The 55,837-nt window shown below is 67.0% G+C and carries 52 protein-coding genes, 1 tRNA gene and 1 pseudogene (1 of these 54 only partly in view); 23 read left to right on the forward strand and 31 right to left on the reverse strand.

Features of this window, described 5'->3' with window-relative positions:
- From ACQR10_RS15225 to rpmH, 7 genes are all read right to left on the reverse strand, one after another.
- Nucleotides 1-877 carry the 5' portion of a DUF1036 domain-containing protein gene (locus ACQR10_RS15225; protein ID WP_316216729.1) on the reverse strand. The gene continues 185 nt to the left of window position 1, outside the view, so the window shows 877 of its 1,062 coding nt (coding positions 1-877); it begins with the start codon at nt 875-877; its stop codon lies off the left edge, out of view.
- A 125-nt stretch (nt 878-1,002) separates the two neighbouring features.
- Nucleotides 1,003-1,899: an acetylglutamate kinase gene (gene argB, locus ACQR10_RS15230; protein WP_315800474.1), complete on the reverse strand. Its 897-nt coding sequence runs from the start codon at nt 1,897-1,899 to the stop codon at nt 1,003-1,005.
- A gap of 75 nt (nt 1,900-1,974) precedes the next feature.
- A complete protein-coding gene (locus ACQR10_RS15235) occupies nt 1,975-2,346 on the reverse strand; it encodes a DUF423 domain-containing protein (protein WP_316183285.1) in 372 nt (123 codons plus the stop codon).
- Nucleotides 2,343-3,002: a ribosome biogenesis GTP-binding protein YihA/YsxC gene (yihA, locus tag ACQR10_RS15240; RefSeq protein WP_316216728.1), complete on the reverse strand. Its 660-nt coding sequence runs from the start codon at nt 3,000-3,002 to the stop codon at nt 2,343-2,345. The genes ACQR10_RS15235 and yihA overlap by 4 nt, the downstream gene beginning before the upstream one ends.
- Before the next feature lie 138 nt (nt 3,003-3,140).
- A complete protein-coding gene (gene yidC / locus ACQR10_RS15245) occupies nt 3,141-5,006 on the reverse strand; it encodes a membrane protein insertase YidC (protein ID WP_316216727.1) in 1,866 nt (621 codons plus the stop codon).
- 22 nt (nt 5,007-5,028) lie between these two features.
- Complete coding sequence (gene rnpA / locus ACQR10_RS15250) at nt 5,029-5,430, reverse strand: ribonuclease P protein component (protein WP_315800470.1); 402 nt, start codon at nt 5,428-5,430, stop codon at nt 5,029-5,031.
- Between the two features lie 31 nt (nt 5,431-5,461).
- Nucleotides 5,462-5,596 carry a 50S ribosomal protein L34 gene (rpmH, locus tag ACQR10_RS15255; protein ID WP_006609582.1) on the reverse strand — a complete coding sequence of 45 codons (135 nt, stop codon included), beginning with the start codon at nt 5,594-5,596 and terminating at the stop codon, nt 5,462-5,464.
- A gap of 500 nt (nt 5,597-6,096) precedes the next feature.
- On the opposite strand from rpmH, the gene ACQR10_RS15260 reads away from it, so the two are divergent.
- From ACQR10_RS15260 to hisC, 3 genes are all read left to right on the forward strand, one after another.
- Nucleotides 6,097-7,572: a sensor histidine kinase gene (locus ACQR10_RS15260; protein ID WP_315715364.1), complete on the forward strand. Its 1,476-nt coding sequence runs from the start codon at nt 6,097-6,099 to the stop codon at nt 7,570-7,572.
- A gap of 269 nt (nt 7,573-7,841) precedes the next feature.
- A tRNA-Arg gene (locus tag ACQR10_RS15265) sits at nt 7,842-7,918 on the forward strand.
- Between the two features lie 93 nt (nt 7,919-8,011).
- A complete protein-coding gene (gene hisC, locus ACQR10_RS15270; RefSeq protein WP_316216726.1) occupies nt 8,012-9,079 on the forward strand; it encodes a histidinol-phosphate transaminase in 1,068 nt (355 codons plus the stop codon).
- Nucleotides 9,080-9,315: 236 nt separating this feature from the next.
- Here hisC and ACQR10_RS15275 read toward each other — a convergent pair whose 3' ends face one another.
- From ACQR10_RS15275 to ACQR10_RS15305, 7 genes are read right to left on the reverse strand one after another with little or no spacing between them, the layout of a single operon-like run.
- Nucleotides 9,316-10,140: an NAD(+)--dinitrogen-reductase ADP-D-ribosyltransferase gene (locus ACQR10_RS15275; protein WP_410051421.1), complete on the reverse strand. Its 825-nt coding sequence runs from the start codon at nt 10,138-10,140 to the stop codon at nt 9,316-9,318.
- Nucleotides 10,137-10,298 (reverse strand): hypothetical protein, encoded by a 162-nt coding sequence (locus ACQR10_RS15280; RefSeq protein WP_315800467.1) that lies wholly within the window; start codon nt 10,296-10,298, stop codon nt 10,137-10,139. The genes ACQR10_RS15275 and ACQR10_RS15280 overlap by 4 nt, the downstream gene beginning before the upstream one ends.
- Nucleotides 10,299-11,489, reverse strand: a complete 1,191-nt coding sequence (locus ACQR10_RS15285) for a vWA domain-containing protein (protein ID WP_316216725.1) — start codon at nt 11,487-11,489, stop codon at nt 10,299-10,301.
- Nucleotides 11,490-11,494: 5 nt separating this feature from the next.
- A complete protein-coding gene (locus ACQR10_RS15290) occupies nt 11,495-13,867 on the reverse strand; it encodes a DUF5682 family protein (protein WP_316216724.1) in 2,373 nt (790 codons plus the stop codon).
- Between the two features lies 1 nt (nt 13,868).
- Nucleotides 13,869-14,972, reverse strand: coding sequence for an ATP-binding protein (locus ACQR10_RS15295; RefSeq protein ID WP_315800464.1), 1,104 nt, complete (start codon nt 14,970-14,972; stop codon nt 13,869-13,871).
- A 29-nt stretch (nt 14,973-15,001) separates the two neighbouring features.
- Nucleotides 15,002-16,396: a DUF5691 domain-containing protein gene (locus ACQR10_RS15300; RefSeq protein ID WP_316216723.1), complete on the reverse strand. Its 1,395-nt coding sequence runs from the start codon at nt 16,394-16,396 to the stop codon at nt 15,002-15,004.
- Nucleotides 16,397-16,398: 2 nt separating this feature from the next.
- A complete protein-coding gene (locus ACQR10_RS15305; RefSeq protein ID WP_316216722.1) occupies nt 16,399-17,829 on the reverse strand; it encodes an SWIM zinc finger family protein in 1,431 nt (476 codons plus the stop codon).
- A gap of 806 nt (nt 17,830-18,635) precedes the next feature.
- On the opposite strand from ACQR10_RS15305, the gene ACQR10_RS15310 reads away from it, so the two are divergent.
- The gene (locus tag ACQR10_RS15310) at nt 18,636-18,959 is read left to right on the forward strand and encodes a hypothetical protein (RefSeq protein WP_316216721.1); all 324 of its coding nucleotides are present in this window, start codon (nt 18,636-18,638) and stop codon (nt 18,957-18,959) included.
- Between the two features lie 112 nt (nt 18,960-19,071).
- Here ACQR10_RS15310 and ACQR10_RS15315 read toward each other — a convergent pair whose 3' ends face one another.
- Nucleotides 19,072-20,628 (reverse strand): glycosyltransferase family 39 protein, encoded by a 1,557-nt coding sequence (locus ACQR10_RS15315; protein ID WP_316216720.1) that lies wholly within the window; start codon nt 20,626-20,628, stop codon nt 19,072-19,074.
- Nucleotides 20,629-21,061: 433 nt separating this feature from the next.
- Between ACQR10_RS15315 and ACQR10_RS15320 the strand changes: the two genes are divergently transcribed.
- Both ACQR10_RS15320 and ACQR10_RS15325 read left to right on the forward strand, forming a co-directional pair.
- Complete coding sequence (locus ACQR10_RS15320) at nt 21,062-21,733, forward strand: response regulator transcription factor (RefSeq protein WP_315800459.1); 672 nt, start codon at nt 21,062-21,064, stop codon at nt 21,731-21,733.
- 5 nt (nt 21,734-21,738) lie between these two features.
- Entirely contained in the window at nt 21,739-23,178 is a 1,440-nt protein-coding gene (locus ACQR10_RS15325; protein ID WP_316216719.1) for a sensor histidine kinase, read from the forward strand.
- A gap of 31 nt (nt 23,179-23,209) precedes the next feature.
- Here ACQR10_RS15325 and ACQR10_RS15330 read toward each other — a convergent pair whose 3' ends face one another.
- Together ACQR10_RS15330 and ACQR10_RS15335 are read right to left on the reverse strand one after the other, a co-directional pair.
- Nucleotides 23,210-24,373 carry a TAXI family TRAP transporter solute-binding subunit gene (locus ACQR10_RS15330; protein WP_316216718.1) on the reverse strand — a complete coding sequence of 388 codons (1,164 nt, stop codon included), beginning with the start codon at nt 24,371-24,373 and terminating at the stop codon, nt 23,210-23,212.
- A 274-nt stretch (nt 24,374-24,647) separates the two neighbouring features.
- Nucleotides 24,648-25,598 (reverse strand): aldo/keto reductase, encoded by a 951-nt coding sequence (locus tag ACQR10_RS15335; protein ID WP_316216874.1) that lies wholly within the window; start codon nt 25,596-25,598, stop codon nt 24,648-24,650.
- A 249-nt stretch (nt 25,599-25,847) separates the two neighbouring features.
- On the opposite strand from ACQR10_RS15335, the gene ACQR10_RS15340 reads away from it, so the two are divergent.
- A complete protein-coding gene (locus tag ACQR10_RS15340; protein ID WP_316216717.1) occupies nt 25,848-27,092 on the forward strand; it encodes an NF038122 family metalloprotease in 1,245 nt (414 codons plus the stop codon).
- 60 nt (nt 27,093-27,152) lie between these two features.
- Here the strand turns inward: ACQR10_RS15340 and ACQR10_RS15345 are convergent, their stop codons facing one another.
- Nucleotides 27,153-28,340 (reverse strand): TCR/Tet family MFS transporter, encoded by a 1,188-nt coding sequence (locus tag ACQR10_RS15345; protein ID WP_316216716.1) that lies wholly within the window; start codon nt 28,338-28,340, stop codon nt 27,153-27,155.
- Between ACQR10_RS15345 and ACQR10_RS15350 the strand changes: the two genes are divergently transcribed.
- The 3 genes and pseudogenes from ACQR10_RS15350 (at nt 28,318) to ACQR10_RS15360 (ending at nt 29,268) form a co-directional block, all read left to right on the forward strand.
- Nucleotides 28,318-28,602: a hypothetical protein gene (locus ACQR10_RS15350; RefSeq protein ID WP_315800454.1), complete on the forward strand. Its 285-nt coding sequence runs from the start codon at nt 28,318-28,320 to the stop codon at nt 28,600-28,602. The genes ACQR10_RS15345 and ACQR10_RS15350 overlap by 23 nt on opposite strands.
- A gap of 66 nt (nt 28,603-28,668) precedes the next feature.
- Nucleotides 28,669-28,946: pseudogene (locus ACQR10_RS15355) on the forward strand (type II toxin-antitoxin system RelE/ParE family toxin); the annotation flags it as partial.
- A 16-nt stretch (nt 28,947-28,962) separates the two neighbouring features.
- Complete coding sequence (locus ACQR10_RS15360) at nt 28,963-29,268, forward strand: HigA family addiction module antitoxin (protein WP_316216715.1); 306 nt, start codon at nt 28,963-28,965, stop codon at nt 29,266-29,268.
- A 78-nt stretch (nt 29,269-29,346) separates the two neighbouring features.
- Here ACQR10_RS15360 and ACQR10_RS15365 read toward each other — a convergent pair whose 3' ends face one another.
- A complete protein-coding gene (locus ACQR10_RS15365) occupies nt 29,347-31,413 on the reverse strand; it encodes an acyltransferase family protein (RefSeq protein ID WP_316216714.1) in 2,067 nt (688 codons plus the stop codon).
- A gap of 292 nt (nt 31,414-31,705) precedes the next feature.
- Between ACQR10_RS15365 and ACQR10_RS15370 the strand changes: the two genes are divergently transcribed.
- Complete coding sequence (locus ACQR10_RS15370) at nt 31,706-32,140, forward strand: hypothetical protein (RefSeq protein ID WP_316216713.1); 435 nt, start codon at nt 31,706-31,708, stop codon at nt 32,138-32,140.
- 308 nt (nt 32,141-32,448) lie between these two features.
- On the opposite strand, the gene ACQR10_RS15375 is transcribed toward ACQR10_RS15370, so the two are convergent.
- The 4 genes from ACQR10_RS15375 to ACQR10_RS15390 form a co-directional block, all read right to left on the reverse strand.
- Nucleotides 32,449-32,736, reverse strand: a complete 288-nt coding sequence (locus ACQR10_RS15375; protein ID WP_316216712.1) for a type II toxin-antitoxin system RelE/ParE family toxin — start codon at nt 32,734-32,736, stop codon at nt 32,449-32,451.
- A complete protein-coding gene (locus ACQR10_RS15380; protein WP_316216711.1) occupies nt 32,733-33,023 on the reverse strand; it encodes a CopG family ribbon-helix-helix protein in 291 nt (96 codons plus the stop codon). Before ACQR10_RS15380 ends, ACQR10_RS15375 begins: the two co-directional genes overlap by 4 nt.
- Before the next feature lie 931 nt (nt 33,024-33,954).
- The gene (locus tag ACQR10_RS15385; protein ID WP_316216710.1) at nt 33,955-35,979 is read right to left on the reverse strand and encodes a YgiQ family radical SAM protein; all 2,025 of its coding nucleotides are present in this window, start codon (nt 35,977-35,979) and stop codon (nt 33,955-33,957) included.
- 117 nt (nt 35,980-36,096) lie between these two features.
- The gene (locus tag ACQR10_RS15390; protein ID WP_315805265.1) at nt 36,097-36,783 is read right to left on the reverse strand and encodes a hypothetical protein; all 687 of its coding nucleotides are present in this window, start codon (nt 36,781-36,783) and stop codon (nt 36,097-36,099) included.
- Between the two features lie 106 nt (nt 36,784-36,889).
- Between ACQR10_RS15390 and ACQR10_RS15395 the strand changes: the two genes are divergently transcribed.
- The 4 genes from ACQR10_RS15395 (at nt 36,890) to ACQR10_RS15410 (ending at nt 39,979) form a co-directional block, all read left to right on the forward strand.
- The gene (locus ACQR10_RS15395; RefSeq protein WP_315805264.1) at nt 36,890-37,582 is read left to right on the forward strand and encodes an HAD family hydrolase; all 693 of its coding nucleotides are present in this window, start codon (nt 36,890-36,892) and stop codon (nt 37,580-37,582) included.
- Nucleotides 37,583-37,703: 121 nt separating this feature from the next.
- Complete coding sequence (locus tag ACQR10_RS15400; RefSeq protein ID WP_316216709.1) at nt 37,704-38,162, forward strand: hypothetical protein; 459 nt, start codon at nt 37,704-37,706, stop codon at nt 38,160-38,162.
- Nucleotides 38,163-38,293: 131 nt separating this feature from the next.
- Nucleotides 38,294-39,124 carry a hypothetical protein gene (locus tag ACQR10_RS15405; protein ID WP_316182876.1) on the forward strand — a complete coding sequence of 277 codons (831 nt, stop codon included), beginning with the start codon at nt 38,294-38,296 and terminating at the stop codon, nt 39,122-39,124.
- 24 nt (nt 39,125-39,148) lie between these two features.
- Nucleotides 39,149-39,979: a type 1 glutamine amidotransferase gene (locus tag ACQR10_RS15410; RefSeq protein WP_316182807.1), complete on the forward strand. Its 831-nt coding sequence runs from the start codon at nt 39,149-39,151 to the stop codon at nt 39,977-39,979.
- Between the two features lie 5 nt (nt 39,980-39,984).
- On the opposite strand, the gene ACQR10_RS15415 is transcribed toward ACQR10_RS15410, so the two are convergent.
- Both ACQR10_RS15415 and ACQR10_RS15420 read right to left on the reverse strand, forming a co-directional pair.
- Nucleotides 39,985-40,695 carry an LrgB family protein gene (locus tag ACQR10_RS15415; protein ID WP_316182808.1) on the reverse strand — a complete coding sequence of 237 codons (711 nt, stop codon included), beginning with the start codon at nt 40,693-40,695 and terminating at the stop codon, nt 39,985-39,987.
- Nucleotides 40,670-41,089 (reverse strand): CidA/LrgA family protein, encoded by a 420-nt coding sequence (locus ACQR10_RS15420; RefSeq protein WP_316216708.1) that lies wholly within the window; start codon nt 41,087-41,089, stop codon nt 40,670-40,672. Before ACQR10_RS15420 ends, ACQR10_RS15415 begins: the two co-directional genes overlap by 26 nt.
- Nucleotides 41,090-41,199: 110 nt before the next feature.
- Between ACQR10_RS15420 and ACQR10_RS15425 the strand changes: the two genes are divergently transcribed.
- From ACQR10_RS15425 to ACQR10_RS15440, 4 genes are all read left to right on the forward strand, one after another.
- Entirely contained in the window at nt 41,200-42,081 is an 882-nt protein-coding gene (locus ACQR10_RS15425) for a LysR family transcriptional regulator (RefSeq protein ID WP_316216707.1), read from the forward strand.
- A gap of 192 nt (nt 42,082-42,273) precedes the next feature.
- A complete protein-coding gene (locus tag ACQR10_RS15430; RefSeq protein ID WP_315805258.1) occupies nt 42,274-43,101 on the forward strand; it encodes a class II glutamine amidotransferase in 828 nt (275 codons plus the stop codon).
- A gap of 26 nt (nt 43,102-43,127) precedes the next feature.
- A complete protein-coding gene (locus ACQR10_RS15435) occupies nt 43,128-44,900 on the forward strand; it encodes an N-acetylglutaminylglutamine amidotransferase (protein ID WP_316216706.1) in 1,773 nt (590 codons plus the stop codon).
- A 20-nt stretch (nt 44,901-44,920) separates the two neighbouring features.
- The gene (locus ACQR10_RS15440; RefSeq protein ID WP_316216705.1) at nt 44,921-46,153 is read left to right on the forward strand and encodes a carboxylate-amine ligase; all 1,233 of its coding nucleotides are present in this window, start codon (nt 44,921-44,923) and stop codon (nt 46,151-46,153) included.
- Nucleotides 46,154-46,160: 7 nt separating this feature from the next.
- Here ACQR10_RS15440 and ACQR10_RS15445 read toward each other — a convergent pair whose 3' ends face one another.
- From ACQR10_RS15445 to ACQR10_RS15455, 3 genes are all read right to left on the reverse strand, one after another.
- Nucleotides 46,161-47,366, reverse strand: coding sequence for an amidohydrolase family protein (locus ACQR10_RS15445; protein WP_316216704.1), 1,206 nt, complete (start codon nt 47,364-47,366; stop codon nt 46,161-46,163).
- Nucleotides 47,367-47,475: 109 nt separating this feature from the next.
- Nucleotides 47,476-48,108, reverse strand: a complete 633-nt coding sequence (locus ACQR10_RS15450) for an alpha/beta hydrolase (RefSeq protein WP_434848552.1) — start codon at nt 48,106-48,108, stop codon at nt 47,476-47,478.
- Nucleotides 48,105-49,043 carry a ring-cleaving dioxygenase gene (locus ACQR10_RS15455; RefSeq protein WP_316216702.1) on the reverse strand — a complete coding sequence of 313 codons (939 nt, stop codon included), beginning with the start codon at nt 49,041-49,043 and terminating at the stop codon, nt 48,105-48,107. The genes ACQR10_RS15450 and ACQR10_RS15455 overlap by 4 nt, the downstream gene beginning before the upstream one ends.
- Before the next feature lie 138 nt (nt 49,044-49,181).
- On the opposite strand from ACQR10_RS15455, the gene ACQR10_RS15460 reads away from it, so the two are divergent.
- The 3 genes from ACQR10_RS15460 (at nt 49,182) to puuE (ending at nt 51,956) form a co-directional block, all read left to right on the forward strand.
- On the forward strand, nt 49,182-50,087 hold the full coding sequence (locus tag ACQR10_RS15460; RefSeq protein ID WP_316216701.1) for a LysR family transcriptional regulator: 906 nt from the start codon (nt 49,182-49,184) through the stop codon (nt 50,085-50,087).
- An 82-nt stretch (nt 50,088-50,169) separates the two neighbouring features.
- On the forward strand, nt 50,170-50,526 hold the full coding sequence (gene uraH / locus ACQR10_RS15465) for a hydroxyisourate hydrolase (RefSeq protein ID WP_315805251.1): 357 nt from the start codon (nt 50,170-50,172) through the stop codon (nt 50,524-50,526).
- 5 nt (nt 50,527-50,531) lie between these two features.
- Nucleotides 50,532-51,956, forward strand: a complete 1,425-nt coding sequence (gene puuE / locus ACQR10_RS15470) for an allantoinase PuuE (RefSeq protein ID WP_316216700.1) — start codon at nt 50,532-50,534, stop codon at nt 51,954-51,956.
- A 218-nt stretch (nt 51,957-52,174) separates the two neighbouring features.
- On the opposite strand, the gene ACQR10_RS15475 is transcribed toward puuE, so the two are convergent.
- Nucleotides 52,175-53,539 carry an amidase gene (locus ACQR10_RS15475; RefSeq protein ID WP_315805249.1) on the reverse strand — a complete coding sequence of 455 codons (1,365 nt, stop codon included), beginning with the start codon at nt 53,537-53,539 and terminating at the stop codon, nt 52,175-52,177.
- An 80-nt stretch (nt 53,540-53,619) separates the two neighbouring features.
- On the opposite strand from ACQR10_RS15475, the gene uraH (ACQR10_RS15480) reads away from it, so the two are divergent.
- Complete coding sequence (gene uraH, locus ACQR10_RS15480) at nt 53,620-53,961, forward strand: hydroxyisourate hydrolase (RefSeq protein ID WP_316216699.1); 342 nt, start codon at nt 53,620-53,622, stop codon at nt 53,959-53,961.
- A gap of 192 nt (nt 53,962-54,153) precedes the next feature.
- Here uraH (ACQR10_RS15480) and ACQR10_RS15485 read toward each other — a convergent pair whose 3' ends face one another.
- Together ACQR10_RS15485 and ACQR10_RS15490 are read right to left on the reverse strand one after the other, a co-directional pair.
- Entirely contained in the window at nt 54,154-54,969 is an 816-nt protein-coding gene (locus ACQR10_RS15485; protein WP_316216698.1) for an ABC transporter permease, read from the reverse strand.
- A complete protein-coding gene (locus tag ACQR10_RS15490) occupies nt 54,966-55,835 on the reverse strand; it encodes an ABC transporter permease (RefSeq protein ID WP_316216697.1) in 870 nt (289 codons plus the stop codon). The genes ACQR10_RS15485 and ACQR10_RS15490 overlap by 4 nt, the downstream gene beginning before the upstream one ends.
- Nucleotides 55,836-55,837 lie beyond the last annotated feature (2 nt).

Genomic DNA, 55,837 nt, shown 5'->3' on the forward strand with positions numbered 1-55,837 from the left:
TCTCATCGTCGACTGCCTCGGCGAAGCTGTAGACCTTCTTCGGCTGTCCGGTGATGTCGGGATGCAGGCACTTGCCGGCATCGATGCGGTACCAGCCGCGGCTGACGACAGTCCGGCCGTCGTCGGTGCCGACCGCGGCCATCACCTTGTGAGGTGTGTCGTTGCACCAGGTCAGGCCGGTCGGCGACGGTGTCTGTACCGCGTCCACCATCGTGGCGAAGAACGTCGGCTGCGAGACGACATCGGAGGACAGGCCTCGGCTCTTCAGAAAGGCGGCGAGCGCGGCCTGCGTCTTCGGTCCGTCGACGCCGTCGATCGGTGAGGCGTCATAGCCGGCGATGCCGAGCAGCCGCTGGATGCCGGCGAGCCGCGCCTGCTCGTCGTCATATTCGGCGCTCTCGGCGAGATAGGCGATCAGGGTGCCGTCATCGGTCTTGCTCGGCGTGACCTGTGTGAAGGCCGCCGGCGTCTGCCCGGTGCGGCACTGCCGGGCGGCGGCGATGACGAAATTGTCGGGCGCCACGCACAGCTGGTCGTTGCCGTTCTCGGCGAGCGGCGACGCGCCATACAGGCTGAGCGCGCGCGCATGGAGGAGGATGCGGTCCGCCGTCAGCGTCCCCTGCAGCACCACGCGGCAGGTCGCCGGATCGAGCCGGAACCAGCCGCGCGTTGCGGTCGCCGCCTTCTCGTCGATGCCGATTGCGGCCTCCACAACGTAGCTCATGCGATTGCAGAGCTTGAGGTCGGCGCGGGCAGGGGTGGTGAAGGCGAGGAGCGGAAGGAGGACCGTTAGGGCAAGTAAAGCGCGCGCCAGGATGGACTTCGCTCGTCCACCTCCCTCTCCGCCGTCATGGCCGGGCTTGACCCGGCCATCCATCTTTTTGCGAGCACCAGAGAGTAAGGCGTGGATGCCCGGGCCTTCGCCGCGCCGAAGCGGCTTCGGCCGCGCAGGCGGGTCAAGCCCGGGCATGACGACCTTTAATGTGGTGGCGGCCGTGCCCATCACTTGTGGATCAGCGTGCCCGTGCCCTGGTTGGTGAACAGCTCGAGCAGCACCGCGTGCGACACCTTGCCGTCGAGGATGACGACGCCCTGCACGCCCTGCTCGAGCGCGTAGATGCAGGTCTCGACCTTGGGGATCATACCGCCGGAGATGGTGCCGTCGGCGATCAGCTTGCGCGCGTCCTTGATCGAGATTTCCGGGATCAGCTTCTTCGACTTGTCGAGCACGCCGGGCACGTCGGTCAGCAGCAGCAGCCGCTTGGCCTTCAGCGCGCCGGCGACGGCGCCGGCGAAGGTGTCGGCATTGACGTTGAAGGTCTGGCCCTCCTTCGAGGTCGCGAGCGGCGCCAGCACCGGGATCAGCTCGTAGCCGATCAGCTGGTTCAGCAGCGTGAGATCGACCTTGTCCGGCTCGCCGACGAAGCCGAGATCGACCACCTTCTCGATGTGGCTGTCGGGATCGACCATGGTGCGGGTCGCCTTGACCGCGCGCACCATGTTGCCGTCCTTGCCGCACAGCCCGACGGCCTTGCCGCCAGCCTCGTTGATGTAACCGACCAGCTGCTTGTTGATCGAGCCGGCCAGCACCATCTCGACGATCTCGATGGTCGCGGCATCGGTGATGCGCAGGCCGGCCGCGAATTCCGAGACGATGCCGAGGCGCTTGAGCATGGTCGCGATCTGCGGCCCGCCGCCATGCACCACCACCGGGTTGATCGCGGTCTGCTCGAGCAGCACGATGTCGCGCGCAAACGCCTTCGCGGTGTCCTCGTCACCCATGGCGTGGCCGCCATATTTGATGACGATGGTTTCGTCGTCATACTCCTGCATGTGCGGGAGTGCTTCGGACAGGATGCGGGCCTGATCGAGCGGGCTGATGGTGGTCGCGTCGGTCATGTCTGGGAGGTCTCGGCTGTCAGGGGCGTCGCGCCGCGTTCTAGCCGATTGGAGCCCGCGGCGCAAAGCGCCGGATCAGGCCCGCCGCGGCCACAGCGCGCAGACCGCGAGTGCGAGCCAGCTCGCGATCTGCAGGCTGCCGCCGATCGGTGCTGCGAACGGAAACAGCCGGTCGCCGGTGAACTGCCGCATCAGGAGGTCGCCCGCGAACAGGGCTGGGCCGAGCACGAAGCCGATCGCCGTGGCCAGGCCGATGCGCCTCGCGACGACGCCGCGTTCGGCCAGCGCGATGGTGCCGAGCAGGGCGCAGGCATGGAACAGCAGCATGGTCGAGGCGGTCGCGAGCCGGGATGCATCGGGATCGTGCGCGGCCTTGGCCGCCAGCGCGACGCCGGCGGCGCCCATCAGCCCGGCCATTGCGACCAGGATTCGCCACGGCGTCATCATGTGCTCCGCTCTTCCAGCAGCCGCACCATGGCGGCGCGCAGCTCCGGCATGCCGGTGCCGGATCGTGACGACGTCGCCAGCACCTGCGGGAACGCCGCCGGATGCTTGGCGAGCGCGGCTTCGGTCTCGGCGATCCGGCTTGCGAGCTCGGCCGGCTTGATCTGATCGGCCTTGGTCAGGACGAGCTGATAGCTGACGGCGGACCGGTCCAGCGTCTTGAGGATCTCCTGATCGACTTCCTTCAGCCCATGACGGGCATCGATCAGCACATAGACGCGGGCGAGCGAGGCGCGGCCGAGCAGGAATTTGTGGATCAGCTCGGTCCAGGACGCGACCTTGGTCTTCGCCGCGGCGGCATAGCCATAGCCGGGCATGTCGACCAGCCGCAGCGGCGCATGCTCGGGCCCCTCGAAGAAGATCAGCTCCTGGGTGCGGCCCGGCGTATGCGAGGTGCGCGCCAGCGCGTTCTGGCCGGTCAGCGCGTTGATCAGGCTGGATTTGCCGACATTGGAGCGGCCGGCGAAAGCGACCTCGATCGCCCCCATCGGCGGCAGGCTTTCGATCGACGGCGAGGCATGGGTGAACCGCCATGCCTGCGCGAACAGCTTGCGGCCCTTTTCGATCAGCCGCTCATCCGCATCGGCGCTGGTGGTCATGAAACGCTCTCGCCTCGTCATTGCGAGCGAAGCGAAGCAATCCAGGGCTGAGCAAGGATTCTAGATTGCTTCGTCGCTGCGCTCCTCGCAATGACGGCCGCCACCGGCGCCGCCGACTTTCTCACGCCGCCTTAGTCGTCACGCCGCTTTTTTTTTAAACGTGCCGCGGATGTTGTCGAACAACTCCACTTTCACGCCATTGCGGCGCATGATGAAACTCTGCTGCAGCACCGACAGCGTGTTGTTCCAGGCCCAGTAGATCACGAGACCGGCCGGGAAGCCCGCGAGCATGAAGGTGAAGATCAGCGGCATCCAGTTGAAGATCATCGCCTGGGTCGGATCGGGCGGCGTCGGGTTCAGCTTCATCTGGAACCACATCGTGATGCCCATGATGATCGGCCAGATGCCGAGCGCGAGGTAATGGCCGAACACCGGCAGCTGGGTCGGATCGAAATGCAGCAGCCCGAACAGCGTGAACAGATTGGTCGGATCCGGCGCCGAGAGGTCCTTGATCCAGCCATAGAACGGCGCATGCCGCATCTCGATGGTGACGAAAAGCACCTTGTAGAGCGAGAAGAACACCGGGATCTGCAGCACGACCGGAAGACAGCCGGCGACCGGGTTGATCTTCTCCTTCTTGTAGATCTCCATCATTTCCTGCTGCTGCTTCATCCGGTCGTCCGGATAGCGCTCCTTGAGCGCCTGGAGCTGCGGCTGGATCGCCTTCATCTTCGCCATCGAGGCATAGGACTTGTTGGCGAGCGGGAAGAACAGGAGCTTCACCAGCACCGTCACCAGCAGGATCGAGATGCCGAAATTGCCGAAGAAGCGGAAGAAGAAGTCGAGCGCCAGGAACATCGGCTTGGTCAGGAAGTAGAACCAGCCCCAGTCGATCAGCAGATCGAAATGGTTGAGCGCGAGCTTCTGATTGTAGCCGCCAAGGCCGCCGATCGGGAAATTGATGCCGACGACGCCGGCCTCCTTGGCGCCGGCGAACAGCCGCGTGGAGACGCTGGTCGAGCCGCCGGCCGGCACCGTCTGCGGGGTCTCGACATAGTCCGTCTGGTAGCGATGCTGGTTGTCGACCAGCTTCGACGAATAGTTCGCCTGCAGGCGGGCATCCGTCATGGGCAGCAGCGCCGCCGCCCAATATTTGTCGGTGATGCCGAGCCAGCCATTGGTGACGTCGAACTTCGCCGCCTTCTCGTCGTCCATCTTCTTGTAGGTGAATTCCTGCAGGCCCTTCTCGCCGAGATAGCCGATCAGGCCTTCGTGCAGGATGTAGTAGCCGGACACGTGCGGCGTGCCGTGGCGCGAGATCAGGCCGTAGGGATACAGCGTCACCGGCGCGTTGCCGGCATTGGTGACGTCATCCTTGATGGTGAAGAGATAGTGGTCGTCGACGGAAATGGTGCGCTGGAAAGTCAGGCCGTCGCCGTTGGTGGTGGTCAGCTTCACCGGGGTCGACGGCGTCAGCGCATTCGAGCCGTCCTGCTGCCAGACCGTGTTCTGGTCGGGCACCTGCACCTTGGCGCCGGCGGCGTTCACCCAGCCGAACTCGGCGTAATAGGGTTCGGCGGTGTTGGACGGCGAGAACAGCACGATCGCCGGCGATTTCGGATCGACCGTCTCGCGGTACTGCACGAAGGCCAGATCGTCGATCCGCGCGCCCTTGAGCGAGATGCTGCCGGTCAGCCGCGGCGTGTCGATCTTGACGCGCGGCGTGGCGGCGATGGCGGTGTCGCGCGGCATCACGCCGGTGCTGGTCACGGCGCCGCCCGGCGCGCTCGGGCTGCCGGTCGCGGTCGCGCCCGGCTGCGGGGTGGCTGACGGCGCGGCGCTGTCGGGCTGGGTTGCCGGCGCCTGCTTCTTGGCGAGCTCGGCCTGCATCTGCGCCTGCGCGCGCTGCTTCTCCATCTGCGGGCCGTTGTAGAAGACCTGCCACAGGATCAGCACGAGGCCGGATAGAATGACGGCGAGGATGGTGTTGCGATTGTCGGTCATCGTTTTCTTATCGTCTCGTCGTTCAATCCGGTTTGCGGGAATGCGCGTCCGGAGCGGAAGCGTTCTGCTGGTTCAGCTTGCGCGGCTGCGGCTTGGCCTGCGGCCGGTCGAGGCGGCGGAGCGTCGCCTGGAGGTCGGCGAGCATGGTCTGGAAATCGCGTGACAGGGCATCCCGCCGGCCGACCAGCACGTAGTCACTGTGCGGCCGCATCGACAAGGGATCGAGCCGTTTCACAAGCTCGCGCAACCGCCGACGGATGCGATTACGCTCCGTGGCGGTGCCATTCTTCTTGGTGACGGTAAAGCCGATCCGGACCGGGCCCTGGTCCGGCCGTTCCCGGCGCTGGACCACGAAGGCAGGGCTGTTCGCCCGCACGCCATCGGCAACGGCGAGGAAGTCCGCCCGCTGCCGTAGCCGATCCATGATGGAAATCTCCGGGACAGACGCCCTGGCTTCAGGCGCTGAGACGCTTGCGGCCCCGGGCGCGACGCGCGGCAAGGACCTTGCGGCCGCCGGTGGTGGCGAGACGGGCGCGGAAGCCGTGACGGCGCTTGCGCACCAGTTTGCTGGGTTGATAAGTCCGCTTCACGGGTCGTTCTCCGCTGACGGGCAATTTGCCAGTTGACAACTTGCCTGCTTGAAATGTCGATTGATGTCCGGTGATGCTTCCGGGCCCGAAATGGACCGCTGCCGGCCCTGAAATCGAGCCGCTCCCGGGCGAGCCGGGTCATCGCGGACGGTTGGCGCGGCTTATAAGGGAGCGTCCCGCCTTCGTCAATCGCGGCAAGGCGTCATAGGCGGTGCAGGGATCGACGACGCCGAGATCTCGTAAAGACCTTCGTCACCAGCCGCGGGTCAGCGTCGCGAACGACACGAGGCAGGACGAGAACGCAAGACCCTGCGCACAAGACGAAGGCAAGAATAGCCTCGGCGCGGCGGGGTTGAAGATGTCAGAGATCGTGCAGTTTTGGGTTCCATTATGAACGATTTGGAAACCGGAACATGAGCGATCCGTAATTTGACCGGACTCCGGTGCAGTCCCATCTTGCGGTCCCGTAAGGGTGGGGGTGTCTCTTACAAGGGCGATACGTGACCGAGAGCGACAACCAGCCAATCCTGGAGCGTCTGCGACCGAAACGGTCGCGCCGGCTCGGCTTGTCTGGAAAGCTGCTGCTGTTGACCATTCCGCTGGTGATGATCGCGGAGGTGCTGATCTACGTGCCGGCGATCGCCAATTTCTGGACCAACCGGCTCAACGACCGCCTGGCGGCCGCCAATACCGCTGCGCTGGTGCTCGACGCCGCACCGTCCGGCATGGTGCCGGATTCGCTGGCGCGGCAGATCCTCACCTCCATCAACGCGCGCGGCGTCGCCATCAAGATGGGCCAGCAGCGCCGTCTGCTCGCGAGCGCCGACCTGCCCGCCTCGATCGACCACGACTTCGACATGCGCGACATGACGGCGTGGTCGTCGATCGTGAACTCGCTGACGATGATGACGGAGACCGGCGATCACACCATGCGCGTGATCGGGCCGGCGCCGGGCCGGGCCCAGTTCATCGAGGTGGTCACCGACGAGAAGCCGCTGCGCAAGGCGATGTACCGGTTCTCGCGCAACCTGCTCGGCGTGTCGCTGCTGCTCGCGGTGCTGACCGCGGCGCTGGTCTATCTTGCTCTGCATTTCCTGTTCGTGCGGCCGATGCGGCGCCTCACCGCGAGCCTCGTCGGCTTCCACGAAAATCCGGAGAGCGTGGCGCGAATCATCGTGCCGAGCCAGCGTTCCGACGAGATCGGCGTCGCCGAGCGCGAGCTTGCCGACATGCAGCGCGACCTCGTCTCGATGCTGCATCAGAAGAGCCGGCTCGCCGCGCTCGGCCTCGCCGTGTCCAAGATCAATCACGATCTGCGCAACCTGCTGGCCTCGTCGCAGCTGCTGTCGGACCAGCTCGCCAGCGTGCCAGATCCGCGGGTGCAGCGCTTCGCGCCGAAGCTGATGCGCTCGCTGGAGCGCGCCATCGCGTTCTGCCAGTCGACCTTGTCCTACGGCAAGGTGCAGGAGCCGGCGCCGGACCGCCGCATGGTGGTGGTCGAGCCCGTCGTCGCGGAGGTGCGGGAGACCGCTGGCCTGTCGCCGGATGCCTCGATCACCTGGATCGCTGCGATCGAGCGCGGGCTGAAGATCGATGCCGATCCCGACCAGCTGTTCCGCGTGCTGCTCAACCTGGTGCGCAATGCCGCCCAGGCCCTGGACAGTCTCGCGGCGGATGCCGGCGTGCGCCAGATCCGCATCACTGGCCGCCGCGAGGGCGGGGTGGCGATCCTGGAGGTCTCGGACACGGGTCCCGGTGTCCCGGCGAAGGTGCGAGAGCACCTGTTCGAGGCCTTCCGCGGTGCCGGTCGTCCGGGCGGCTCGGGGCTGGGCCTTGCGATCGCGGCCGAATTGGTCCGGGCCCATGATGGCGACATCCAACTGGTCGAAGGGACCCTGGGGGCCACCTTCCGAATCACGATCCCTGACCGCCCTGTCGAGCTGCAGACCTTCTGGACCGAGCGCGCCAGCGCCTGAACCGGACCGGCCCACCTGCCATTCCGGCGGGCGATGCCGCAGGCGTCGAGCCCGGAACTCCTGGCGTGTCGGAACGAGCCCGTCCGCTCCGGCCATGCCAAACCGTGCCGGCGCGTCTGCGGAAAAATGGTCGCAAAATGTCCCGCTCCAGCCTTGCCAAGCGGTCTCCGAGCCGTTAGTCAGGGGCCCTTCGCGAGGCCTGCCGGCGTTTGCCGCTCCGGCCTTCCGGGATCCGGCCCCTGGCCCGGAGCCTGCCAAATGCGAAAAACGCGCCCGTAGCTCAGCTGGATAGAGCATCAGACTACGAATCTGAGGGTCGGACGTTCGAATCGTTCCGGGCGCGCCATTTGCCGATGATCCACACCACGTTCAGTTCGCACGACCATCGCTTCCGATCGATGCGTCGATCGGCGGATCTCGGGTGCGCAGGAGAACAATCGTGAGTCGCTTCTGGTCAGAGCTCGTTCATGGGCTGTCGCCCTATGTGCCCGGCGAGCAGCCGCAGATCCCGGGCCTGGTCAAGCTCAACACCAATGAGAGCCCGTTCGGACCCTCGCCCAAGGCGATCGAGGCCATACGGGCGGCCGCTGCCGACACCTTGCGGCTGTATCCGGATCCGCAGGCAACGCAGCTGCGCGAGGCGCTCGCGGCCTATCACAAGGTCTCACCGGAGCAGGTGTTCGTCGGCAACGGCTCGGACGAGGTGCTCGCGCACACCTTCGCGGCGCTCCTGAAGCAACCCGCGCCGCTGCTGTTCCCCGACGTGACCTACAGCTTCTATCCCGTGTATTGTCGCCTGCTCGGCATCGACTACACGACCGTTCCGCTCAATGCCGAGATGCGCGTGCGTATCGACGATTATGTCGGTCGCCCCGGCCCGGTGATCATCGCCAATCCGAACGCACCGACGGGCATCGCGCTGCCGAGCGCCGAGATCGCGCGACTCGCGGCGGCGCGTCGCGACGCGGCCGTCGTCATCGACGAGGCCTATGTCGATTTCGGCGCCGAGACCGCGATTCCGTTGATCCGCGACTACCCCAACCTGCTGGTGGTGCAGACGATGTCGAAATCGCGCGCGCTCGCAGGACTCCGCGTCGGCTACGCGATCGGCGATGCCGCGCTGATCGAGGGCCTGACGCGGGTCAAGGACAGCTTCAACTCCTACCCGCTCGGCCGGCCCGCCCAGGCCGGCGCGATCGCCGCGATCGAGGACGAGGCGCACTTCCAGCAGGCGCGCTCGGTCATCATGAAGAACCGCGCCGACCTCACCGCTGCGCTGGTTCGTCTCGGCTTCGAGGTGCTGCCGTCCAGCGCCAATTTCGTCTTCGCCCGGCATCCGGACCATTCCGGCCAGGCGCTGTCCGCAGCCTTGCGCCAGCGCGCAGTGCTCGTCCGCCATTTCACCGCCCCGCGGATCGCGAACTATCTGCGCATCACGATCGGCTCGGAGACGGAGCTTGCGCGGCTGACGGACGCGCTGCGCGAGGTGCTGGCGAAGAACGATTGAGGGCCGTGGCTGAGACGACGATCGGTCGGAGCGGATCCGCCACGGCCGGCACACTCTGCGACGTCTGGATGCCCTTGCTCCAAGACATCAGGCCCGAAGCGCGCGCAATCTCCAGCAGCCGGGACACCTGCACGTGAATGTCCGCCGTCACGTCGCGGTCGAGCCTGTCGCGCCAGCGCGCAGGAATGGCCGCCAGCGCGCGTTCCTCGACATCAGGCGCGTCATGCGGAGCCTGCTCACACATAGTCGACGCTCACGCGGTAGTCGCCGCCGATCACGAGGTATTCGCCTTCGCCCTTCAGCGCATGTGACGACAGCAGGCCGTTGAAGAACACGATCTTGCTGACGGGAATCCTCGCGGTGAGAATCATGTCGCCGAAGCAGCCCGCAGTGTCGCGGTCGGAGGAGAACGAGACGAGGTTGTTGAGCCGGACCACCGCCTCGCGCCGTGTCGTTTGCTCCACGATCCAATGCTCGTCGAACGAATTGACGCCGCGATGCAGCGTCAGATGCGTCTCGTCCGGAAAGGCGAAGCGGCGGATCGCCCATTGGCAGAATTCGAACAGCAGATCGAGTTGCACCCAGATTGCATTGTTGTGGAAGCGGCTCGACATCTTCTCCTGGACATAGGTCGTCCAGGCCCGGCTTGCCACGCGTTCGATGATCTCCTTGTGGTAGGACGGACCGAGGCCGAACCGGCTCTCGACCCAGCCCTTGAGCACGGCGCCTTCCGGGCCGTTGCTGTCGAAGCCCCAGCCCTGGATCAGCCGCAGGAAGGACGAGCGGAAACGCCGCTGGCCGCCGGACGTCGTGGCGCGTTGCTCAGGATCGAGGCCGAACATCGCCATCATGTAGGTGGTGAAGGCTTCGCCGGCTTCGGCGAGATGTTCGGCCTGATCGAGCATCGTGAACAGGCTGGGGTTCATCTCCGTGACGCCCCAGATGTGCAGCGGCACCGCGCTGTCGTTGAAGGCACAGCTCGCCAGCCACGCGGAGGGACGCCCGACGAGATTGGTCGAATGGCCGATGCCGCGGTGGGCGCGCTGTGCTGCGTCGTTCATGGCCGGCATGATGCCGTGTGGCAGGCCGAGAGCGCAATCCTCGTGGAGTCGTCGAGGAGCATCAGCCAGATGACCAGCAATCCGCCGGCCAAACCGACCACGGGCAGGACCGCATAGCGCCCGAGTTGCAGGATGCAGATGAGAACCAGGCGCTTCATTCACACGCCCTGATCACCGTCCTCCGGCCGCACCAGCTTGATGTCCTGCGCTGCGGCCCACGACCAGATGTCCTGGCGCTTCAGCGCGGTTGCCATCAGCTCGGGAAACTGGTGCGGCGTGCAGGCGAACACCGGGCAGCCGAGCGAGGCCAGGATCGCGGCATGCTTGGCGTCGTAGGCCGGCCGGCCATCGTCGTTGAGCGCGAGCAGCACGATCAGGTTGACGCCCGACGAGACCAGCGCCTTGGCGCGGGCCAGCATCTGCTCGGCGATGCCGCCCTCGATGAGATCGCTGATCAGCACCATGTGCGTGCGCGCGGGCTCGCGGACCAGGCGCTCGCAATAGGCCAGCGCCTGGTTGATGTCGGTGCCGCCGCCGAGCTGCACCGAGAACAGCACCTCGACCGGATCGGTCAGCTCCTCGGTGAGGTCGATGATGTTGGTGTCGAATACCACGAGCTTCATCGCGATCGCCGGGATCGAGGCCAGCACCGCGGCGAAGATCGAGGAGTAGACGACGGAGGTGCCCATCGAGCCCGACTGATCGACGCACAGGATCACCTCCTCCAGATTGGTCCGGCGCGCGGCGCGCGCGTGCCCGATCAATGTCTCCGGCACGATGGTGCGATGCTCGGCCTGCCAATGGCGCAGGTTCTTGCCGATCGTGCGCGGCCAGTCGATGTCGCCGGCGCGCGGACGGCGGGTGCGGCGGCGGCGGTCGACCGCGCCGCGGATCGTCTCGGTGGTGCGGGCATCGAGCTTTTCCATCAGCTCCTTCACCACCTTGGCGACGACTTGGCGCGCCGTCGCCTTGGTCTTCTCCGGCATCACCGCGCGCAGCGCCATCAGGTCGGCGACGAGATGCACGTCGGCTTCGAGGGCGGCGAGAAACTCCGGCTGCAGCAGCATCTCCTTCAGGCCGAGCCGTTCGAACGCGTCCTTCTGGATCACCTGTACGACCGGCGCGGGAAAGAACTCCCTGATGTCGCCGAGCCAGCTCGCGACACGCGGCGCCGATCCGCCGAGGCCGCCACGTCGGCTGCCGCCGCGCTTGCCGCCGGAGCCGGCGTCATAGAGTCCGGCCAGCGCCGCATCGAGCCGCCGATCGCGATCGGACAGGCCGGCCTGGTCGTCGCCGCCGAGCACGAGGCGCCAGCGGCGGTTTCGCTCGGCATCTGCATCACTGCTCATGTCGATCAACCCTTCATCGGCCGGTCGGCGCCCAGGATCGTCAGCAGCAAGGGCAGGGCGGCGTCGAACCCGGCCGCACGGGACGGCAGCGGCGCGAGCGGCTGCAACGGCGTGGCATCGATCGACGCCGATGCCGCCAGCGGCCGTTGCCTGGCCAGCTCGTCGAGCAGGCGCCGCCGCTCGTTGCGGTCGAAGCTCGCGAAGGCACGGCGCATCACCGGCAGCAGGTTGTTGAACGCCTCGTCGTCGATCGCAGCCAGCCAGCCGTCGATGATCCGGCGCAGCATCTGGTCGTGCAGCAGCAGCTGGCCGCTCTGGCCCAGAAACCCGTCGAGCCAGTCGCCGGCCTCCAGGGTCGGCACGCTGTGGGAGAGCGCGCGCGACAGTGCCAGCGCGGTCTGCTCCGGTGAGACGATGCCCTGATCGTACAGCAGGCGGCTCGCCAGGCCCTTCACCAGCGGATGCGCCGTCGCATCGGCGGCGACGTGCAGCAGCGCGCGGCTCCAGCCGTCGCGCAGGCCGCGATCCTCGATCAGCCCGATCGCGACGTCGAGCCGCGCCAGCCTGCCGCGCAGATCGGCGGCGACGTCGGCCTGCAGGTTGCGGCAGGCATAGACGAGGCCGGCACAGATCGCCTCGACGAGGCTGGTCACCAGCAGGCGCAGCGCCTCGGTCGGCAGCGCCCGCGCGGTGCCGTAGCGCAGGATTTCGGCGAGCGGCGGCACGGCCTCGGTGAGATCGGCAACATCGCTTGTCGCGGCCGAGCGCTGCTGCAGCAGCGCGATCGTCGTCTCGGCCGCCTCGCCCAGACCCGCTTCGAGACAGCCGCGCACGATGTCCGCGACGGTGTTCAACGAGGTCGCCGCCTGCGCGTGGGTGACGGCGGCATTGCCTGCGGCCTGCGCGACGGTGGTGCCGTGCACCAGCGCCTCGACGAGACGAACCGAGAATTCCGGCTCCCAGCGCAGCCGCCAGTTCTCGCGAAAGGTGCCGCGGCTCTGCCCCGATCCCTGCAACCGTCCCCACGGCACCTGGATCAGGGCGAGGCGATGCAGGAGCTGCGACTTGGCGAGCCCCGCCTCGCTGCGCAGGTCGAGCGCGATGTCGCTGTCGAGCGCCTCGGGCTTCAGCTTCAGCTTGCGTTGCCAGCGCGCGAGATCTGCGGCGAGCGGCATCTGCGGCACGCTGTCGTCGATCTCGCCGACACGTTGCCCGATGATGAGCTGCTGCTCGATCAGGCGGAACGGCGCCGTCTCGCCTTCGCAAAGCGTGGCAAGGCTCGCCTCGCGCATCTCGGCCAGTCCCGGCAAAGCGATGTCACGCAACGCGGCCAGCGTGATCGCGAGCCGGGACGCTTCGATCACGGAGGCCGTCGATGCCGGCCGGCCATTCCGGCGCAACAGTTCGGCGACGCGCGCCTGCCAGCGGGTCGTGAAGCCGGTAGCGTCGAGCGCGGCGACCTGACCGTGCTGCAATCCTTGCCAGAGATGCGCGTACCAGCCGGGCGAGATCACGCCGGCGCCATAGCCGGAGCTCGCGGCGAGCCGCGTCTCGGTCCAGGGCACCCACGTCGCGGTCACCTTGATCTGCGGCAATCCCTTCAGCAATGCGCGATCATCCTTCAGCGCGACCTTCTTGCGCAGCGCCGGCACGTGCCAGGCGCCGCAGATAACGGCGACCGTGCCGTCCTGCGCGCTCAGCGCCGCTGCGATTTCCAGGCGCATGTGCGCTTCGCGGCGCAGCTCGCGCTGGGCTTCATCGGCCGGCTGATAGGGCAGGGGATCGATCGTCTCGCGCAACGCCGCGATGGCAGCTTCCAGCGCCGCAAAGATCTCCGGTCCATGCGTGCCCTGCTCGACGATCGCGTTCCACCAGGACTCGCTGTCGTCATAGCCGGCGAGCGTCGCGAGATAGGCCAGCGGATCGCGCCGGATCTGTGCCAGCTCCGGATCGGTGGCCTCGGGCTGCTCCTGCGCAGCCGCGTTGGCGTCCTCCGGCGTGGCCTTGCCTTCATCGCTCTCCGGCTTCGCCGCCTTGGCCCGTTCGGCCAGCCGATGCGATGCCGGCAGATCGATGAAGCGGACCGGTCGCTGCTTCGCCAGCGCCCAGCGGATCGCCTGCCATTCCGGCGAGAACACCGCGAACGGAAAGAAGCTGGCGTTGCTCGCATCGTCCTGCGCATGCACCAGCAAGGCGATGGGCGGCACCATCGCCGGCGATGCGGCGAAGGAGATCAGCTCATCGGCATCCGGCGGTCCCTCGATCAGCACGACCGCGGGATCGGCCGCGTCGAGCGCAGCCAGCACGGCGCGTGCCGAGCCGGGTCCGTGATGACGGATGCCGAGGAGGTGCAGGCGATCGGGCGAAGCTGCGGCCACGTCACATCACTTCGCGGATCGCGCCGTAGAGATCGGCCCATGGCTTGCGCTCCCGCACCACGGTTTCAAGATATTCCTGCAGCACGACCTTGTCCTGCACCGGATCCTTGACGATGGCGCCGACGAGGTTCGCTGCCATGCTCTGCGCGTCGATCACGCCGGAGCCGAAATGGCCGGCCTCCGCCCAGGCGCCGATCGTCACCGCGATGGCCTCCGCCGTCGACAGCGAGCCGGACGGCGACTTCAGCTTGAGCCGGCCGTCGAGCGTCTGGCCGTCCCGCAGCTCGCGGAACACCGTGACGATGCGCATGATCTCCTGGTCGGCGGGCGCGATCTTCGGCAGCTCCAGCCCGCCGCCGATCTCGCCCACGCGCTTGGTGACGATTTTGACCTCTTCATCCAGGTCGGCGGGCAGCGGCAGCACCACGACATTGAAGCGCCGCTTCAGCGCCGAGGACAATTCATTGACGCCCTTGTCGCGCGCATTCGCCGTCGCGATCATGTTGAAGCCGCGCCGGGCGTGCACGGCGTCGTTGATCTCCGCGATCGGCATCAGCTTCTCCGACAGCACCGTGATCAGCGTGTCCTGCACGTCCGACGGCATGCGCGTCAGCTCCTCGAAGCGCACGATCCGTCCCGCCTCCATCGCGCGCATCAGGGGCGTCGCCACCATGGCTTCGCGCGACGGGCCCTTGGCGAGCAGCAACGCGTAGTTCCAGCCGTAGCGGATCTGGTTCTCGTCGGTGCCGGCCGTGCATTGCACGATCAGCTCGGACGAGCCGGAGATCGCGGCGGCGAGATGCTCGGAGACCCACGATTTCGCGGTGCCGGGCACGCCCAGGATCAGCAGCGCGCGATCGGTCGCGAGCGTCGCCACGGCGGTCTCGATCAGCCGGCGGTTGCCGATATATTTCGGCGTGATCTCGACCCCCGATTTGGTGCGGCCGCCCATCAGATATGTCACGACCGCCTGCGGCGACAGCCGCCACTGCGCCGGCCGCGCCCGCGTGTCCTCTTGCGCCAGCGCCTCGAGCTCGTGGGCATGCAATGCTTCCGCGGAGCGGCGCAACTGGCCGTCGGTCGGGCTCGCATCGGCATTTGTCATGGGTGTGCTCCGGACATTTTGATTGCGCGTTACGTCGGCAACGCGAGAACGAGGTCGGCGAAATCCTTGGCCGCCCGCGCGGTGGCGGGGGACAGCGGGGTGAGCGTGGCGATGAAGGCGGGCATCGTCGCGCGCGGCATCAGCGCAGCCATCAGCACCAGCCGGCCGTCGTCCTTCTGCGCGGCCGGCGTCGTCGCGTCGGCGAGGTCCTGGATCGCCTTCTGCCAGACCGGCGACACAAGCACGCGTTCGGCAACCTGCGCTGCGAGCGGCTGGCGGGCCTTCGCCGCGAGCGACATCAGCGCATATCCGTGCAGCGCGTCACCGCCGCAGAGGCGCGCGCCGATGATGCGCAGCACGGTGTCGTCGTCGCCCTCGGCGGCGGCGGCATCCATCAACAGCATGAGCACGCGATGCTCGGATGGCGGCAGCGCCGCGATCAGCGCCTCGGGCGACACGCCGACCGCCGCGGCGAGAGCGGTCAGTTGCAGTCCGCCGAACAGCCGCTCGCGCAACGCCTCGGCCTCCTGCCATTTCAGGCCGTCGGCCGGCAGCTTGAAGGTCACTGTCGATGCCGAGCCGAGGCCGATCTTGGCGAGGAACGAGCCCGCGCGCTGGAAGCATCCCGCGGCTTGGGTGAGTCGGGTGCCGCGCTCGGCGCGTTCGGCGATGCGCGTGAGGAGCTGTGCGGCGATCTGCTTGATGCTGTCGGCGCGATCGGCGCTCAGGCTCTCCAGAAACGGCTGGTCATCGGGGCCGAGGCCGACCATCAGCGCATCGAGCAGCGCAGCGCGGACCGGCGCGGGCTCGCTCTTCCACACCGATTCGATCAGCGCGCGGCCGTCGGCGGGATTGTTGCGGCGCTGCTCCGCGACGAAGGCGCGCCGCTGCGCCTTCGGGAAGGTGGTCCAGTTCTCCAGGGTGATGCGTTCGAAGAACAGGCCCTTCGTCGCGTCGTCATCGGCGTCGGAGGCGATCAGCGCCAGATAGGCGCGCTCGGCGAGGCCCTGGTCCTCGGCGTTGGCCTTGATGTGCGGCACGAGATCCGGCAGATCGAACGGATGCGGCCGGCAGCCCGCGGCCTGGATCCGGCGCAGCGCGAGCGGCAACGCGCTCGGCGCGAGCGACTTCTCGACGCTGCGCGTCAAGGCCTTGAGCGCGCGCCGCGCCGGTTCGGGCAGGATGGGCCGCGCGTCCTGGTGCAGCCGCAGGGCGGCATCCGCCAGGGGATCGGCGACAGGCGCCGTCGCGCCGGCAAAGCGCTGCCATTGCGCCGCCAGCGCCAGCAGCGGCAGCGCCGGCTCGCGTCCTTGCGGCAACAGCTCGGCGATCGCAGGCGGGGTCGTCAAGGGCTGCCGCGCCAGGCCAAGCAGGAAGGATTGGCGCAGGCGGGCATGGCTCTGGGGATCGATTGCGCTCGCCATCGTCAGCCCTCTTGATGCCAGCGGCCGAGCGCCGTTTCGGCGGCGAGCACCTGCGCAACGCGGCCGTCCCACAGACACAGCAGCGACAGGTCGTCGAGGCCGAGCAGCGGGGTCAGCTGGTCGAACTGGCTGCGTTCCACCGCGATCGCATCTCCGGCCTTGTCGGTGATGGCGAGCGCGCCCTTGCCGGCGGTGTGGAGCGTGACGCCCGCAAGCAGCAGCGGCCAGCGATCGAGCCACGGCAGGGCGGCGAGCCGCGCGGTGTAGTCCTGCAGCGCTGGTGCGAGCCCCGGCAGCGGCCGCGGCCAGGTCGCGGTCGCCGCCGTCTTGCGGCTCGCCAGCAGCCCGCGCAACGGCGCGGCGGACGGATAGAACACGACCTCGCCGTCGATGGTCTCCCCGGGCGCGAACGGAAATCCGGCGCCGCCGCCGGACACCGGCACGAAATCGACCAGCACCGCGGCGCGCGGCTGGCTGAGGTCATCGCCAGTGTTGACGAGCCATGTCTCGAGCCTGCGCAGCTTGTCCGGCTGCACCTCGGACAGGTTGGCGGCGACGATCCACACGCTGCTTGCGCGCGGCGCCGCGGCATCCGCCAGCAGCTCCTCGCGGCGCAGCGACCAGCCGACCGCGCGTCGGACATCCTCGCGCAGCGGCGCCGGCAGTCGGTCCTGATGCCGGTAGGCCGAGGCGATCAGGGTCATCGCGCCGAGTTGCTCGATGGCGAGATCGGCGCGGCGCTCCTCGCCGACACGAAACAGTTCGGACGAGAGCTGATCGAGCCGCGCAGCGAGGCCGCCGGCCTTGGCATCGACCAGCCGTGTCGACAGCGTGCGCGTGGCGGATGCGGCGCGGGTGGCGAAATCGGCAAGGCCCTGGTTGAGCTGATCAGCGATCCAGCGCTCCAGCTCGTCGAGCCCGGCGAGGATCGCGGCCTCGCGCTCGGCCCGGATGCGCTCGCGCTGGGCCTCGGCGCGCGCGGCAGCCTTTGGATCGGCGGGAGCAATCGTCGCGGTCTCTGCCAGCGCAGCATCGAGCGAAGGCGGCGCGCCCGCATCATCGCCCTCCGGCTTCGGCTTGCCCGGCGCGCGGCCGCTCGAGCCGCGCCGCCGCGCGCTCCAGTCGTCGACCCATTGCGGCGGGCTGGTGGTCTCGAACCGCTCCGGCTTGTCGACCCGCAGCCACAGCACCGCCAGCACATGCTTGCAGGGAAACTTGCGGCTGGGGCAGGTGCATTTGTAGCCGCTGCCTTCGGCTGCCGTGACCACGCGATACGGTGTCGCGCCGGAGCCCTGGCATTCGCCCCACAGCACCTCGGCATCGCTGCTCGCGGCCAGCACCGGCCAGTTGGCGGGCTTCACCAGCTTCAGCGCTGCGGCGAGTGAGGCCTGATCAGGCGCGAGCCCTTCGATTCGTTCGCGTGTCAGTGACACCCACTCTCCCAACCGGCTGATCGCGCGATGCCGCACTCCCTAGCAGATGGTTGTGGAGCCGCACAACAATTCGAGCGCGCCGCCCGCCGATTTCCTTTCGCGTCGCACGGAACTGGGCGAACTGTGCAACGCTCGGCTTGTCACGCGCACGTCGGCGGAATTGCGCAATTTCCTGGGCGCGCATGCGGCGGACGTCGATGCTTCCGACGCTGTAGCTCAAACGGAACGACATCGCCGCTGCGCAGGCGAAACAGTTGGCGTGTGGAGGGCAGTAGCGCGCTGCCTGGCTCGTCGTCGTCCATCACGTCGAAGCCGGCTGTTCAAACGCGCGGGAATTGTTCCCGGTCATGCACCGAAGAGATGCCCGGATCGTCTGCGTCGGACTGTAATCCTGCGGTAAGGCGCGTGACGCTAACTTCGAAGCGTCCTTACGGCCGACGTCACATCGGTTTCGCCATCGACAGCGTGTCATGATGAGCCAATGCTCGCCGTCCCTCGATGTGGTGCTCGATCGGAAAGACATTGGAGCGGCGTCGCAGCCCTGAAGCCCGATCTGATCAGGTCGGCTCCGTCCCACCTGCGGCGCCTTCCATCATGAGCTGGTGCCGCATGGCTTCGAACGTCGTCGGAATCCAGTGAGTGGGCCGTTCGGTTTGTGTCCCAGCCCCACACGTCCGAACGGCCTGCCATGATGGACCTCGCGTGGGGTTCGCGCTCACACGCGCGCTGTCCGTCCGTAATGATGCTGTAAGTCGCCGCTGCCAGTCTCCCGCAACGACGGCTGAGCCGATCGCAAGGAGAACCCAATGAAACGAATTTGCGCGCTCATGGTCGTAGCCTCGACCATCGCTGGTACGATCGCCACGCCGGCCCACGCCGGCGGGAATCGCGGAGCGGCGGTGGCCGCCGGCGTCGTCGGCGGTCTGGCGATCGGAGCCCTGATCGGGTCTGCGGCAACCGCCCGTTCCGCGCCCACCTATGTCGACAGCTACGAGGACTATCCACCGCCGCGGGTCGTCTATCGTCGTCACCGCGTCTATGAGTATGATGCGGACGACGGCAACTATGGCGACGGCTATCTGTCCGGCTATCGGGACGGCTATTCCGACGGCTCCTGGGACAACGACTGAGACGGCCGCCCGAGCATGCGACGATGCAAGGCCCCGCGGATGCGGGGCCTTGCTCTTTGTCTGTATGCTCGGAACCGCCGACGATGTTGCCGCGTCCCGCGTTGCCTCAGCCCTATGGGTCGCTCGGCCGTGTCACCAGGAAGGCCACCACCGTCCGTGTGCACCCTGTCCAGCCGAGCAGCCGCGCCTGCACCGTGAACTCACGCCTGACGTAGTTGCCGGATCGGGCGGCCGCCGCTTCCGCCGCGCTGATACAATCCGCCTGGTCGCGGAAGCACAGCGAAATCCAGCCTTCGCTGCCAGAGTCCACGCCGGCCCTGTGGGTTGAGATGGGCAGACCGTAAGCGGGATGATCGGCGCTGTAGAAGGCGGTCGCGAGCGCAAGGCTCTCGGTGCCGCCGACATGCGCGAGCGGTGTCCCCGTCAGCTCCCGCCATAGCCGCGTCGCTTCCTGCGCGGACTGCTGGTAGAAGGTGCGGCCTTCCTCATAGCCGTGCCGGTTGCGGTAGAAGGCGTGCAGCGGCGCCGCCACGATCGCGGCCAGGACGGCGATTCCGGCCGTCAGCACCGCGATGTTGACGGTGTGGAAGCGGGCGATCGGATAGCTAGCGCCGCCGACGATCACCACGACGAACAGGAACAGTCCCTGCAGCGCCCATAGCGACGGCAGGTCGGTGCCCATGAGCAGCGCGTTGATGACGGGCAGGGCGACGGTGCCGATGGCGATGTACGACAACAGCCGGAGGCCGTCGTTCAGCGTCGTCATCTCCGTGGTGAAGGACCTGATCCTGGCGCCGGCGACGATCAGCCAGGTCATGGCGGGCACGGCCATCGCGGCCGCGAGCCCCAAGATGAAGAACAGCGCATCGCGCGACGATGTCGCCAGAGTGGAGCGCGTGTGCATCAGCGCATGCTGGATGGGCGCGGCGCCATGCCCGGCCAGCCAGTCGAGATGCATCGACAGCGCGGCGAGGCCGACGACCGTGGAGATCAACGGCGATGCCGAGGTGAAGTAGGCGCGCCGCTGCGGATGCGCCATGGCGGCGAAGAAAAAACTCATCACCAGGAAGATCGAGTAGTACTTGCCGAGCACGGCGAGTGCGGTCGTCAGGCCCGCGGCGGCAGCCCAGGGCATCGTCCGCGTTTCGAACGCACGCAGGAAGCAGTAGGTGGCGAGCGGCCACGTCGCCAGTTGCACCGAGTTGGCGTTGAAGCGCTGCGCGTGAAACTGATAGGCCGGCGTCAGCATCAGCAGCAGCAGCACGATCACCCGCTTGTCGCCGCCGACGAAGCGGCGCGAGACGAGATCGACGAACCACAGCGCCAGCGCCGCATTGGTCATCGCCATCAGGTGGAACGACCAGTCGGAAAGAGGGAAGACGGCGGTCCAGGCGCCGGCGATCCAGCCCATCAGCGGCGGATGCTTGTCGTAGCCCCAGGCGAACTGCCGTCCGAATGTCCAGGTCTCGATGACATCGGGATGCAGGCCGGCGCCGGCATAGGCGATCGAGAGATAGGCCGTCCACACGGCCACGAAGCACGCCAGCAGCAGCGGCACGGCCCAGCCGGCCTCGATGCCGTCCAGCCAGCGCAGGAATGGACGACGCCAGGCCGCCGGATGACAGTCCGACCGTTCGGCGACGGTCGAGAACGCAAAGTCATAGAACATGTCGATGTCGATCAATGATGAGGCAACGGATGTGACGCGCGATCGACGCCCCCGGCCGATTAGGAATGGCGGATCGCCCGGTATGTCCGGTCGATCATGCGGCAGGCTTCATGCGGGCGAATCCTCGGCGCGTGTTTGAGCGCGCCAGTCTCGGCCAAGACGATTACGAAAGGCTGACGTTACCGGCCTGCCGGCTGATGGAAAATCGGATGTCCGCGGCCTGGCCCGTCATGCGACTGCAATCGCGCCGGCCGAGAAACCGTTCAGCTTGCAATCGGAGATGTCGCGACAGGCGTGCAATCGGCCTTGTCAGAACCAGTCAACTTCGATTGAGCCACGAAAAACAACGGTACCAGAACGCCGCCACGTAATCCTATTGTAATCCGTCCGTAATGATAGGAACAGCCGATTGTCGGTGATGCGGGAGGATGGCGTGCGCGTTCTGGTCGTTGAGGATGATCCCCAGCTCGGGCTCTGGCTGCGGGATGCACTCGCGACGGCGTTCGGCTCGTCGGACATCGTCACGACGCTCGACGAGGCGCGGGCGGCGATCGCGGTGCGGAATTTCGAGCTCGTGGTGATCGACCGCGGTCTTCCGGACGGCGACGGGCTGGCGCTATTGCCGGATCTGCGGCAGCAGAAGCCGAGCCCCGCGACCGTGGTGCTGACGGCGCTCGACGATCCCGCCGACATCGCACGTGCGCTCGACGAGGGCGCGGACGACTATGTCGCCAAGCCATTTGAGCCTATTGAACTGGTGGCACGGGCGCGGGCGGTGCTGCGCCGTCTATTTCTCGACCGCGGCGCGATGGTCTCGATCGCCAATCTGGGATTCGACATCGTCAACCGTGCGGTCTGCGTCGACGAGGCGCCGATCGTGGTGCCCAGGCGCGAACTTGCGATCCTCGAGGCGCTGGTTCGCCGCAGCGGGCGGGTCGTGCTGCGCGAGACGTTGGAGACCGCAGCCTACGGCTTCGAGGACGAGATCCAGTCGAACGCGATCGAAGCCCATGTGTCGCGGCTGCGGCGCCGCCTGCGCGAAGCCAATTGCAAGGCCACGATCAGGCCGGTGCGCGGCCTTGGCTATCTCCTCAGCGGCGAGTGACGCAGATGAGGTGGCAGAAGCTGAGCCGCATCCGGCGCTCGATCACGCTGCTCTCCGCGACGCTGATTGCGGTCGTCACCACCATCATGCTGATCTGCGCCGCCGCCTTGCTGATCCGCTTCGGCGGCGACGATGACGGCACGTGGGGTGCGGCCGACGTCGCCGACGCGCTGAAGGAGGCCGTGGCCCGCGATGCCGGCGGCCAGCTGATCGTCAAGCAGACGCCCCGCCTCGACACGATCATGCAGGACTTTCCGACGTTCTGGTATGTCGTCTCCGACAAGAGCGGCGAGGTGAGCTACGGGCCGATTCCGAAATGGCGGCCGCACAAGGGGCCGTCCTCGCGGGACGGCACCAGCTTTCTTGCCTATGCGATCGACGGCGAGACGAGGCGCCTGAAACGGATGACGGCGGTCCGGAATACGCCGGTCGGCGAGGTCTGGATCGAGACCGGCGGCGTCGCCTACACGTCGACGCAACTGATGACGGGCACCTTGACCGATGCGACGATCGTCGCGCTCCCGATCATCCTGGTCCTGGTCGCGACGGTGCTGGCGGCGCTGCTGTTCGTGCCGACGCTGATCGCGCGTCCGGTGCGCGCGGTCGCGCGCGCGGCCGAGATGATCGACGGCGTGCCCGACGGCCGAAGGCTGCCCGAGCGCGACGCGCCGGCCGAACTGCTGCCGCTGGTCACCGCCTTCAATCGTGCCCTGACGCGCATCGACCACGCCGCCGAGGCGCAGCGCAACTTCCTGTCCAACGCGGCCCATGAGCTGCGGACGCCGCTGACCAACGCCCGCACCATGCTGGAGGCGGTGCCGGATGCCGGCCTGCGCGCGAAGCTCGTCGGCGAGAACCAGAAGCTGTCGTCGATCGTCACCATGCTGCTGCAACTGGCGCGGATCTCGATGGAGCCGGACGAGCCGGGCGAGATCGACCTGGTCGCGCTGGCGCGGCGCGTCACCGCCGAGCACGTGCCGATGGCGCTGCAGGCCGGGCTCGAGATCGGCTTCGCCGGCTGCGATGCGCCGGTCCGGATCCGCGGCTCGGAGCCCGCGATCGCGGTCGCGCTCTCGAACCTGATCAGGAATGCGGTCGCGCATGCTGGCGCGGGCGGTCCCATCCTGGTCGAGGTCGACTCCGCTGCCCGCCTGCGCGTGATCGATTCGGGGCCCGGCCTGCAATCCGATCAGCCCGAACGCCTGCTGCAGCCGTTCGAGCGCGGCCACGCCCGCGGCGAAGGCATGGGGCTCGGGCTCTCGATCGTGTCGCAGGTCATGGCGACGCATCAGGGCGGCGTCGCGCTGCGCGAGACGCCGGGCGGCGGTACCACGGTCGAGCTCAGCTTCGCGCGCGCCGCCCCTCAGCACGGCGGCGCTGCGGATGCGGCGCTGCCGGCCGTCCGGCGCACGGCCGAGCAGGCGGGATTGCTGCCGCGCTCGTGACGCCGGGACGTCGCTTCCGGCGGTTCGACGCTCAGCGCGGCTCCCTGCTCCGCTGCCACTTCAGGAAGTCGCTGTAGAGCTTCGCGGCCTCGTCCGGCGACATCCGCGCCTGCGCCTTGCGGTCGTCGAGAAACTTGCGGAATTCGGCCGGGTTGGCATCCTGGCCCGGCGACTGCATCGCGCGGGCGCCGTCGAGCCATTCCTGCGCCGCCTTGAAGCGGATCATGCCCTGCACCGGCGCCGACAGCACGGTGTCACGCCATTTCGGATGCCGTGGCGGCGACTGCAGCACCTGGATCTTGCCGAACAGCGCGTCGACGAACCGCGCGGTGCGGCGATAGCGTTCGCTGTTCTCCGGCCAGTTGTAGACCATCAGCACGGTGGAGGCCGCGACCGCGTCGACCTTCGTGCCCGGCGGCACCAGGTTGGGATATTCCTCCGACGAGAACGTCGTCGGCAGATAGATGTCCTGCAGCACGCGGTCATACGGGACCGGCAGCAGATGCAGCCGGCCGCCCTCGTTCTTGATGCCCTTGATGATCGGCGCGTCCTTCGACACCGAGGCGATCCAGGCATCGCCCTGGCCGTCGATCAGCTTCTGCAGGCCGCCGGTCGGGTCGGTCTGCGAATCGATGTCGGCCTGGATGCCGAGCCGCCGGAAGATCGTGCGCGCCGCCGGGAGGCCGATCGAGCGCTCGGCGAATACGCGCTTGCCGTTGAGATCCGCGAGCGAGCGGATCTCGCGCCGCGCGATGATGTGAACGTCGTTGTGGAACAGCTTCGCGATGTAGCGCACGCGCTGGGCAATGTCTGGAATGTTGTATTCCGTCTTGACGAATTCCAGCGCGTCGGTGGCGACGAAGCCCATGTCGATGTTCTTCAGCATGACGATGTCGATGAGGTTCTGCGCCGAGCCCTTGCCGAGGATCGGCAGCACGCGCAGGCTTTCGCCATCATCCAGCACCGCCGCCATGTCGGAGCCCATCACCGACATCGGCCCGCCGATCGGCGCGGTGATCACGGTGACGGTGCCGGAGTTCAGCGCCTCGCGGTCCGGCAGCGTGCCCACCGGGGCGCCGGCCGGCGCGCGCTGCGGTGATTGCTGCGCCCGGGCGCTGCCGGTCGGCGCCACGAGGGATGACAGAACCGATGCAAATACGAATGCGCCAACAGCTACGCGCGCGACACGATTCACCGAACGCTTCCTCGATACATTCTAAATTAGAGGTGGACTTAGCAGTTCGATCCCGGCCGAAGTTTGGCCGCGAGGTGACGATCCGCGAAATGCTGCAAAGTCGCCCGGCCCGCTGCACGGCTGTGCTGAAAATGCGGTGCAGGAGCGTGATCGCGTGCGAGGACAGCTGTTGGCAGTGCCCTGTCCTCGATCACAGGCCGTGTTCGGTGGAGAACGACCGTCCTGCGTGCGTGTCGAAACGCCGCACGCCTGGTTGAATGATGGTCGTGTGCGCTCACGCGCTCGCCGCGTCGAGCCGCGCGACCTGGTCCGCGGTCAGCGCGAGCTGCGTCGCCGCCACGAGGGTGTCGACCTGCTCGGGCCTGGTGGCGCTGGCGATCGGCGCCGTCACCGACGGCTTGGCCAGCAGCCACGCCAGCGCGATCGAGGCCTGCTGCGCTCCGGTCTCCCTCGCGACCGAATCCAGCGCGGCGAGGATGCGCATGCCGCGCTCGTTCAAGTATTTCGGTATGCTGCGCTGGCCGCGCGGGCTCTTGCCGAAATCGGCCTCCGAGCGGTACTTGCCGGTGAGGAAGCCGGCGGCCAGCGAGAAGAAGGTGATGACGCCGACGCCGTTGTCCTCGCAGACGCGCTGCAGCGCGCCTTCGTAGGATGCGCGCTCGGCGAGGCTGTATTCCGGCTGCAGGCTCTCGTAGCGCGGCAGGTTGTTCGCCTCGGAAATATCCAGCGCGGCCTGCAGCCGCTCCGCCGAGAAGTTCGAGGCACCGATGACGCGCACCTTGCCGGCCTTGATCAGTCTGTCATACGCCGCCAGCGTCTCCTCCTGCGGCGTCGCCTCGTCGTCCTTGTGCGACTGATAGAGATCGATCACGTCGGTCTGTAGCCGGCGCAGCGAGTCCTCCACCGCGCGCGCGATGTAGTCGGCCTTGAGCCCGACCTTGCCGTCGCCCATGTCCATGCCGACCTTGGTGGCGAGGATGACGCGATCGCGATTGCCGCGCAGCTTCATCCATTTGCCGATGATGGTCTCGGACTCGCCGCCGGTGTGGCCGGGCACCCAGCGCGAATAGACGTCCGCCGTGTCGAGGAAGTTGAGCCCGGACTCCAGCACCTTGTCGAGCAGGCGGAACGAGGCCGCCTCGTCCACCGTCCAGCCGAACACGTTGCAGCCGAAGCAGAGGGGCGGAACGTCGAGGCCGGACCGGCCGAGCGGGCGCATCTTCATGGGGAGGCTCTCGATGATGATGTTGGATCGATCTGTGGCGGACGCCTGCCGCAGATTGCCGTCATTCGCCGCGCGTGACCAGCGCGGCAGGAGCATGGCGGGGCTTCCCGGCCGCATCCAAACCATGGCGCGGCTGCCGCGAAGAGGGTCCGGCCGCGTCAGACTTTTCACTCACTTGCCGATGATGGTCGCGGCTTGCGAACGCCTCGCAGCTGGAGACGCGGGGGCCGTGATCGAGGAGTCCGTCTGATGAACACGCTGACCTATGACCAGCTCGGGCTGAGCTCGGAGGGCCTGATGATGCCGGACCCGGCCGCGGCGGCGAAGACCACGACCACCAACACGGCCGCGGCCGCCTCGCCGTTCGTGCTGCCGCCCGGCGCGGTGTCGGATCCGGTGGTGCATGCCGACGGCTCCGAGACCGTCGCGGTTCACACCGGCGGTCTGACCTTCAACCTCACCTTCGACGCCGCCGCCGCGGCTGCGCCCGAAAGCTTCCGCGCCGGCGTCGAGCAGGCGGCGGCGATCCTGTCCTCGGCGATCACCGATCAGGCCACGGTGAACCTCGCGATCGATTTCGCCGGCACCGGCGGCGGCGCCGGCGCCAATGTCAGCAACGGTGTGCTCGCCAACTATACGCAGCTCCGAGCCGATCTGCAGGATCACGCGGCGGCCGGGGACACCGTGTTCGACAATCTGCCGACGACCAGGGCGGTGCAGGGCCATTCCCAGGTGTTCGTCGCCAACGCGCAGGCCAAGGTGCTCGGGCTGATCGATCCAAACAGCACGACGACGGAGGACGGCTTCGCCATCTTCAACACCGACATCCCGACTCAGTCCCTGGTCGGCGTCGCGCTGCACGAATTGTCGCATGCGCTCGGGCGCGTACCGTCGCCGGGCAATCTCGACATCTTCGACCTGTTCGATTTCACCAAGCCGGGACAGCATCTGATCAACAACAACATCGCCGCCGGCCCTCCCGCCTATTTCTCGCTCGACGGCGGCGTGACCAAGATCGCCGATTACGGCCAGATGTCCGACCCGGCCGACTTCCTCAACACCGGCATCCAGGGCGCGCGCGATCCCTTGAACGAGTTCTACAACCCCACCACGTCGCAGACGCTGTCGCCGATCGATCTCGTGGTGCTGGAGACGCTCGGCTACAACATCAAGACTCCCGACACGCAGGCGCTGCTGGCCCAGATCCCGCAGGCCGCAGGCGTCGCCGCGCCGGTGCAGACGCCGGCGCAGGCCGCCGCCATCGCCTCGGCGGTGGCGGCCGAGACCGCCGCCAGCCTGACCAAGCTCGGTGACGCCGCAGGCGCTGCGCAGGTTCTGGCGAACGCGCAGGCCGATGCGACCGCGGCCAATGAGAGTGGCAGCACCCATGCCGCCGGCCCCATGCACGAGGCCGCAGTCCACGACCCCTATGCCGGCAACTCCCACTACGACTCCATGATGGCCCTGCATCTGCACAGCATCACCGCGAACTGAGAGGCGTGCGGGCGAGCGCCGTCCCCGGGCACGGGCGGCGCAGGCGATCGCTCCGAGACGTCAGGGCACGGACGCCGGCTTGGCCGGGCGCAGGGTGACAACGACGGGAATGGCGAACGCGTAGATGGCGACGACCGACAGCCAGATCGCCCCGGGCCATTGCTCCCTGACGGCTAAGTACAGGCTCGAGAAGCCGAGCGGCGCAACGATCGAGGCGAGGCTGACGGTGGCGGCGAGCACGCCCTGGAACTGGCCCTGTAAATTCTCGTCGACCTGCCGGGTGGCGAGCGACTGCAGGGCCGGCATGCCCATGCCGCCGAGGGCGAACAGCGGCATGGCGCCAAACACCATCCAGCTCTGCCTGGCGAACGCCATGGCCGTGAGAGCCGTGCAGACACAGGTCACTCCGGTCAGGATGGCGCCGCGCTCGGTCAGCAATCTCACCGCCGGACCGGGAAGGAACATCTGGGCCAGCATCTGGCACACGCCGAAGGCGCCGAGCGACAGGCCGATCCAAAGACCGCTCCAGTGGAAGGTGTCGCCACCCCACAGCGCCCAGCAGACGCCATAGGCCTCGCCGGTCGCGCTGAACAGGAAGAAGAGGAGAACCACCGGCAGCAGGCTCTTGACGGCGAGCACCCAGCGCAATGGCCGCAGCGGGTTGAGGACCGCGATCTCGATCCTGCCAGGGTCCGGTGGTCGCGATTCCGGCAGCATCAGCAACGCCAGCAGCGCGTTGCATCCGTTCAACGCCGCCGCCGCGACGAACGGCAGCCGCAGCCAATGGTCGCCGAGCGCGCCGCCGAGCACGGGCCCGATGATGAATCCCATGCCGAACATCGCATTGAGGAGTCCGAAGCGGCGGGCTCGCTCCTCCTCGGCAGAGATGTCAGTGATGTAGGCCGTGGCCACCGAGACGTTTGCGCTGGTGACGCCGGCGATGGCGCGGCCGAGCAGGAGCATCCAGAGATCGGACGCAGCGGCCAGGAACAGGTAGTTGACGATGGCGCCGGTCAGCGAGACCAGCAGCAGCGGGCGCCGGCCGAGCCGATCGCTCAGCGAGCCCAGCACCGGCGCGCAGATGAACTGCATCGCGGCGTAGAGCGCCGTCATGACGCCGAGAAGGGACGCCACGTTGTCGGCGTGCGTCACGTCGTGCAGCAGCGACGGCAGGATCGGAAAGATCAGCCCGATGCCGGCGGCATCGAGCACGATGGTCAGATAGATGACGGCAACAGCCCTGGTCATGGCGCGCTCCGGTCCACGCGAGCCGATGGCGCAGATACGCGCGACCGCTCGCTGGAGCCTGACGATCGGTCAGGCGATTGATGTGTGGGAGACGCTGGGCCGGTCCATGCCAGAACGGCAGATGGACGGCTTGTACTCGGCCGCAGGCAACGGCCGCTTTTCGCGACAGGCGCCATCTACACGCGGCGATCGGGTAGCGCAAGCCGCTTTTTTCCGAACGCCGATCGGCGCGTTCGATGCATGGTCGAGCGCCGGTCAGTGAGCGCTCCGCCGCAGCAGGTACTAAGCGGTCGCTTGACGATGTATCATCAACTGATACATATCCGCCATGATCAGAAGCTTCCGGGGCAAATCACCGAAGCCGTGTTCAATGGCGAAAGCACGAAAGGCTTTCCGTCCGATTTGGTCAAGGCGGCTCGTCGGAAGCTGCGCTACCTCAACGCCGCGGCCGATCTCGGCGAGTTGAAATCGCCTCCCGGCAATCGCCTCGAGGCGCTCGTTGGAGATCGCCACGGACAGCATTCGATCCGCATCAACGATCAGTTCCGGGTGTGCTTCGTCTGGACGGCAGAAGGCCCCGCGGAGGTGGAAGTCGTGGACTATCACGAGAAGGGACGCTGCGATGACCAAGAAACTCAAGCCCATGCACCCCGGGGAGGTTCTGCGCGAGGAATTCCTCATTCCGCTCAAGATGTCCGCCGGTGCCCTCGCCAAAGTGTGCGGCCTGCCGCGGACACGGATCGAGCGCATTGCCAGCGAGCAGACCGGCATCACGGCCGACACCGCGCTCCGGCTCGCCAAGGCGCTCGACACGACGCCGGAGCTCTGGCTCAATCTGCAGACCGACTACGACGTCCAGATCGCGAAGCGCGATCTCGGCAAGATTCTCGATCGTATCGCGACGGTGAACAAGCCGCGGGCGGCTTGAGCGGACCGGTCGGGTGATGGCACGCAGACGTCGATGGGACTTGGGATGTCTCGTGGTCCATCCCGGCAATGCGCGTCTTCACGGCACGGCCGGCCGGTCATCGGGAGCCCCCGTCCTGCCATGCGGCTGCGCATCGCTGCGCGTGCCCGGCGGCAGGACGTCGCGTTGGATCAACGGGGTGAGCAGGTGCTCGGCGAGATAGAGGGACGCGAGGGGGCGCAGGTGCGCATTGTCGAAGCTCACGAGACCCTCGCGCCGGTTGCGATCGAGATAGATCAGGCAGCCTTCTCGATTGCAGAAGAAGTCATGAAGGCTCTGATACTCGAACGGTTCGTCGGCCCGGAGCTCGTTCCGAAACGCCTTGTCGATGCCGAGCGCATGCTGGTCCAGGTGCGTCGCGATACGTGCCGGCGTGAACTGCCAATAATGCTGCATGACCACCTTGAAGAGGAACGGCTCCCAATGCGGCGCCAGTCCGAGCACGATCACCCGTTTCACGCCGATCCGTTTGATGTCCCGGGATACTTCGCGCAGGTAATCCGTATCGAAGGAATTGTTGAATGAGATGACCACGACACCCGGAACGACCTTTTTGATCGTCGACAGCGCAAATGAGTTGGACATCTCGCAGTAATCGGTCGTCAACTTGGCCAGATCGATCGGGTGTGGACGGCACCCCGACGCATAGACCAGCAGCAGGGACGTATCGGCCGGCAGCGTCTTCCGTAAGCCGTAGAAGAGATGGGCCGAATGAGAGTCGCCCCAGAGCAGCACCGTTCTGCGGGAGTGGCTGGTGTAGCAGTCCGGGCTGATGCCGTCCCGCGGGACGCGCGTGGGAAGCGCGCTCTCGAAGTTGTAGAAGTTGCATTGGTTCTGGTTGATCTCTACCAGCTCTTCCCGGGCCGGCGACACGCCCGTGCGGAACGAATCGAAATAGGCTGCGTAGCTGTTCAGATCGCCCGGCTGAAAGGTCCAGCCGTAGGTCATGGCCAGGGCGCCGATTCCAGCGAGCGTCGCCAGGGCACCGCCGAGCAGTGGGAGCGAGCGCAAGGGCGATTGCCCGAACCGGATTGGACGTTCGAGAAATCGATAGGTGATCCAGGCCAGACCGGCGCTCAGCGCGACGACGCCGCAGCGCAGCGGCGCGGAGCCCGCCTCGCCCATCCAGGCCCGGGTCAGGACGAGCAGGGGCCAGTGCCAGAGATAGAGCGGGTAGCTGATCAGCCCGATTCCGACCAGGACAGGATGCGAAAGAATCCGGCGGGCGACCCAGCTAGACGGTCCGGCGCCGACGAGCATGCAGGTCGCTGCGACAGGCAGCAGTGCCGCCCACCCGGGAAATGGCGTATTTCTCGAAATCAGGATCAGGCTCGCCGCCAACAGAGCTATTCCCGACGCCGCGAGCCGATCGGAAACGACCGATCGATGTCCCGTGTCAGGGACGGCGCCGAGGAGCGGCCTGGTGTATGGCGACGATGCGATCGCCAGCAGACCGCCTGCAAACAGCTCCCATGCGCGCGTGAGCGGGGAGTAGAACGCCTCGGTCGGGCTCGTGCCCATGGCTCTGATGTTCAGCAGAAATGACCCGACGAGCAGCAGCCCCACGAGGTACGGCAAGGCGCGCTTCCTTGTCCGCCAGCACAGCCACAGCAGCAGCGGCCAGAGGATGTAATATTGCTCTTCGATGCCGAGCGACCACAGGTGAAGCAGCGGCTTCGTTTCCGCGGCCAGGTCGAAATAGTTGGCCTCCTTCCAGAACAGCAGGTTCGCGGCAAATCCGGCGCTCGCCGCGACCTGCTTGCCGAGCTCCTTGTATTCGTCGGTGTACAGAAGAATGCACCCGAGCAGGAGGACGGCCAAGAGAACTACGATGAGGGCAGGGAAGATGCGCTTGACACGGCGCGCGTAGAAGGTCCGAAGACGAAATGATCCGTTCGCCAGATCCGCAACGATGATCGAGGTGATCAGGAACCCGGATATGACGAAGAAGATGTCGACTCCGATGAAGCCGCCGCGAAGCACATGGGGAAAGGCGTGGAACACGACGACGGACATGACTGCGACAGCTCTCAGTCCGTCGATATCCGGCCTGTAGGCCGTGCCGACCACGGGAGCCGGTTTCGAGCCGGCCACTGGCGCGTGCATGTGCGCTCTCTCCCCCAAAAGAACGTTCGGCTTCCAATCGGCTTGGCTGCCGTCAATTGCGCGAAAATTTCTATTTCACAATTATGACGGATGGCGCAGGCCAAACGCAATCACGAATGAGCGTCGTGAGGAGGTGATCGCCAAGTCGGTCGCGAACGTCGAAGCCGTCCGCGGTGAGCCCGCGCTCATGATGCCGCGTGGCTATTGTCTGTCTCCCGCAAAACGACGTATGTGAATCCGGTGGCACGGTGATCGCTCGGGGCGATGCGATCGATGCGCAGGGGGATGGACGATGGGGATCAAGGCAGCTCTGCCTGCGGCGGCGATCGCTGTTCTGATGGCCGGTGGATGTGCGATGTCGCCGGAGGGCTTGAATTCGCGCGACGTCGCCGACAGCAGGAGCTTTTCCGAAAGCTATGAGGAGATCTACCGCCGCCTGATCGAGACCGGCAAAAGCTGTAATCCGCCCGTCCGGGTCTTTGGCAATCCGGCCAACCCGGGCGGGGGACAGATCGAAGCCGAAGGCGAGCTGCACCGCGACCGCGGCTTCGCGGAGTTTCGCCTGGTCGCAGGCAGCTATGGGGTCCGGATGAACTACTTCGTCGCGGCGCGCATCGAAAAGTCCGGCTCAGGCTCGCGCGTGACCATCAAGGTCAGCAACCCCCTGGGAGCGGGCCCCTTGAGCAGCCGCATCTACCGCTGGGCCGGTGGAGATACGAGCTGCTAGCTGGGGCGTTTTCGCCGAAATTCGCCTGCGATTGCAGCAGGCGACTCCCGGGCCGTGGACGTCGTTCATCGAAAGCTCGGACAGCTGCGTCGGCTCCAGCTTCATACGAACCGCCAAAACGGACATCTATCTGACGGGAGCAACGGCGGATGACCAGGAATTCATCGCGCGCGCCCGAATGGGTGTCGAACGGCTGGTCGACTAAGTCGAACGCTTGCGCCGGATCTTTTAAGCGACCAAGAGTGGACGCCAATGCATCATGATGAGGCTTTGCGCAAGCATTCTCCTGACCCTTGACAGAATGTGCTTCAAAGGGACTCGGGCCAACGCCGGGCGCCGTGAAGCACGCGCAGGATTTGGATTGCATCGTTGGACAGCCGGTACGGCACGATGTAGGGCGTCTTCGGAATGACGAGCTCACGCGTGCCCTGAACGCGGCCTGGCCGTCCCATTTTCGGGCGATTGGCCAACAGCGTCTCGACATTCCGAAGAATATGGAGTGCGACGCGCTGAGCTGCCGCCGGATCGTCTTGTGCGATGTAGGCCCTCAAGGCGACGAGGTCGGCGATCGCCTCAGGGGACCAGATCGGGGTCATGATCCCTTCGAGGCAGCCTTGGTCGTGCTACCGGGGACTGCCTTCTCGGTTTCCGTTCCCCAAGACGCAACCCAGTCCCTGACCTCATGATGTGGAATGCCCTCGCCACGGTCGAGCGACGAGATGGCTTGCTGGATGCTCTCCACCTGCCACTCATACACATCGAGAGAGCCGTTGATCAGATCGGCAGCGACGACGTCGCGGCTCCGGCCCGTACTTTTGGCTAACCGTTCGAGGCGCTCGTTGACGCTCGCATCGACGTGCACGGTCAAGGTGGTCGAGGGCATCACGCAGTCCTTCGGCTCAGGCAAGCATCGAATATAGGACCGACGATTGCGCTGCGCAATTGCTGGCCATGACCACTCGTTGAGCGCCGTTCTCTGCCCGACGAGCAATCCCCGTAGTCCTCTCATGCGCAAACTGCCCGTCGAGCCAGTTTGTCGCATGCTGCGCGCCTTGTGTCGTCGGGCAAATCAAGTGGATGCTCTCGGCCATCCCGTTTGCGATGAAGAGGGACGTTTCGGCCGATCGTCACGGAGCGTAGCAGCGGGGAGCGGTGGACGTGTCGGGCTCGGGGCTTTCGCGCAAGCGGGCCGGCGAATGAGCCTGGGACGTACGGTCAAGTCGCGTGGTCCTGGCCTCCCGACGCTGAGGTCAAGCCGGTCGATGAAGCGGAGACGCGTCTCGCCGGTGATGGGGGCAAACAAGCCCGGTCCCCCAGGGAGATCGCGAAGCAGCCGTTAAAACCAGCGCGCGGGGAAGGCCGGGTCGTCCGGCTGGACTCGTGGTACCTGCCGCCTGCATTTTTTTCTGCAGGCGGGCCACGGGCCTCAGTCGAGGTCCGGTCTTCCCCGCGCCCTCTCATTGTCGAGGGCGATGTCGGCAGCATCACCTGGGCGCGGATGGCGTCGCGGGAGTGCGGTGGGCTGTTCGGAAAAATCGTGGAGTGGATGTGGTGGCGGGAACGGGGGTGGATGCGTCACAGACGCCGGCGCTTCCGGTGCGCATGCGTTGGCGAGATGGCGGCAACAAATTCGGTGTCGTCCCGGGCTTGACCCGGGACCCATAACCACAGGCGGATGTGTGAGGCAGGCTGGTGCTTCAGGATGTGCCCAACACGTCTTCCTGTGGCTATGGGTCCCGGGTCAAGCCCGGGACGACAGCGGAGAACGAGGCGGGTGCGTGCCCATGCCATCAAGCTTGGCGCGCGCTCGACAACTACTTCCTGATCTTCACGCCCTTGGTCGTGAACCGCTGCGGGCGCGGCTCGGGCCGTACCGGCCGCCGCGTGACGGCAGCCTTGCCTGTTCCCGGCGGCTGATGCGCCGGCACCAGCTGATCCAGGCGGGAGCCGATCAAATCGGCGCGGCCCATGGCGCGCAGCGCGTCGCGCAGGACGGGCCAGTTGTCCGGGTCGTGATAGCGCAGGAACGCCTTGTGCAGCCTGCGCTGCTTGAGGCCCTTGATGGCCTCGACCTTGTCGCTGCCGCCATGACGGACGCCGCGCAGCGGGTTGACGCCGGTGTGGTACATCGCGGTCGCCGTCGCCATCGGCGACGGCAGGAAGGTCTGGACCTGATCGGCGCGGTAGCGGTTCTTCTTCAGCCACAGCGCGAGGTTCATCATGTCCTCATCGCTGGTGCCGGGATGGGCGGCGATGAAATACGGGATCAAATAGTACTTCTTGCCCGCCTGCGCCGCGGCGGCGTCGAACATCTGCTTGAAGCGGTGATAGGTGCCGATGCCCGGCTTCATCATCTTGTCGAGCGGGCCGCGCTCGGTATGCTCCGGCGCGATCTTCAGGTAGCCGCCGACGTGATGCGTCACGAGCTCCTTGATATAGGCCGGGCTCTCGACCGCGAGGTCGTAGCGCACGCCCGAGGCGACCATCACGCGCTTGACGCCCTTGACCTCGCGCACCTTGCGATAGAGCCGGATGAGATCGTCATGCGAGGTGTTGAGGTTCGGGCAGATCTCCGGGAAGACGCAGGACGGCCGGCGGCACGCGGCCTCGACCTTGGGGTCCTTGCAGGCCATCCGGTACATGTTGGCGGTCGGGCCGCCGATGTCGGAGATCACGCCGGTGAAGCCCGGCGTCTTGTCCCGGATGCGCTCGATCTCCTGCAGGATCGAGCCTTCCGAGCGGCTCTGGATGATGCGGCCCTCATGCTCGGTGATCGAGCAGAAGGTGCAGCCGCCGAAGCAGCCGCGCATGATCGTCACCGAGAACTTGATCATGTCCCACGCCGGGATCTTGGCATCGCCATAGGACGGATGCGGCGCGCGGGCGTAGGGCAGATCGTAGACGCTATCCATCTCCGCCATGGTCAGCGGGATCGGCGGCGGGTTGAGCCAGAGGTCGCGGTCGCCATGACGCTGCACCAGGGGACGTGCATTGCCCGGATTGCTTTCCCGGTGCAGCACGCGCGAGGCGCGCGCATAGGCCTCCTTGTCGGCCTCGACCTGCTCGCAGGACGGCAGCCGGACCACGACACAGCCCTTCTCGCGCGCCGCGCCTTCATCGGCGGAGTCGAGATCGTCGGCGTGCAGTTCGATGTAGGTCTCGGGCACTTTCCGGAACAGCGCGGTGCCGCGCACCGACTGGATGTCCTTCGGCGCTTCGCCGCTGGCGATGCGGTGCGCGACCTCGATCACGGCGCGCTCGGCATTGCCGTAGATCAGGATGTCGGCCTTGGCGTCGGCCAGCACCGAGCGGCGCACCTTGTCGGACCAGTAGTCGTAATGCGCGATGCGGCGCAGCGAGGCCTCGATGCCGCCGAGCACGACCGGCACGTCCTTGAACGCCTCGCGGCAGCGCTGCGCATAGACCAGCGTGCAGCGGTCCGGCCGCCTGCCGCCTTCGCCGTTCGGCGTGTAGGCGTCGTCGCTGCGGATGCGGCGGTCGGCGGTGTAGCGGTTGACCATGGAGTCCATGTTGCCGCCGGTGACGCCGAAGAACACGCGCGGGCGTCCCAGCGCCTTGAACGGCTCGGCCGAATGCCAGTCGGGCTGGGAGATGATGCCGACGCGAAACCCCTGGGCCTCGAGCAGCCGGCCGATGATTGCCATGCCGAAGGAGGGGTGGTCGACATAGGCGTCGCCGGTCACCAGCACGATGTCGCAGACGTCCCAGCCGAGCGCGTCCATCTCCTTGCGGCTCATCGGCAGGAACGGCGCAGGCTTGAGGTCGGCGCGGTGGCGCGGCCAGGAACTCAACGGGGGGGCGGTGAGGGCGATGTTCATCGCCCACGCATAGAGCCGCGGCGCTGCGAGTTCAACCAAAGCCCCGGTCGCAGACGAGGGCCGGTGGTCAAATTGTCCGGAATGGTTCCCGCGGCTTTGCGCGGCCGACCAGCCGTCTCAGTTGAGGTGATGCGACGCGCCGTTGCGGCGCTTGAGCCAGCCATGGCCGAAATAGGCCAGCAGCGCGGCTGCGGCGAGCATGATCCAGATCGAGGGCATCTTCGAGCGCGGGCTGCCGCCGGCCTCGCCGACCGTGACCGGCCCGGTGCCGGGCTCGGTCATCGATACCAGCCGCAGGCCGGCAGCGTCGGTCGCGCGCCGCATGTCGGCGATGGCGGAATGGGGCAGCGGGTCGGCGGCGAACGGCCGACCAGTCGCCGGCGCGGGCTCGTCGGACGCGGCGAGGTCGCCCGGCGGCGGCTCCATCGCGGATTGCGCGGCGTGGCTGCCGGCGGGCAGCTGGGCGAAGGAGTTCAGGTTCGCCGGCCGATGCGGCTTCGGCCCATGCTGCGCCATCCGGTCCGGCTTCTCGGCCTTGTCCATCTTCTTCGGCGTCATGCTCTGCGGCACCGCGACCCGCACCTGCGGCCGCGAATAGGACGCGGGCTGGGTGACGGCCAGCATGCGGTCGGACCAGGCCATATAGGCCTTGCAGAGATCGTTGCAGTATTGGCCGTTGACCATGTCGGCGGATCCGGCCTGCGCGGCGCCGGGCGCGGCAACACAGATGATCGAGACCAGCGCGGCGGCCGCTCCGAGCCTCGACGATGTCAAAACAGGCAATGCGCTCAACTGGCCGATCATCGCAATTTCCCCCGTCGCGGTTTCACGCCGTTTGAGGAATAACGACAGCCGGTCTGGTCGAGAGTTGGATCAGATCGCGTCAACATCCGGATGAGTTGAGGTCAATTTGCTGATGCGAGGCGTTATCAATAAGCGGCGGGCTTTGCTGTTCGACATCGACGGCACGCTCGCCGATACCGACGCGCTGCACCTGCAGGCCTTCAACGCGGTGTTCGGGCCGTATGGCCATGTGTTCGACCGCGCGCGGGCGGCACGCGAACTGCTCGGCCGATCCAATTTGTCGATCTCCGCCCAATTTCTGCCCGATGAGCCGCCCGAGCGGCGCGCGGCGGTCATGGCGCAGAAGGAGGAGGTGTTTCGCAGCCTCGCCGCCGGCGCGGTGCAGCCGCTGCCGGGCCTGATGGCGTTGCTCGATCGGGCCGCGGCGGCGGCGATTCCGGTGGCGGCCGTCACCAACGCGCCGCGCGCCAATGCCGAGCTGATCCTGCACGGGCTCGGGCTGATGGACCGGTTTCGCGCCGTGATCATCGGCGACGAACTGCCGCACGGCAAGCCGCACCCGCTGCCCTATCTGGAAGGCCTGCGCGCGATCGACGCCGTGCCGGAATGGTCGGTCGCCTTCGAGGATTCCCGCGCCGGCATCGCGGCGGCGACGGCGGCTGGCATCGCCACCGTCGGCATGCGCACCAATCTCGCTCATGACGAGCTGATCGCGGCGGGCGCGGCGCTGACCGCGGCGGCGTTCGATGACGCCGACGTGCTCGATCTGGTGATGGCGCGGCTGGGAGAGCGACTGTGAGCGACGCCGCGGAGCTGACATGTCGCTGACATCAGGCAACAGCTTGCGGTCACCGCGCTTGCGCGATGGTCTCGACCAACGCGGCCGCTCGCTTGGCCGTCACGAGATCAAGGTGAGACGCATGCGCAAGTTGTTGATCGCGGCCGGCCCCTCGGAACAGCCGTTCCGGCTGATGTTGCAGGTCGATGACGAAGGATCAGCATCCAATCAGCGCGGCCGTCGCGGCAGTGGAGCCGGGCGAGCCAAGCGCGGCCGCGCCAAGCGTTCGGCCCGGCCGTTTCGCTGGGCGCAGCCGTCGCGCGCAATGGCCGCCATCCTTCGCGGCTTGCGGGCGACGCTGCTGGCTCTCTCTCCCGTGGAGATCCGGAACGATGTGAGCGTACGGCAGGAGGTCTTGCGGGACACGTCGCCGGTCGTGCCACGGCTTCGCGCCGTCAGCGGCTGCGGAGGAGCGCGCGAGGCCGCCGCCGTGCCGGCCGGCGCGCCCAACGCGGTCTTCTGCGCTGCGGCCACGCCGCGCCATCACGTCCGGTCGATGGAATCGCCGCGCGCCCAGCGCCGGCGGCTGCGGGCGCGCTGATCGCATCACCGCATGGGTGCCCTGCATGCTCCGTCCGTCGCCCCTTGCTTGTCCGCAGCCCGATGCCGTGATTGAAACGGACGGTGCGCGCCAGGCTCGCTGGGCTCGCCTCGCAGGAGGACGGATCGATCATGTTCGTGGCGCGTGTCGTGCCGATCGCCGTCGCCTTTTTCTGCGCGACCGCCGCCCTCGCGGCCGACAAGCCCGGCGAGACCAAAGGCACGGTGCTGGAGCCGTCGCCCGCCAATCTGGCGCTGACGTGGAGCGGGGCCAACCTGGTGTTGCCGGCGACGCTCGCCGGCGGACGGCGCTGGGAGGGCCGTGCGGAGGACGCGCCCGACGTGATCGGGATCGCGCCGCTCGCGATCGTGATGCACGGGTCAAGCGGCGTGGCGCCGGCCGTGAAGGAGTTCCAGGCCTGGCTCGCCGACGAGCTCGGCGTGGCGTCGGTGGCGCCCGACAGCCTCGCGATTCCCGACCGGCTGACCTACACCTCGCCGGTCGACGTCGCGACCTATGAGCGTGTCCACGCCCTGCGGCTGGCCGAGCTCGAGAACGCGCTGAAGGCGTCGCGCGACTGGAGCTGGGTCGACCGGCTGCGGATCGTGCTGGCGGGCACCAGCGAGGGTGCGGTGGCGGTCGGCCGCTACGCCGGCAAGGACGTGGCGGCGCGGCTGATCTATTCGTGGTCGTGCGAGGACAACTACTTCGTCAGCGCGCCCCGGCTCGGCATCGGTCCGAACGAGCCGGTGCTGAACGCGATTTCCGCGCGCGATCCGTATTTCACGGCCGCCAATCCCTGGAACAAGGACCGCGCCGTCACCGGCTCCTGCGCCGCCGCGCTCAAGGACGATGCCAAGGCGGAGGTGATGGTGATCGATGCCGACGTCCATACGATCCTGAACCGGCCGGAGGTGCACGAGCGGAGCGCGCGATTCCTGCGCGGCGTGTTGGAGCCATGATGGGCCGGGCGGAGGATTGACGACGTGCTGAGACTGCTCGTGCTCGAAGGCAATTCGCTGGACGGAAGGCGCCGCTGGGCCGAGATCGCAGGTGCCACGCCGTCGGAGAGCTACGCCGACGTGCTGCGCGCGCTCGCGCCAGAGGCGGCGATCGACATCGCCACGCCCGCCGATGCCGATGCGCGCCTGCCGCAGCCGATCGAGGCCTATCAGGGCATCGTCATCACGGGATCGGCGCTCAACATCTATCAGCGCGAGCCGGAATCGCTGCGCCAGATCGAGCTGGTGCGCACGGTCTTCGCGCGGGGCGTGCCGATGTTCGGCTCATGCTGGGGACTTCAGCTCGCCAGCGTTGCGGCCGGCGGCGAGGTGTCGCTCAATCCGGCCGGCCGCGAGGTCGGCTTCGCGCGCAAGATCGCGCTGACGGAGGCGGGCCGCGATCATCCGATGCATGCGGCGCGGGGCGCCGTGTTCGATGCACCGGCGATCCACAGCGACATCGTCACCAGGCTGCCGCCGGATGCGACGGTCACCGCGCGCAATGCAATGAGCGAGGTGCAGGCCGCGGAGATCCGCAGCGGCCGCGGCCGGTTCTGGGGCGTGCAGTATCATCCCGAATTCAGCCTGCAGGACATCGCCTGGGTGATCCGCCGCATCGGCCGGCCGCTGGTCGAGGAGGGGTTCTTCGCCGATCCGGCGGAGCTCGAGCGCTACGCCGCCGATCTCGCGACCCTGCATCATGACCGCGCCCGGCGCGACATTCTGTGGCGGCTCGGGCTCGATCAGGACGTCGCGAATGACCGGGTGCGGCAGGCCGAGATCAGCAACTGGATCGTCTCGCTCGGGCGGGGCTGAGCGCTCTACCGCATGAACTGAATGATGAGCGGCGCCAGCGTCACGTTCATCAGCCCGACCAGCACCATCACGAGGCCGGCGACCGCGCCTTCCTCGCGGCCGATCTGGTGGGCGCGTGCGGTGCCCGCGCCATGCGCGCCGACCCCGAACAGGGCGCCCTTGGCCAGCGTCGAGCGCAGCGGCAGCCGTGCGAGCACGACGTCGCCGACGGCCGCGCCGATGATGCCGGTGAGCACGACGAACACGGCGGTGAGATCGGGGATGCCGCCGATCTCGCCGGAGACTTCCATCGCGAACGGCGTGCTGATCGAGCGCGGCAGCAGGCTGAGGCGCAACTCGCCGTCGATGCCGAGCACATAGGCCAGCGCCCAGCTGGTCGCCACCGCGGTGAGGCTGCCCGCGACCATGCCGGCCAGCAGCAGCGGCCAGCGGCGGCGGATCAGAGCCCGCTGCTCGTAGATCGGCACGGCGAAGGCGACGGTGGCCGGCCCGAGCAGCGCCACCAGCCAATGCGTGCCGCGGATGTAATCGCGGTAGGAGACGTTGAGCGCGAGCGCCGCGATCATCAGCAGGGCCGGCGCCACCGCGAGCGGCATCAGCCACCAGCGCGGCCAGCGCCGGTGCACGCGCTTGGCGAGCAGATAGAGCAGGATCGTCGCGAGCGACCAGACCGCCGCCTGGATCAGCGGCTCACGCCACAGCGCGGCGAGGGTCATGACGCTCGGTCCAACGGTAGCAGAGGTCGATTGTGAGCGCGGTCACGCACATCACGGCGGTGGTGCTGACGACGATCAAGGCAAAGATCTTCAGGCCGAGCAGGCCGAACAGCTCACGATGGTCGAGCAGCGCCAGCACCGCCGGCACGAAGAACAGCAGCATCTCCGCCAGCATCCAGTTCGCGCCGCGCTTGATGCTCGCGACCTTCAGTCCGCCGGCCAGGATCAGGGCGAGCGCCAGCGCCATGCCGATGATGCCGCCGGGCAATGGCAGGCCGGTCGTCCGGGCCAGCGCCTCGCCGACGACCCAGAACAGGCCGAGCAGACCGATCTGCATCAGCCGGTTGCGGCGGAGCAAGCGATGAACCCCAATGGAAATGTTGCGATGCATCATGCGGCGGCGTCCGAAAAGTGACTGCGCTTTCAATGTATGTCGCACCGCAGCATGGAGAAAGCGAATTGAATGAATGATATTAAGTCCAGAATGGAATATTATGCTTGATTATGGAACTTCGTACCCTCAGGACCTTCGTCGAGGTCGTCCGGCAGGGCGGCTTCTCCCAGGCTGCCAAGGTGGTGTTTGCGACCCAGTCGACCGTGAGCAAGGCCGTCAAGCAGCTCGAGGACGAGCTGGGATTGCCGCTCTTGGACCGGCTCGGCCACAAGAGCCGCATGACAGCGGCTGGCGAGATCGTCTATCGCCGTGCGATCCGGCTGCTGGCGGAGCGCGATGATCTGCAAGCGGAGCTCGCCGAGCTGCGCGGCTTGAAGCGCGGCGTGCTGCGCCTCGGCCTGCCGCCGATCGGATCGAGCACGCTGTTCGCGCCGTTGTTCGCGCTCTACCGCCAGCTCTATCCGGAGATCGAGATCCGGCTGGTGGAGCACGGCAGCGACCGGCTCAGCGAATTGCTGGCCGCAGGCGATATCGATTTTGCCGGCCTGCTGCCGCCTATCGCCGACGAGTTTGCCGCGCAGGTCGTGCGCCGCGAGCCGCTGATGGCGCTCGTCTCGGTCGATCATCCGCTGGCCCGCCGCGAGACGATCACGCTCGCGGAGCTGCGCGAGACGCCGTTCGTGCTGTTCGAGGCGGGCTTCGCGCTCAACCGAATCCTTCGCGAGGCGTGCCGCCGCAATGGCTTCGAACCGGTCGTGGCGGCGCGCAGCACGCAGATCGATTTCATTGCGGAGCTCGCCGGCGCCGGTCTCGGGGTCGCCTTCCTGCCCCGCATGATCGCGACCCAGCGCACGCAGGTGCCGATCAGTCTCGTCCTGCTCGACGAGCCCGGCACCGAATGGACGCTGGCGATGGCCTGGCGCCGCGGCGCCTATCTGTCGCCTGCGGCTGCGGCGTGGTTGAGGCTGGTACGCGAGCGCGGCGAGGCTTGAGCAATCACTGCGACGATGTCGCTTCAACGGTGAGAGACGTGTGGCAAGGGATCCCAGTCCTACGGCCTGACTCACAGCGCGCGACTCGCAGTGCGGAACCAGCTCTGCTCCGAAGGCGTTTCCGCATGATCCGAAAAGAACGTGACACGTTTTTGCGTGCCTCGAGCTCATTCATTGAACCGGAGGGCAAGGATGTGCCGTTGGATCGCCTATCGCGGAGAAACGACCGCCTTCGAGCATTATGTGACCGAGCCGGAACATTCCCTGGTGACGCAGAGCATCCGCGCGCTGGAATCGACCGCGGGCACCAATGGTGACGGCTTCGGTCTCGGTTGGTACGGCGATCATCCAGAGCCGGGGCTTTATCGCGAGACGCGGCCGGCCTGGTCGGATGAGAATCTCCGCTATCTCAGCCGGCATCTGCGCTCGCATCTGTTCTTCGCTCATGTCCGCGCCGCGACCGGCACGGCGGTCACTCGCCAGAACTGCCATCCCTTCGCCTGCGGCCGCTGGCTGTTCATGCACAACGGCTTCGTCGGCAGCTGGAACAGGCTGCGGCGCAAGGTCGAGGCTCTGATCCCGGACGCGCTGTATCCGTCACGGCTCGGCACGACCGACTCCGAAGCCGTGTTCCTCGCCATTGTCGGTGCCGGCATTGATCCGGACCCGATCGGCGCGACGCGCAAGGTGCTGCGATCACTCTGTGAGCTCGTCAATGAGGATGGTCTGCGTGAGCATCTGCGCTTCACCTCGGCGCTGTCCAACGGCCACGATCTCTATGCGTTTCGCTTCGCCGAGAATGACCGCGCCAATTCGCTGTATTTCCGCGAAGACGGCAATCAGGTGATCGCGGTCTCCGAGCCGTATGACAAGGAGCCTGACTGGATCGAGGTGCCGCCGGACCACGTGCTGGTCGCGCGCGCGGCAAAGCCCGCCGAAATTGTTCCGCTATTCGCCGCAGGGACTGCTGATTTTGCCGCGGAACGCAAGCGATCACAACGGGTTGTCGGAGGTACTTAGAACAGCAGGAACTGAAAGATCCCGCGATGTGCGGCATTTGTGGCGAAATCAGCTTTTCCGGAAGGCCCTCATTGTCCACGCTCGGCCGCATCAACGATGCGATGCAGGCGCGTGGTCCTGATGCGGCCGGCCTCTACGTGCAGGGCGGGCTTGCGCTCGGCCATCGCCGCCTGAGCATTCTCGATCTCTCGGCTGCGGCACAGCAGCCGATGATCGACGCGGCGCTAGGTCTCGGCCTGGCATTCAACGGCTGCATCTACAATTTCCGTGAACTTCGCGACGAGCTGAAGGCGAAGGGCTATCGCTTCTTTTCCGACGGCGACACCGAGGTCATCCTTAAGGCCTACCATGCCTGGGGCAAATCCTGCGTGCAGCGCTTCAAGGGGATGTTCGCCTTTGCGCTGTGGGAACGCGACAGCGGGCGCGTTCTGCTGGCGCGCGACCGTCTCGGCATCAAGCCGCTCTACTACACCGATGGTCCTCACGGCTTTCGCTTTGCGTCGTCATTGCCGGCGCTGCTGGCGGGCGGCGAGGTCGATACGGCGCTCGATCCGATCGCCTTGCATCACTTCTTCAGCTTCCACGCCGCCGTTCCGGCGCCGCGCACGATATTGCGCGGCGTGAAGAAGCTCGAGCCTGCCACTCTGCTCACGATCGAGCCCGACGGCACGCAGCATCGCGAGCGCTACTGGCATTTCTCGGTCGGCGAGCAGCGTCCGACCGATCGCGCCATGAGCCAGCAGGAGTGGTCGGAGGCGCTGCTCGAGGCGATGACGACAGCGGTCGACCGCCGGCGCGTGGCCGACGTGCCGGTGGGCGTGCTGCTGTCCGGCGGCCTCGATTCGTCGCTGCTGGTCGCGCTGCTGTCGAAGCTCGGACACGAGGACATCCGCACCTTTTCGATCGGGTTCGATGCGGTGGGCGCGCATTCCGGCGACGAGTTTCGTTACTCGGATATCATCGCGCGGACGTTCGGGACCAATCACGAGCAGATCAGGATCGGCGGCGACCGGGCGCTGCAGGCGCTGCCCGGCGCCATTGCTGCCATGTCGGAGCCGATGGTCAGCCATGACGCCGTCGCGTTCTATCTGCTGTCATCTGAGGTCGCCAAGCGCGTCAAGGTGGTGCAGAGCGGACAGGGAGCCGATGAAGTATTCGGCGGCTACAGCTGGTATCCGGGCTTCCTCTCGGCTAATGATCCCGTTCAGCAATACCAGAACGCCTATTTCGACTGGACGCATTCCGACCTGCAGCGGCTGCTGGCACCGGAGATGCTTGGCGACGACGTCAGCCTAGCCTTCGTGGAGCGCTTCTTCGCCGACCACGCGGGCGCCTCCGCGATCGACAAGGTTCTGCAGATCGACACCGAGATCATGCTGGTCGACGACCCCGTGAAGCGGGTGGACAACATGACGATGGCGTTCGGGCTGGAAGCGCGGGTACCGTTCCTGGATCACGAGGTCGTCGAGCTGGCCGCGCGCATGCCCGCCGAGCTGAAGGTGAAGAACGGCGGCAAGCACATTCTCAAGGAGGCGGCGCGCCGCTGCGTGCCGGCGGAGGTGATCGACCGCCCCAAGGGATACTTTCCGGTGCCTTCGCTGCGCTATCTGCACGGCCCGTTTCTCGACTACGTCCGCCACCTGCTCAATGACGAGAAGGCGCGTGCACGCGGTCTCTACCGACGCGATTTCATCGACCACATGTTGCAGCACCCCGAGGCCGAGATGAGCCCCAAGGGACATTCGCGGCTGTGGCAGGCGGCCCTGCTGGAGGCATGGCTGCAGACTCACGGCATTTGACGTCTGACAGGATTGATCACATGGGATTGGATCCACGCATCCTGGAGAAGCTGCGGCTCGGCCTGAGCGATGACGAGCGGCGTCTGGTGATCCGCTCGGCCACCGGCAGCGAGGAGGTCACGGAATATTCGTTCGGCATCGAGGAGGAATACTTTCTCGTCGACGCGCAGACGCGCGATGTCGCGATCCGGACGCCGGACGACCTGTTCGAGGCCGCCAACTGGTCGACCGGCGGACAGGCGATGCGCGAGATGCTGCAGGCCCAGCTCGAGGTCGCCACCAACGTCCATGTCGATGTCGGCGATGCGCGCGAGGAGCTGAAATTCCTGCGGCGCGAGGTCGCCAGCGTGGCGAGCCAGTACGGCCTGACCATCCTGGCCTGCTCCACGCATCCGACCGCGACGTGGCGCAGCTCACTGCCGAGTCCCAAGCCGCGCTACGCGGAGATGATGGAAGACCTGCGGATCGTCGGCCAGCGCAACATGCTCTGCGGCATGCATGTGCATGTGCAGTTGCCGGACCCGGACCTGCGCTTCGCGGTGATGCGGGCGATGCTCCCCTACATCCCGGTGTTCATCGCGCTCTCGGCGTCCTCGCCGTTCTGGAATTCGCGCGAGACGGGCTTGAAGGGCTATCGGCTCGCCGCCTACGACGAGCTGCCGCGCAGCGGTCTGCCCGAGCTGTTCACATCGAAGCAGCAATATGATCGCTATGTGGCGGCGCTGACGAAGTCCGGCGTGATGCCGGACGAGAGCCATGTCTGGTGGGCGATGCGCCCGTCGCTGCGGCATCCGACGCTGGAGCTGCGTGCCCCTGACGTCTGCACCTCGGTCGATGACGCCGTCGCGATTGCGTCGCTCTATCGCGCCTTGGCGCGCCATCTGTACCTGAACCCCGATCTTGCGGAGGCCGTCGGCAATGTCGAGCGCGCGATCGCGGTCGAGAACAAGTGGCGGGCGCAGCGCTATGGCACCGACTGTCTGTTCGTGACCGAGGACGGTCCGGTGACGGGCCAGGAGATCCTGAACCGCATGATCGCGGACGTCGCGCCGCATGCGGAGGCGCTGGGATGTCTCGCCGAGGTCGAGCACTGCCGCATCATCATGCAGTTCGGCAGCTCGGCCGACTATCAGCTGCAGGCCTATCGCGAGTCCGGAGGGCAGTTGTCGGCGGTGACGCGCTGGATCGAGGCCGCCACCGTGTCGCGCGCCGAGCCACCGCGCCGGCAGGCACCGGTCGAGCCAGCCCAATGACGCCGGCCTAGATCGGTTGCCTGATCACACGGCCGTCGCGCGCCACGAGGCGGCCGTCCTTGTAGACCGAGCGGCCCTTTGGCACGGCGACGACGGCCTGCGGAACGTGCTCGGCATCGAGGGTGACAAAGTCGGCCCGCGCGCCAGCGCGCAGGCCGTAATCGGCAAGCCTCAAGACCTTGGCGCCGGCCTCGGTGACGAGGTCGAAGGCCATCCGCAACTCGTCATCGACATAGAACCCGGAGCGGTAGCCGACCATCATGGCGCGGTTCAACAGATCGCCGTCGCCATAGGGCCACCAGGAGTCGCGGATGTTGTCGTTGCCGCTGAACACGGTGACGCCGGCCGCGCGCAGCAGCGCCACCGGCGGGAAGGGCCGCGCACCCGGTGCATTGGTCATGATGGCAACGCCAGACGCCGCCAGGACATCGGCAATCTTCTTCAGCGGGTCAGCAGGCAGGTCGCCGAGCGCATAGGCGTGGCTGACCGCGACGTGGCCCTTCATGCCGAGGGCGCGCGTGCGCGCCGCGATCTGCTCCAGCTCGAACAGCCCGAGCATGCCCGGATCGTGCAGATGAATATCGACGTCGACGCCGTGCTTGTGCGCTGTGCCGAACACGACGTCGAGATGCTTTTCGACGTCGCGGTCGAAGCTCGCGGGGTCGAGCCCGCCGACGAGGTCGGCGCCGAGCCGGATGGCCTCGTCGAGCAGCTCGGGCGTGCCCGGGCTCTTGAGGATGCCGCTCTGGGGAAAGGCGACGAGCTGGATCTCGATCAGCTCGCGATACTCCTCGCGCACGCGCAGGATCGTTTCCAGCGATGTCAGGCCGACCGAGCCGTCGACCATGACGTGGCTGCGCATCCGCGTGGTGCCGTGGCCGATGCAGAGATCGAGCTGGTTGCGGGCGCGCACGTCCATCGGCGCGGCCGCGGCCATGTTCTGGGCCTGGAACGTGACGCGCTCATGCACGTCGAAGCCGTTGGTGCAGGGCTTGTGCGGCTTCCAGGCATCGCCGTAGAAGCTGGTGTCGAGATGGATGTGGCCCTCGACGAAGCCGGGCACGACCAGCGCGCCGCCGAGATCGATCACCTCGCGCGCCTCGGGGCGCTCGGTCTCGGCGAGAAGGCCGCTGATGCGGCCGCCGTCGACCGTGATCGCATGGCGCGCGCCGCGGTCGAGCCGCGCATTGATGAACAGCTTGTCGACGGCCATGCCCGAGATCCTTCCCATCCGTCCGTCCGGCATCGGAGCCGCACGACTGCGGTCCGATGCATGATGAGGCGACATTCTTGGTCAGGAGCGGCCGGAGCCGCAAGCATCTTCAGGCGGCAATCGCCTGCGGCAGTCCGGCGATCCAGTCGCGCGCCAGCGCGATGTCCGCCTGCGACAGCTGGTGCCCCGCCGGCAGCGTCGTGTGGGTCACGTCAGCGCCGGCCTCGGTGAGCTCGGTGCACAGCTTCGCCGAATTGCTGGCGGGCACGATCGGATCGGCCAGCCCCGACAGCATCAGCACCGGCTGACGCGTCAGCTTGACCACCGGCGGCTGGCTCAGTGGCACCATGGCTCGGAACAGCACCGCGCCCGCCAGCGTCTCAGGCTGCAACAGCAGCAGCGCTGCGGCGATGTTGGCGCCGTTGGAGTAGCCGACCGCGACCGGCGCTCCGATCCCGTAGTGCCGACGCGCCTCGCCAACGAACGCGCCGAGCTCCCGCGCGCGGCGGCGGACGTCGTCCTCGTCGAACACACCTTCCGCCAGGCGGCGGAAGAAGCGCGGCATGCCGTGCTCGAGCACCTGCCCGCGTGGCGAGAGGAGAGCCGCGCCGGGCGAGAGCGTGGCGCCGAGCGGCAAGAGATCGTTCTCGTCGCCGCCGGTGCCGTGCAGGAGCAGCAGCGGCGCTGCGCCGGCCGCGCTTGCGGGCTGGAAGCGGTGGGTGAAGGACAATGTGGCGGTCATGATGCGGCCTCCTCGAGGTTGGGCAGCACGCCCTCGATCTGCTTGCGATGCGATTCGAGGAAAGCGGGCAGCTTCAGGTTTTGTCCGAGCCCGGCGACCGGCTCGTCGACCGCGAAGCCCGGGATGTCGGTCGCGATCTCGAACAGCACGCCGCCCGGCTCGCGGAAGTAGATCGAGCGGAAGTAGTTGCGGTCCTTCTGCTCGGTCGGTTGCAGGCCGTGGCGATCGACCAGCCGCTGCGCCATCACGCCCTGTTCGGCGTCGTCGGCGGCGCGGAAGGCGATGTGGTGGACGGAGCCCGCGCCCTGCGCGCCGCGCAGGAAGCCCTTGGCCTCGTAGATGTCGACCACGCTGCCTTGCGCATCGCCCGGCGCCTTGAACCGGATCACCGAGCCTTCGCGGCCCGTCTCGGCAAAGCCGAACACGTCGGTGAGCACGGCTGCGGTCTTCTCGGCGGAGTCGAGCAGCAGCGTGACGCCGTGGAAGCCGCGGATGGCGTGCTCGGCCGGGATGTCGCCGTTGCTGTATCCGGGCTCGTTCTCCGCGCCGGGGATGCCGACCAGCGCGAGCGCCATGCCGTCGGGATCGGTGAACGGCAGCACCGACTCGCCGAAGCGCTTCTCCAGCGCCTCATAGGCGATGCCCTTCTCGGTCAGGCGCTGCGTCCAGTAGCCGAGCGAGCGCTGCGGCACGCGGAACGCGGTCTGGTGGGTCTCGCCGACGCCGCGACGGCCCGGCCGCACGCCGGCCCAGGGGAAGAAGGTCAGGATGGTGCCGGGGCGGCCGGTCTCGTCGCCGTAATAGAAGTGATAGGTGCCGGGATCGTCGAAATTGACCGTCTTCTTGACGAAGCGCAGCCCGAGGTCGCGGGTGTAGAAGCCGAAATTGCGGATCGGGTCGCCGGCGATGGCGGTGACGTGGTGAAGTCCGGGCATGTGGATCTCCTGTCGGTAGGCCCAAAAGGGCCGCTTGAATTCCTGGACGCCATATTGGTCTGCTTTGATTTGGAGACAATCCGTGCTCTTGTGACGTCTCTGTCTACGATTTGGCGACAATGACGGCCCGGAGACCCTATGGACAAGCTGAGCAGCCTGCGGGCCTTCGTGAAGGTGGTCGAGAGCGGCAGCTTCGCCGAAGCCGGCCGGCAGCTTCGGCTGTCGCGCTCGGCAATCTCGAAATATATCGGCGAGCTCGAGCAGAGCCTCGGTGCGCAGTTGATCGTCCGCACCACCCGCCATGCCAGCCCGACCGAGACCGGACAGCTCTATTTCGAGCGCGCAGTCTCGATCCTCGCCGAGCTCGACGCCGTCGATCAGGCCGTCAGCCAGTCGCAGGCCGCGCCGCGTGGGCTGTTGCGCGTCAATGCGCCGATGTCGTTCGGCACCATGCGGCTCGGGCCGGTCGTGGCCGATTTCATGGCCCGCTATCCCGAGCTGCAGTTGCAGATCGTGCTCAGCGACGACCTGCTCGATCCGGTGCAGGACGGCTTCGACGTGACGTTGCGTATCGCCGAGCTGGAATCGTCGAGCCTGGTGGCGCGGCGGATCATGCCGGTCGAGCGCGTCATCTGCGCCGCGCCGGCCTATCTGGCGCGGCACGGCACGCCAGAGAGCCCGGAGGAGCTCCGCCGCCACACCGCGCTGACCTACGGCTTCCTGCTGACCGGCAATCAGTGGAAGCTCACCGGCAGTGACGGCGACCACTGGATCCAGCCGGCATGGTCGTTGTGCGTCAACAATGCCGAGGTGCTGCGCGATGTCGCCATCAAGGGGCAGGGCGTTGCGCTGATCCCGCGCTTCATCGCGGCGGACGCGCTCGAGAGCGGGGCGCTGACCGCGATCCTCGCCGACTACGCCGCGCCGCCGCTCGCGCTCTATGCGATCTATCCGCCGACGCGGCACCTCTCGGTCAAGGTGCGGCTGTTCATCGACTTCCTGGTCGAGCGCTTCGGCAGGGAGCGCGACGTGACCAGCCCATAGGCTGCAACTGAACGGCAAATCGCCTCGAACCTTTAACCGGGCGCTGATAGTGTTCCGAGCCGGCAGCAGAGAGGAATGATGCATGGGGCGGCTGAGCACGCATATTCTGGATACGGTCAGGGGCAAGCCCGCGGCCGGCGTCGCGATCGATCTCGATGTCCTCGAACCCGACGGCTCCTGGCGCCGCGTCAAGCAGGTGCGGAGCAATGCCGACGGACGCACCGATCAGCCGATGCTGGCGGACGATGACTTCGCCACCGGCACCTACATGCTGACCTTCCATATGGGAGCTTATTTCAAGACCCATGGCCTCGCCTTGGGCGACCCGCTGTTTCTCGACCTGATCCCGCTCCGCTTCTCCGTCGCCGATGCCGGCGCGCACTACCATGTGCCGCTGCTGGCGACGCCCTGGAGCTACCAGACCTATCGCGGGAGCTGAGACATATGAGTGCCGAATATCCGCGCGACATGGTCGGCTACGGCCGCACGCCGCCGCATCCGCGCTGGCCCGGCGATGCCCGCATCGCGGTGCAGTTCGTGATCAACTACGAGGAGGGTGGCGAGAACAACATCCTCCACGGTGACGCTGCCTCCGAAGCCTTCCTGTCCGAGATCGTGGGCGCCCAGCCGTGGCCGGGCCAGCGCCACATGAACATGGAGTCGATCTACGAGTTCGGCTCGCGCGCCGGCTTCTGGCGGCTGTGGCGGATGTTCACCGCCCGCAAGCTGCCGGTCACGGTGTTCGCCATCGCCACCGCGATGGCCCGCAATCCAGATGCCGTGGCGGCGATGAAGGAGGCCGGCTGGGAGATCGCCTCCCACGGCCTGAAATGGATCGACTACCGCGATGTCCCCGAGGCCGACGAGCGCGCCGATATCGAGCAGGCGATCCGCCTCCATGCCGAGCTGACGGGCGAGCGGCCGCTCGGCTTCTACCAGGGCCGCACGTCGGAGCGCACGCTCGACATCGTCCTCAACCAGCAGGGCTTCGTCTACAGCGCCGATTCCTATGCCGACGAATTGCCGTACTGGATCGCGGGGCCGCACGGCCCGCAACTGATCGTGCCCTATACGCTCGATGCCAACGACATGCGCTTCGCCACCCCGCAGGGCTTCAACTCCGGCGACCAGTTCTTCGCCTATCTGAAGGACAGCTTTGAGACGCTCTACGCAGAGGGCGCGGAGAGCCCGCGCATGATGTCGGTCGGACTGCACTGCCGGCTGGTCGGCCGCCCCGGGCGCGCGGCCGCGCTGGCGCGCTTCCTCGACTACATCACGGGTCATGACAAGGTCTGGGTCGCGACCCGGCTGGACATCGCCCGGCACTGGATCCGGACGCATCCGCCGGCTGGCGTATGGCGGCCGTCGCAGATGTCGCGCGTGCTGTTCGTCGAGCGCTATGGCGACATCTTCGAGCACTCCCCGGAGATTGCCGACCGCGCCTATCGTGCCGGCCTGTCCGCCTTCGACGACGCCGCGGATGCGCTGCATACGACGCTCATGAACGTCGTCCGCGCCATGAGCCGCGACGAGAAGCTGAAGCTGATCCGCGCCCATCCGGAGCTCGCCGGCCGCGAGGCGCTGGCGGGTGAGATGACGAACGACTCGATCGGCGAGCAGGGTCGGCTCGGCTTCACCGCGCTCTCGCGCGCCGAGTTCGAGCGCGTCGCCGACATCAACCGCCGCTACCGCGACAAGTTCGGCATGCCGCTGATCGTCGCTCTGGCGCTGCACGCCGACCGTCCCTCGGTCATCGCCGAGATGGAACGCCGCATCGGCAACGATATGGATACCGAGATCGCCAACGCGATCGACCAGATCGGCCACATCACGCGGGCGAGATTGGCGAAGAAGTTCGAGCAGGGGTGAGCAGGCGGGCTGGTGTCGTCGCCTGTTAGTTGGTTCGGTGCGCGCGCCTCGCAGCCGGTGGGCTCCCTCTCCCCGTTCTTACGGGGAGAGGGTTGGGGTGAGGGGCAGCCGCACGAGTGGTGTTCGTTGTTGGACCTGTACCCCCTCACCCGGATTGCATCTGGCGATGCAATCCGACCTCTCCCCGCAAGCGGGGCGAGGTTAAGACCGCCGTGAGCTCATTCAAACGAACCAAGCAACACTCTCTCCGCCCGCGCCGCCACGTCCAGCAGCATCCGATCGCGCCCGCGTGCGGCGATCAGTTGCAGGCCGAAGGGCAGGCCCTGCGAATTGGTCCCGCACGGAATCGAGATCGCCGGCACGCCGGCGTGGTTGGCGTAAGGCGTGAACACCGCGTGCGCCCGCGGCATGGCGGGTTTGCCACCAATCTCCGCTGGGCCGAGCTGCGTGAACGGCCAGGCGACGCAGGGCACGGTCGGCGCGAGCAGCACGTCGACCTCGGTGAAGAACGCCGCAAACGCGCGCGCGATCTGCGTGCTCGCTTCCATCGCGCGCGCCACGTCTGCGCCGCTCAGGCCGAGGCCGCGCTCGATCTGTTTGGCGATGTCCGGGTCGAACTGCGTGGGATCGCTGCGAAAGCCTTCGCCGTAGAGTGCGGCCAGCCCGGCGTGCTGCAGCGGCATCACCGCATCTTCGGCAAGCCCTGCCGGCCAGATCGGATTCTTGTCCTCGATTGTCATGCCACTGGCGCGGAGCCGGGCGACGGCCTGCTGCAAGCCGGCACTCACCTCGTGATCGACGGCGACATCCAGGCCGAGCCGCGGCGAGAATGTCACGCGAAGCGGCTTCTCCTGATCGGCCGCGGCCACATCGAACGCATCGGGATCGCGCGGATCGGCACCGGCCATGACCTCGAACGCAAGCCTGGCATCGGCGACATCGGCGGCGATCGGCGCGATCACCGAGATGCGCCAGAACGGCTCGGCAAAGCCAGGCCCATAGGGGATCGCGCCGTAGGACGGCTTGAATCCGACCACGCCGACATGGGCCGGCGGCCGGCGGCTCGAGCCGCCGGCATCGGTGCCGATCGCGAGCGGCACGAGCCCGGCCGCCACCGCCGCAGCCGGCCCGCCGGACGAGCCGCCGGGCGTGAGCTGCTGATCCAGCGGATGGCGGGTCGGCCCGTACAGGAGCGAGGTCGTCACGCCCTTGCAAGCGAATTCGGAGGTCGCGCCGATGCCGACAATGACGGCGCCAGCGCGCCGCACCCGCGCGATGGCGATCGCATCCTCTGGCGCAATGAAATCGGTGAACAGCCGCGAGCCCTGCGTGATGCGCCAACCCTCGACCCAGATGTTGTCCTTGACCACGATCGGCACGCCAGCCAGCGGGAGCTGCTCTCCGACTGCAACACGCGCGTCGACGGCATCGGCCTCAGCGTACGTACGTTCGGGATCGATCGTGACGACGGCGTTGAGGTCGCGCGCCGCGGCAATGCGCGCAAGCGCCTGCTCGGCCGTCTCTCTGGCCGACGCCTGCCGTTCCAGGACAGCGCTTGCGATCTGGGATGCCGTCACGGACATGATGTCTCAGTCCATTGCGTGGCTGGCGCGACGACCGATTTCGCGTCTATCATCGCAGCAAAGACAGGATGAGGTGGGTGATGGCCGGCGGGATCTCGGTTCATGCGGTTGACGTGGCGAACGGGCGCCCCGCGCGTGGCCTGCGTGTCGCGATCTGGCGCGTCACGCCGGATCGCACCTTGCTCGCGGAGGGCCAGCTCGGTGCCGACGGCACGCTGCAGGCGCCTGTCGTCAAGGGCGACGGCGTCACCGCCGGCGAGTATGAGGTGCTGTTCCATGTCGGCGAGTTCTTCGGGGCAAACGCTCAAACGAAATTCCTGACCACAGTGCCGTTTCGCTTCGCGATCGACAAGGTCGAGGAGCATTTTCACCTGCCGCTGAAATTCACGCCCTGGGGCTATTCGATCTTTCGCGGGGCCTGAGGTACAGCTCGCGCCGTCGTACGCTGATGGTTGGACGATCCTGCCTGCCAAGGAAATACTCGTCATGCCCGGGCTTGTCCCGGGCATCCACGTCCATCCACGATCGCCGGTCGACGTGGATGGCCGGGACGAGCCCGGCCATGACGACGCGGAGAGAGACGGGCACGAACGAGCACCGACATGCGAGCAACCTTAGCCCGTCAGCCGCTTCGACAAGCCCGTGGTGCGCTCCATGATCGCCATCAGCGCGATCGTGGCGATGATCAGCACGCTCGACAGTGCAGCGATGGTGACGTCGAGCTTGCCTTCGAGGTCCTGCCACATCCGGATCGGCAGCATGTCGGTGGCGGCATCGCGCAGGAACAGCGACACCGGCACGTTGTCGAACGACGACATGAAGGCGATGAACGCGCCGGAGATGATGCCGGGGCGGATCAGCGGCAGCACGATGCGGCGGAACGTGTAGAGCCTGCTGGCACCGAGGATCGCCGAGCTTTCCAGCAAGGTCGGCTCGAGCTGGGCCAGGGCGGCGACGGTGTTGCGGACGACGTAGGGCACGCACACGATGGTGTGGCCGATGACGAGTGTCAGCAGCGACACCGGCAGGCCGACCAGCGAGAAGAACATCAGCGCCGCAAGCCCGAAGGCGAGCGCGGGCAGCACCAGCGGCGACATGAACAAGGAGTCCAGGAGCTTTGCGGTCAGCGTCTTGGAGCGCGAGATCGCCAGCGCCGCGGCGACCCCGAGCACGATCGAGAGCCCCGTCGACCACAGCGCGACGACGACGCTGTTGCGCGCGGCGAATTGCAGTTGCCAGGCGTTCCACAATTCGACGTACCAGCGCGTCGAATAACCGGGCGGCGGGAATTTCAGCGAGAAGCCGGACGTGAAGGAGACGATGACCACGACCAGCGACGGCGAGACGATCAGGATCAGCGCCATGATGGCGATGACCGTCATCACGATCTGGAAGCTCAGCGCTTCCCAGTTTTTTCGCCGCCTGCTCATCGCGCCTCTCCATAGCCGCGGGCACGCCGCCCGAGCATCGAGAACAGCGCGACGATGGCGAGCACCGCGAACAGGAAGATGATCGAGATCGCCGCCGCGAACGGCCAGTTCTGCAGGGTCGAAGCCTGCTGGTACAGATACATCGGCATGAACAGCATCTGGCCGCCGCCAACCAGCGACTGGGTGATGAAGGCGGTGATCGCCGCAGCATAGGTCAATGTGCAGCCGGCGATGATGCCGGGCATCGACAGCGGCAGCATCACCTTGAAGAAGGTGCGCCAGCTGCCGGCGCCGAGCGAGGCCGAGGCGTCGGAGAGGTTGGGATCGATGCGGCCGATCGCCGTGATCAGGGGCAGCACCATCAGCGGCATCTGCACCTGCGCAAGCGCGGCGATGAGCCCGCCTTGCGTGTAGATCATGCGCAGCGGCGTGCCGATCAACCCGAGTGATTGCAGAACGGAGTTGATGATGCCCTGCCGTCCCAGAATGACGATCCAGGCGAAGGTCCTGACCACGACGCTGGTGAGCAGCGGCAGCAGCACGATCATGATGATCAAGGTCTGCAGCCGGCTGCCGGAGCGCTGGTACAGCCAGGCGATGGGATAGCCGAGCACGAGGCAGGCGAGCGTCACCTCGGCGCCGAGCAGCAAGGTCGAGCCGAGCACGGCGAGGCTGAAGGGGTCGGTCAGGAACTTGATGTACTGGCCGAGCCCCCACACCGTCGCCGCGGTGTCGTTGTGCAGCGAGAGAAAAAGAAGTTGCGCCAGCGGCAGTACGAAGAAGATGGCGAATGCCAGGCTCAGGGGCAGCGCAAGCCCCAGGCTGAAGCTGGTCACGTCTCCAGGCGCTGCCGTCGCGCTCTTCATCG

It is taken from the genome of Bradyrhizobium sp. HKCCYLRH2060, from assembly GCF_051168135.1.
Taxonomy (GTDB): Bacteria; Pseudomonadota; Alphaproteobacteria; order Rhizobiales; family Xanthobacteraceae; genus Bradyrhizobium.

Excerpts from the sequence above, each read along its gene's own strand:
- argB (WP_315800474.1), bottom strand. The coding sequence starts at position 1,899 with ATGACCGACGCGACCACCATCAGCCCGCTCGATCAGGCCCGCATCCTG.
- ACQR10_RS15235 (WP_316183285.1), bottom strand. The coding sequence starts at position 2,346 with ATGATGACGCCGTGGCGAATCCTGGTCGCAATGGCCGGGCTGATGGGC.
- yihA (WP_316216728.1), bottom strand. The coding sequence starts at position 3,002 with ATGACCACCAGCGCCGATGCGGATGAGCGGCTGATCGAAAAGGGCCGC.
- yidC (WP_316216727.1), bottom strand. The coding sequence starts at position 5,006 with ATGACCGACAATCGCAACACCATCCTCGCCGTCATTCTATCCGGCCTC.
- rnpA (WP_315800470.1), bottom strand. The coding sequence starts at position 5,430 with ATGGATCGGCTACGGCAGCGGGCGGACTTCCTCGCCGTTGCCGATGGC.
- ACQR10_RS15275 (WP_410051421.1), bottom strand. The coding sequence starts at position 10,140 with ATGAACGACGCAGCACAGCGCGCCCACCGCGGCATCGGCCATTCGACC.
- ACQR10_RS15280 (WP_315800467.1), bottom strand. The coding sequence starts at position 10,298 with ATGAAGCGCCTGGTTCTCATCTGCATCCTGCAACTCGGGCGCTATGCG.
- ACQR10_RS15285 (WP_316216725.1), bottom strand. The coding sequence starts at position 11,489 with ATGAGCAGTGATGCAGATGCCGAGCGAAACCGCCGCTGGCGCCTCGTG.
- ACQR10_RS15295 (WP_315800464.1), bottom strand. The coding sequence starts at position 14,972 with ATGACAAATGCCGATGCGAGCCCGACCGACGGCCAGTTGCGCCGCTCC.
- ACQR10_RS15300 (WP_316216723.1), bottom strand. The coding sequence starts at position 16,396 with ATGGCGAGCGCAATCGATCCCCAGAGCCATGCCCGCCTGCGCCAATCC.
- ACQR10_RS15310 (WP_316216721.1), top strand. The coding sequence starts at position 18,636 with ATGAAACGAATTTGCGCGCTCATGGTCGTAGCCTCGACCATCGCTGGT.
- ACQR10_RS15315 (WP_316216720.1), bottom strand. The coding sequence starts at position 20,628 with ATGTTCTATGACTTTGCGTTCTCGACCGTCGCCGAACGGTCGGACTGT.
- ACQR10_RS15325 (WP_316216719.1), top strand. The coding sequence starts at position 21,739 with ATGAGGTGGCAGAAGCTGAGCCGCATCCGGCGCTCGATCACGCTGCTC.
- ACQR10_RS15335 (WP_316216874.1), bottom strand. The coding sequence starts at position 25,598 with ATGAAGATGCGCCCGCTCGGCCGGTCCGGCCTCGACGTTCCGCCCCTC.
- ACQR10_RS15340 (WP_316216717.1), top strand. The coding sequence starts at position 25,848 with ATGAACACGCTGACCTATGACCAGCTCGGGCTGAGCTCGGAGGGCCTG.
- ACQR10_RS15350 (WP_315800454.1), top strand. The coding sequence starts at position 28,318 with ATGACGGCAACAGCCCTGGTCATGGCGCGCTCCGGTCCACGCGAGCCG.
- ACQR10_RS15345 (WP_316216716.1), bottom strand. The coding sequence starts at position 28,340 with ATGACCAGGGCTGTTGCCGTCATCTATCTGACCATCGTGCTCGATGCC.
- ACQR10_RS15360 (WP_316216715.1), top strand. The coding sequence starts at position 28,963 with ATGACCAAGAAACTCAAGCCCATGCACCCCGGGGAGGTTCTGCGCGAG.
- ACQR10_RS15365 (WP_316216714.1), bottom strand. The coding sequence starts at position 31,413 with ATGCACGCGCCAGTGGCCGGCTCGAAACCGGCTCCCGTGGTCGGCACG.
- ACQR10_RS15370 (WP_316216713.1), top strand. The coding sequence starts at position 31,706 with ATGGGGATCAAGGCAGCTCTGCCTGCGGCGGCGATCGCTGTTCTGATG.
- ACQR10_RS15375 (WP_316216712.1), bottom strand. The coding sequence starts at position 32,736 with ATGACCCCGATCTGGTCCCCTGAGGCGATCGCCGACCTCGTCGCCTTG.
- ACQR10_RS15380 (WP_316216711.1), bottom strand. The coding sequence starts at position 33,023 with ATGCCCTCGACCACCTTGACCGTGCACGTCGATGCGAGCGTCAACGAG.
- ACQR10_RS15385 (WP_316216710.1), bottom strand. The coding sequence starts at position 35,979 with ATGAACATCGCCCTCACCGCCCCCCCGTTGAGTTCCTGGCCGCGCCAC.
- ACQR10_RS15390 (WP_315805265.1), bottom strand. The coding sequence starts at position 36,783 with ATGATCGGCCAGTTGAGCGCATTGCCTGTTTTGACATCGTCGAGGCTC.
- ACQR10_RS15400 (WP_316216709.1), top strand. The coding sequence starts at position 37,704 with ATGCGCAAGTTGTTGATCGCGGCCGGCCCCTCGGAACAGCCGTTCCGG.
- ACQR10_RS15405 (WP_316182876.1), top strand. The coding sequence starts at position 38,294 with ATGTTCGTGGCGCGTGTCGTGCCGATCGCCGTCGCCTTTTTCTGCGCG.
- ACQR10_RS15415 (WP_316182808.1), bottom strand. The coding sequence starts at position 40,695 with ATGACCCTCGCCGCGCTGTGGCGTGAGCCGCTGATCCAGGCGGCGGTC.
- ACQR10_RS15420 (WP_316216708.1), bottom strand. The coding sequence starts at position 41,089 with ATGATGCATCGCAACATTTCCATTGGGGTTCATCGCTTGCTCCGCCGC.
- ACQR10_RS15425 (WP_316216707.1), top strand. The coding sequence starts at position 41,200 with ATGGAACTTCGTACCCTCAGGACCTTCGTCGAGGTCGTCCGGCAGGGC.
- ACQR10_RS15430 (WP_315805258.1), top strand. The coding sequence starts at position 42,274 with ATGTGCCGTTGGATCGCCTATCGCGGAGAAACGACCGCCTTCGAGCAT.
- ACQR10_RS15435 (WP_316216706.1), top strand. The coding sequence starts at position 43,128 with ATGTGCGGCATTTGTGGCGAAATCAGCTTTTCCGGAAGGCCCTCATTG.
- ACQR10_RS15440 (WP_316216705.1), top strand. The coding sequence starts at position 44,921 with ATGGGATTGGATCCACGCATCCTGGAGAAGCTGCGGCTCGGCCTGAGC.
- ACQR10_RS15445 (WP_316216704.1), bottom strand. The coding sequence starts at position 47,366 with ATGGCCGTCGACAAGCTGTTCATCAATGCGCGGCTCGACCGCGGCGCG.
- ACQR10_RS15450 (WP_434848552.1), bottom strand. The coding sequence starts at position 48,108 with ATGACCGCCACATTGTCCTTCACCCACCGCTTCCAGCCCGCAAGCGCG.
- ACQR10_RS15455 (WP_316216702.1), bottom strand. The coding sequence starts at position 49,043 with ATGCCCGGACTTCACCACGTCACCGCCATCGCCGGCGACCCGATCCGC.
- ACQR10_RS15460 (WP_316216701.1), top strand. The coding sequence starts at position 49,182 with ATGGACAAGCTGAGCAGCCTGCGGGCCTTCGTGAAGGTGGTCGAGAGC.
- uraH (WP_315805251.1), top strand. The coding sequence starts at position 50,170 with ATGGGGCGGCTGAGCACGCATATTCTGGATACGGTCAGGGGCAAGCCC.
- puuE (WP_316216700.1), top strand. The coding sequence starts at position 50,532 with ATGAGTGCCGAATATCCGCGCGACATGGTCGGCTACGGCCGCACGCCG.
- ACQR10_RS15475 (WP_315805249.1), bottom strand. The coding sequence starts at position 53,539 with ATGTCCGTGACGGCATCCCAGATCGCAAGCGCTGTCCTGGAACGGCAG.
- uraH (WP_316216699.1), top strand. The coding sequence starts at position 53,620 with ATGGCCGGCGGGATCTCGGTTCATGCGGTTGACGTGGCGAACGGGCGC.
- ACQR10_RS15485 (WP_316216698.1), bottom strand. The coding sequence starts at position 54,969 with ATGAGCAGGCGGCGAAAAAACTGGGAAGCGCTGAGCTTCCAGATCGTG.
- ACQR10_RS15490 (WP_316216697.1), bottom strand. The coding sequence starts at position 55,835 with ATGAAGAGCGCGACGGCAGCGCCTGGAGACGTGACCAGCTTCAGCCTG.